This is a genomic window from Bacillus sp. AFS012607, assembly GCF_002558005.1.
Lineage (GTDB): Bacteria > Bacillota > Bacilli > Bacillales > Bacillaceae_G > Bacillus_A > Bacillus_A thuringiensis_S.
In genome coordinates this window covers 345,098-402,768 of sequence record NZ_NTVM01000010.1, presented here as the reverse complement: position 1 = coordinate 402,768, position 57,671 = coordinate 345,098, and the positions used below count along the sequence as shown (strand labels likewise).

The following is a 57,671-nucleotide window of genomic DNA, read 5'->3' as shown; positions in this document are numbered from 1 at the left end:
TTCAGCAAATGGTGATGTTAAATTTGCAACTTCTACTAATTCTAAGAACGATTTACTTCCACCTTGTTGGCACAGATTCACATAATCTTCCCACGCCTCTTGTCTATTATCTCTTGCACGTTTCCAAAATTGTAGCGCACAAATTTGAGCAAGCGTGTAATCAATATAATAGAAAGGTGAACTATAAATATGCCCTTGACGTTGCCAAAAACCACCGCGCTCTAAATAATCATTATCCTCATAATCACGATGCGGTAAGTATTTCTTCTCTATGTTACGCCATGCTGTCTTACGCTCTTCAGGTGATGCTTCAGGATTTTCATATACATAATGTTGATATTCATCAACTGATACGCCATAAGGTAAAAACAGAAGTGCTGAACTTAAGTGAGAGAAGTAATATTTATCTGCATCTTCTTCAAAGAATAGCTTCATCCATGGCCATGTAAAAAATTCCATACTCATAGAGTGGATTTCACACGCTTCATATGTTGGCCAATTATATTCTGGAATTTCAAATTTACGACTTTCATATACTTGGAAAGCATGACCTGCTTCATGTGTTAATACATCAATGTCACCAGATGTTCCATTGAAGTTTGAGAAAATAAATGGCGCTTTATAATTCTCAATATATGTACAATATCCGCCACCAGCTTTTCCTTTTTTCGCAACTAAATCTAATAAATCATTATCTAGCATGAAATTGAAAAATTCATCTGTCTCAGCCGATAACTCTTTATACATCGTCTTTCCATGATCAACAATCCAATCCGCATCTCCTTTTGGAGTTGGGTTCCCTGTAGCAAACTCAAAGTTTTCGTCGTAATAAGCTAACTTCTCTACACCGATACGTGCTTGTTGTCGCTTTCTTAATTCCGTTGTAACGGGAACGATATAATCCAGCACTTGCTGACGGTAATTAGCCACCATCTCCGCATTATAATCTGTACGGTACATTCTTGCATATCCAAGTTCAACAAAGTTTTTGAAACCTAAAGATTTTGCGATTTTCGTTCTCACTTTAACAAGCTCATCATAAATACGATCTAGTTCTTCCTCATTTCCAGCTAAAAATCCGTAGTATGCTTCACTTGCTGCTTTACGTTCGCTTCTTTCTTTTCCTTGCATAAACGGAATCAGTTGCGATAACGTTCTTTCTTCTCCAGCAAAGTCAATTTTTGCAGATGCTAATAACTGTGTATATTGCGACGATAATTTATTTTCTAATTGTAAATCTTTCACGACTTCATCTGAATATGTTTTTAAATCACATTCTGCTAGAGCAAATAATTGTTTTTCATAATACGCCTCTAATTCTTCACGAAATGGAGAATTAATGAGTGCCTTATAATATTTTGTACCATATCCTTGTACAACTGGAGAGAATTCATCAAAGAAATCCTGCTCCTCCTTATAAAAAGTATCCGTCGTATCAACAGAATGGCGAATGTAACAAAGGTTTCCCATTGTACCAAAATCGTTGCGAATTTCATTAATTGAATTAATGACTTGTTTTTGTTCTTCTACAGTTTTTGCGTTATCAAACTTCTCTAAAGCAACAGTAAATTTCTCTTTTAACTCTTCAATATTTGGGCGTTTATATTCATAGTCTTTAAATGACATGAACGAGCCTCCTCTCCATTACATACCTTTACTATAATTCAATACGTATTCCCGAATTCCCTCTTAATTTTCAACAAAATTCGGCAGTTACTACCCTGAGTTCATTGCAAATAAAAAAGCCTTGGATTTATTTATCCAAAGCTCCTTTGGAACATATTATTATTTTTCATACTTCCCAATTTTTTTTAATAGATCAAGTAATTCATCTTTTTCATCTTTCGTTAACATTTCAAAAGACTGATGTATAACTTTCTCATGCCCCGGAAAAATAGAAGCAATAAAGTTCTCGCCAGACTCAGTTAATTGCGCGTAAATAACACGTCTGTCATTCGGGCATGGGATTCTCTTTACTAATCCCTTTTTCTCCAGCTTATCTACAACATATGTAATGCTGCCACTGGCTATTAAAATGCGCTCACCAATTTGCTGGAGTGGTTGACCGCCTTTATGATATAGCAGTTCTAATACAGCAAATTCCGTTGGATTTAACCCGTTACTTTGTATAGATTTATTTGTAGTATCCATAACAGAACGATGTACACGAGATAATGCAATAAATACTTTTAAAGATTGAGAAATATCTTCTCGTTCATTATTTGATGTCATACAACTTTCAACCCTTCACTTAAATTCTCAGCAATAAAAAGAAAATGCCACTTCATACTTCATGTGAATTCCGAATGAGCATTCACTCATCCATTTCCTCTCCCCTAATATATTAAGAATCATTCTTGAATAAAAACATGACAATTTTAACATAGTTTATATATAATGATAATAAAAAAAGAAGGAGTACCACATTTGAAAGTCAAATTCCAAAGCATAATTATATATATATTGCTTGTTATCCTACCGACAATAGGGATTGGTGCTACATTTTATTCGTATCATACATATAAAATGAAACAGGAAAACAAATTATCCGCTCATACAGTTCTCTTTTTATATAGAGATTATTTAGATCATCATCTTGGTGAAGCAATTTCTGCTTTAGACATGCTTGCAAAAGTTGTAGGCACCGAGACTGGTAATATAAATGGCATTAAACAAATTGTACATGATACAGATGGAAACGATGCACGCTTTTCTGGTCTATATTACGCTACACCAAAAGGGGTCATTACAATCGCATCTGAAGATGAATCAAAGCCCGTAGATGTTTCAGACCGTAAATATATTCAAGACGTGCTACAAACTAAAAAAACCACTGTATCATCAGTCATTACTGATCGCGTTCTTGGACATAAAGCTATTATGATTGCTGCCCCCATATTCAATAAACAGAAGGAGCTCTCAGGATTATTATTAGCTAGTTTACGCTTTGATTACATTTCATCTTCTTTAAATGCCATTAAACCACAATACCATTTTGAGGTAACTGATAAACATGATGTAGTTTTTCTAACCGATGATAATAATGACACAAGTGATACGCATTCTAATATGCTTACTACTCCACTCCAAAGATTAAATTGGAAGGTCTCTGTTTCACCATTACCTATTCATCAAAAAAACTTATACCAGTGGGTTGCAATAGAGTGTATCGCTACTTTATTTTTAATGTCTATTTTATTTTTACTTGCTCAATATATGTTGTTAAAACGTCAAACAAAACTTGAAAGACAACAAAATGAACTACAGAAAATTGAATTAGTTGGAACTTTTGCAGCAAGTACAGCACACGAAATCCGTAATCCTCTTACTGGAATTAAAGGACTCGTCGCTCTATTAAAAGAGAAATATAAAGATGAACAAGATCAGTTCTACTTTTCCGTAATTGAACAAGAAATAGAGCGAATCAATGAAATTGTAAGTGAATTTCTTATTCTCGGCAAGCCAACCGCCATCATCGAACAAACATATGACGTAAGAACAATTCTAAATGAGGTAGCATTAATTATTCAATCTGAGGCGAATTTACATAACATTGTATTCCATTTACATTTGCCAGACCATCCTGTTCATATCCGTTGTTCGAAAGACCATATGAAACAAGTGGTTTTAAACATTACAAAAAATGCAATTGAGGCCATGACTTCTAGTGATACACTAACCATTGTAGTAAAAAACAATGAAACACACGCACAATTACAGATTACAGATACTGGAAAAGGGATTCCGCAACATATTCAAAAACACCTCTTTCATCCGTTCTTTACTAATAAAGATACTGGAACAGGTCTTGGACTTGTCATATGTAAACGAATTGTAGAGATGTATAATGGGCATATTTTTATTGACAGTACAGAAAACGAAGGAACGACAGTTCATATCGAAATTCCGTTACACATAGTATAATTATCCTTATCCTATAAGGGCAATTATACTTATTTCATAAAACCAGCGACAAGCATTCGCCAAAAATTATTTGATTTTCCTTCATACCCGATTTGGAAAATTGGTATTTTTATAATTGAAAACCATTTCGGTGTTTGTTTTTCTTTATAACACTGATATTGTAAAATAAGCTTGTCCAATTCTTGACTAACTTGAATTGTCTCCCTACTATTTAGCCCACTTGTTAATCCTAGTTGAATCATTTCTTCACGTTTCATATGAATATCACGTGAAAGCTTTTCTAATGTGTACTTCCTTTTTACAGTAAACATCCATATCCCCCTTATTATACTTCCATGCTCTCAACTTCACTTCTCCATTGACCTTTTTAACTACTTAATCATATACAAATTTGAAGAATCAGAAATTTTAACATTTTCTCCCTGTAATTTACAAATCTTTACCCTCACTTTGAGAATTATTACAAATTATTCTATCTTTGTAAATACATTCGCAATAATAGACATTTTTTTCATCTTCTTTTTTTACAAATTCTACGTAAACCGGGGATTCTTAATTTTCCACCTACTTTTCTTCGACATTTTTTGTTTAATTTATATAAAAAAGCAAAACATAATGATGATTGATAAAGTGAAACTTTAATCAGTGTTTTTTGTTCAGCCCCACTGATTATTAGCATTCACCAATCGTGCGTTTATAGGCAGTGAATCTCCCACCTATCCAGCCCAATGTTGAGGTGGGAGTCTTACTACCCACAAATAGCGGGATAACAATAGAAAGGAAATATTTATATGCGAAAATATACGATTACATTGTTCATCATTGTTTTGTTTTTACCGTCCTTCTTATTTCCTATTCAAGCAAATGCTCATACAAATAAAGTTGCTATTGTCATTGATGATTTCGGCAATAATATGAAGGGGACTAATCAAATGTTATCACTTCCCATTCCGCTCACTGTTGCTGTTATGCCTTTTCTTCCTTCCACAAAAGAAGATGCAATAGCCGCCCATAAAAAAGGCCATGAAGTTATTATACATATGCCAATGGAACCTATTAAAGGTAAAAAAGAATGGCTTGGACCGAAAGCAATTACAACCGATTTAAGCGATGAAGAAATAAACAACCGACTTGAACAAGCGATTCAAGAAGTTCCGCATGCAATTGGAATGAACAATCATATGGGGTCAAAAGTAACAGCGGATGAAAGAATTGTTCGCCTTATACTTGCTGCTTGTAAAAAACACGGTTTATTTTACTTAGATAGTAAAACTAATCCTAATAGTGTCGTCCCAAAAATCGGAAAAGAATTAGGAGTTCCTATTATTGAAAACCAACTATTTTTTGATGATGTGTATACAGCAGGACATATTTCAAAACAAGCCCAATTACTCATCAAAAAAATTCAAGAAAAACCTATTATGGTAGCTATCGGGCATGTGGGCCCCCCAGGTGAAATTACATCACGCGTTATTGAAACTTCTATCCCTAAAATTCGTGAGCATGCAGACTTTATTTTTTTATCTGATCTAGCATTATCCCCGCCTCCTGTTTCAAAATAAAGTTTATTACTCACAAAGAAAAGTACCTATCTATATATAACAGATAGGTACTTTTCTTTTTAACTTAAATATAATCTACATGACTCACTCTGAATCCTTTTTTCTCTATTTTTCCGATTAATTGCTTTAATCTTGTTTCATCTAACTCATCTGATATATTTACAATAACGCGGCGGATATATTGATCACCGTTATCGAGTGTAAACAACCCACCGATATTATATGCTTTTAACAATGTCCCAAGCTCTTTAATCGTTCCTTTACAATCTTGTGTTGCAATTGTTAATATATAACCACCTGTCCGCATACCAAATGAATCTTCAATAACATCAAATATATTCGAATGCGTTAACATACCGACAAATTCATTATAATCATTTAGCACGGCTAAAAACGGAAGCCGACGAATCACATAAAAGGCTCTGAAGAAGGAATCCTTTTCAAAAATAAATGCATTGGAATTGTCAAGTATATCTCCTGCACTTACATGCTCTAATCCGCTATTGCATTTTTTTTCTAATAAATCTACTTTATAAATAATCCCCGTGAATTTCTTCTCATCTTCTGCTAATACCGGGATGGCTCGAAATCCCGTTTTGTTCATCGTTTGCAGTGCCTCTTCACCAGAATCATTTATTTTGCAAAATGTTACTTGCTGCTTTGGCAGAAAATGATATTTAACTCGCAAAATATGTTCCTCCTTACATGTCAACATGTAATCTATATATAATAAGGAGACCTATATTTTATGAGTGAAATTATTTTTAAAACGCTTTCATTTATTTATTAACTTGTGGCCATATCACATTCATTTTTATATAACAGAGCTTCTTGCGCCCTTAATCATTAATAATTTCACATGATAGTTCATTAAATATTCTATACCCTCTAGCCATTTTTTCGCTTCTTCTGGCGTTTTTCCCCACACAATCATGCCGTAATTATGAACAAGAACTACTCCTCCACCTTCAATGAAATTCGGAACATTGCTTTCTAATAAATCAGCGAATTTTTTTTCATCTTCTACAATTGGAATGGTCATTTCTGTTATACCTTCTTTTCCGAAAACACGTTCCACACTGCGTTTATCGAACGTTACTTCTCCTTCTTCTCCATATAACTCTGATATTAAATGACTATCTACAGTCTGCACTTGTAAAATACATCCTGCACTACTTTTTTTATAAATATCCGCATGCATAAATGACTCTGCAGCTGGTTTTTCTTCATTTTCAAATACTGACTCGCACATGCAATTTACGACAATAAAATCTTCTTCCGAAAATAGCCCTTTATCTCTTCCCTCAACATTTACTAAAAATGTTAACGGCTCTTTTGACGTACATAGCGACAAACTAATTTTGGTACCATAAAACCAATCACGAAGTGCCAATTCAGATTTCACATCTTTTAATTCATTCCATTTCTTCAGAAAAAATAACATTTCGTCACCCCCGGCATAATATTCATATAAGGTTCGAATCCTTTCTATGTAAAAGGAATATTTTTTGATTATTCTAAAAATTTAATTGAATTATCACATGAGAATGCTTTTTTGTCAATATAGTTTCGCGGTTCTTCTTTAAAATAGGCTATTCATATGTCTATACTCCTATCTATTGCCTATTTCATTTTGTACATAAAAAAATGCACTATTCTTTAATTAAAGAATAGTGCATTTTCCTCACTTTTTATCCCGCTATTTGCTAGGCAGTAAGACCCCCACCTCAAAATGCAGCGAAAGCAAAGAAGTTAGGCGGGGATCGGGCTCTGCCCGTAAAAGCCCGATTGGTGAGGGCTAATAATCAGTGGGGGATGAACAAAACCCCCACTGATTAAAGTTTCACTTTATTTCTTTATTGCATTATACAAAAACTGTGCATATTGTTCACGTGTTACGAAATTATCTCCTAAAAAATTCCCTTCCCCGTCACCTTTTGATATTTTATTATCTACTAGAGCTTTCACATATCCTTTCGCCCAATGGCCATTTGGTATATCTTTGAAATTCTCTGCACTATTTTCATTTTCTTTTAACTGAAATACTCTTTGTAGTACTACTGACATTTCATATCGAGTTAATACTCCATCTGGACGGAATATATCATTTCCATACCCTGTCATAATACCAGCTTGAACCACTGCATCAATAGCCGTTTCATACATATTTCCTTTCGTATCTGTAAATGCCGTTTTTGGTTCTAGATTATTTTCTAATTTTAAATACCTTTGTATTAGAAGAGCTACTTGTCCACGAGTAATGTTATCACCAAATCCAAATTCACCATTTCCATAGCCTATAAATAACTTTTCTTTCGCTAAGTAATTAATTGCTTCTTCTGACCAATGTCCCTTTGGTACATCTTTAAATTCTACCACTTCTGTTTTCTCATCTTCTTTAGATGTATTACCGTCTTTACTTTCTACTACATTTTGAATAACAGACCCTGTAAAGAAGATTCCTGTATCCGCAAATGGATCTTTCACACCAAATTCATATACTTTCTCACCTGGTGTACTCCATTTCACTACACCATTACTATACGTACCGTTATCGCTCTTCAGACGAATTTTCGTAGAAATCTCACCATCTTTTTCATATATAGGTACTTTTACTTCTTTATTTACTTCTGTTTCCTCTAAAAATACTTTTTGGTTTTGGACATTGATATAAGCCGTCTTACTTAGTTCTATAACTGGTCGGACATCACGGATTTCATTTGCAACAAAACTTAGAAATACTAATTTTTTCAAATTGCTCACTGGTGATAAGTCTGTAATATAATTCGCTTCTAAATCAAGCTTTTGTAAGTTTACTAGACTTGATAATGGAGTAATATCTTTTAATTCATTATTGGGTAAATCTAATTCTGTAAGCTGAGTCATTTTAGCAAGTGGTGTCACATCTTTAATTTGATTTTTCCCGACAAATAATTTATTTAATTGATTCATTTGATCAATACCCGATAAATCTTTAACATTATTACGCGTTAATACTAAATCTTTTAAAGGTAATGAATATAACGGTTTAATATCTTCAATTTGATTACCTGCTAAAGTTAAGTATGTTACATTTTTTAAAGCACTTAATGGAGCAACGTTCTTAATTTTATTATTTGCTAAATTCAAGTAATCTAGTTGTTCCATTTTCGCTAATGCTGTTACATCTTCTATTTGGTTGCCTGATAGATATAAAGTTTTTACATTTTTCATTTCAGTTAGTGGTGCAACATTTGTAATTTTATTATTACTTAAATCAAGAGACTCTAAATTATTCATCTTAACAAGTGGCGTTACATCTGAAAACTCATTACCACGCAAAGCTAAATGATTTAATTGCTTTAGGTTCGCAAAGAACGACGGATCTTTTATCTTTGCATTCGCAACTGTTAAAGATTTTAAATTTGGCATATATTTTAATGCACTATAATCAAGTATCTCGTTTGTATTTAAAAACAAATCCTTTACTTGTAATAACTCTTCTTTCGTAATTGGTGTATTTAAATCTTTTCTATTAAATACTTTTTTATTAACAAGTTCTCTTAATTTGTTATCTGTTATCATGTTTTGATTATCAACTGGATTATCCGTTTCCGTATTGCCTGAATTAGAGTTATTATCTGGTTTCTCTGTTTCTTTGTTACCTACAGTTGGATCTTTAATTTCAAATTGAACTTGATATTTGTGATCATATCCAATAGCTGGAATAAGTATATGCATTTGCATATTGTGCTTCTTCTCAAACTCGCCAATTTCAAATTGAACTACTTTCGTTCCATTCTTCCTCTTATCTTCTGACAAAACTTTCACATCATGAAATACACCAGGCTGGTTTCTATCTTCTATTCTAAGATATTGAAAATAATCGCTATCTTGCATTGTTACAGTGACAATTTTTTTGCCAGCTGCAATTGTTACTTTAGGATCTTTTATATATTGAGAAACCATAGATGGCTCGTCTTTTTGATCCTTATATATTTTAATCTCAGTATCATACGTGCGATCACTCGCTGCTGCTACCGATTGATTTGCTTCAACTTTTAGTGCTGCTAATGCTGGAGTAGAGTACGTAGCAAATGGAATTGCTAATGTTGTCGCTACTACTAGCGCCTTCATATAATTTTTTTTCAAAATAATATCCCCTATCATATATAATTTTTATAATTGATAATACTTATCAATTATCCACAAATAAATGATAATGAATCTCATTATCATTGTCAATGAGAATATTACATTAAATTTATATTTTTAAAGATAAATAATAAAAAGCCCTTTATTCAAAGGGCTTTTTTACCTATCGTATGAAGAATTTCACTTTTTTCCTTCTCATTGATGACACCGATTTTTTGCAAAATATTCGCGTACAATACAAGTTTATTATATATTCGTTCTGACATGTTCTCCCTTCTTTCCTTCGACCAACTTTTTTTGTATTGGTAAATTATATGAAAGAGATGAGAAAATGTGTCCACTTTTTGCATAAATGCAAATCTTTTATTTTACGATTTACAGACAATAAAACTCCCTCCTAAAAATTAGGCGGGAGTTTAGGTACTTTCACTGTATTTAACAAACTGTCCACTGAATATTATGCTTCATAAGTTCTTCTTCAAAACTATATGGCATTTTTTTATCACAAATTACATGTTGAATACGTGAAAATGCTGCTATACGATAATTCCCTTTCACGCCTACCTTCGTATGATCACATAAAATATATGTTTTCTCAGCTAATTTCATCATCGCCTCTGACAATTTCGCTTTCTCTAATTCAAAGCTGGAAACTCCAAAACTAGGTAATAGCCCATCAATCGAAACGAACGCTTTATGAAAATGGAATTGCTGTATTACTTGCTGAGAAATAGACCCTGATACACGCGAATGCTTTGGAGATACTTTTCCACCTATAAATAAAACTTCACCGTGAAACATCTTTTTATTAATAGAAGAAATTAATTGTGTTGCGACTGGAAATGAACTTGTTACAATCGTTAAGTTTTTACGATGAACAAGGTATGGAACCATTTGAAGCGGTGTACTTCCATCATCAATTGCAATGACATCACCATCTTCTACAAATGTCGCTGCTTTATAACCAATTCTTTTCTTCTCTTCTATATGTAGCATTTCTCTTTCTAACATTGGTGCCTCTACCCCAGCGCCTGGAAGTTGAACAGCTCCACCATACACTTTTTTCAACTTCTTTTCACGATCTAATTCTTCTAAATATCGACGAATCGTTTCTGTTGATACAGCAAATTCTCTAGCTAATTCTGAAACCTTTACTTTCCCTTTAAATTCTACCTTTTCAAGAATGGTTCGCTTTCTTTCTTCTCCTACTACAGACATAGCTTCACCTCATTTATATCTCCCTCATAAACTTCCTTATTTATACAAGGTTGTAATTTTCTTTATAAGCAGAAACTTTTTCATGAATATGAATACCGCGCTTTGCTAGCTCATCAAAAATCAATTGTGGATTTTCAAAAGCTTCTTCAGGCGTAACAACACCCACCCTATTTACATTTCCATTTGCAATTAACTCTGCAGCAATCCCAAATGGAATACCTACGTTTCTCGTATAAGCTCTTAATTTTTCCCATCCTACAACAGAGCCATCAGATAACGGATGTGTATGATATAATACATGTCTTTGCTTCTCATTATTTTTCATACCTATTACTTCTACATGAAGTGCATAACCATAAACCTCTGTTTCTTGTCCTTCTTTCGATTGTAATAAATACTGCGAAATACAATCCATAATACCAATTTCTTTCCCATTTATTTCAATCTGATCATTACGCAATATGCCGTAATCATATAAAGCATGTACAAGTTGCATATTTTGCTTTGGCCAAGTTCCTCTCGTCTCTATCAGTTTGATACCTTTATTTTCTAGTGCCTTTGCTAACGTAATTGTTTCAGAATGCGGGATTATATACTGCGTTGTCTTACCATAAGGCGCTGGCAATTCTATTTCTCTTGGACGCGCAAACGGAAGTACTTGCTTAAATTCACCATCTTCATACACTGTACGCGATGGTAAATGTGGATCATATTCATATGTCGTTGTCTCTGTAATTGATGCAGAAAAAGCAATCGGACGATACGAACCGTGACTTACGCGGATCGTATCTACAGTATCCAGTTGATTTGCTGCATGCATTGCCATCATTTGCGTTACACCTGGCGTCATGCCAAATCCAGGTAAACATGTTTTTTCGTTTTGAACAAATATAGCATGCGATTCATTTTCTTCACCAAATCCATTTAAGTTCACACCGTGACACCCTGCTTCTGCAATACAGCGGGTCGACAATCCGTTTAGCTTTATCGTCGTACCGTCCATTACAATGTCATAACCAATCATTTTTGCAACCGTATCCTCGTGATTCGTTACATCTACTTTTACAAAATCAACACGAGGATCGTTGAGCCATTCTACTACTTTACGGCCCTCTTCCTCGTTAAAATCAGCTACTGTAATCGTCTCAAAAGATGAAAATTGAACTAAATCCAAAATAGCTTCACGACAAATTTTACCTGCTCCACCTAAGCAAAATACTTTCATCCAATAACAGCTCCTTTAGCAATACTATCAACTAAGCGATTAATATCTTCTTCATGTACATCACCGATATTTCCAATGCGAAACGTATCTACTTTCGAAATTTTTCCAGGGTAAATAACAAATCCATAACGCTTTAATTCGTTATATAACTGTTGAAACTCGAACCCCTCTTTTGGATAAATGAAAGATGTAATAATAGGAGATTGATATTTCTCATCTACTAGTGGCTTAAATCCGATTTCTCCCATTCTATTCACTAGTAGTTTTTGATTGTTGTAATATCGATTGTAACGCGCTCTCACTCCCCCCTCTTTTTCTAGTTCAAGTAGTGCTTGATAAAAAGCATGTACAACATGTGTAGGTGAAGTAAAACGCCATTTCCCATTTTGTTTTTCCATCGTTTCCCATTGATCATATAAATCAAGAGATAAAGAACGTCCTTTTCCTTTACACTTCAATAATTCATCACGTTTTGCGATTACAAATCCGAATCCAGGAACCCCTTGAATACACTTATTTGCACTACTAATTAAAAAATCAATTTGTAAATCAGCAATGTCTATTTCAATCCCGCCGAAACTACTCATCGCATCAACAATTGTAACCTTTCCATACTGCTTTCCTAATTTACATACATCTACAATTGGATTTATAATACCTGTCGTTGTTTCACAATGAACAACTGCAATATGCGTAATCTCTTTATCTTCTTGCAATAACTTTTCTACTTCTACAATATTAGTAGGTTCCCACTCTTCTGTTTGACTGACCACTACATCAATCTGTAACATCTCTGCCATTTGCACGATGCGCTTACCGTACGCACCATTTGTACAAACGAGAAGCTTCCCATTTGCCGGAATAACAGAACCAATTACTGCTTCAACTGAAAACGTACCGCTTCCTTGCATTAACACTGTTGTATATTTCTCTTCTTCCTTCGTCGCTAACGATACAAGTTTAGCTCTTACTTCTTGCACCATCGTATTATATTCAACATCCCACGTACACCAATCGTATAGCATAACTTCTTTTACTGATTTTGTTGTCGTTAATGGTCCTGGTGTTAATAATAAATAGTGATTTTCATTCATGATCCAGTGCCCCTTTTATGAAATAATTAGTTCTTGTTTCTCGATATGTTCTATTATATTTTCGAGCTCCTGCATCGTTTCAATCGTAAAATGAGCCCCATTTTCAACAAACCGATTACGAACTACTTCTATTTTTTCACGAAGCTCTACCGAATCCATACTCTCCACTTCCTCTTCCGTTAAACCGAGCTCACTACTTCCAAGAATTACGCCAACTGTCCACATTCCAGCATTTCTACCTTCTTTCATATCTGATACTGTGTCCCCTACTTTTATCATATGATTCATCGGATACACATCAAGTTCCATTGCATTTTTATAGCACATCCATGGATATGGACGGCCTGCTGGAACATCATCTGGCGTAACAAGAAAATCAGGTTTATATCCTTGTAACGCTGCTTCCTTTGCAACAATATCCATCATTTCTCTCGTATAACCAGTTGTTGAACCGATTTTAATGCCTCTCTCACGTAAAGAAGCGATTACTTCTTTTACCCCCTCAATCGGCGTAGCATAACTTGGCAAAATAGAAAAGAGAATTTCTTCAAACTCTTCATACATCTCATGAATGTCTACTTCTGTTGGTAATTGACCGAAGACACGCTTCCACTCATCCGCAATACGAGGCATTTCTGTTAGTGCCCTTACATGATCTATTTTTAATAATCCCATTGGCTTACGTGCTTCTTCTACTGTAATTTCAACGCCGCGTTTATGAAAAATCTTCATGAATACTTCTAGTGGTGCAAAACATCCGTAATCAACTGTCGTACCTGCCCAATCAAAAATAACTGCTTCAATTTTCATTCTGTCCATCACCCTTCTTATTTATCTTTTTTGCCATTGCGAAGTTCGGTTACGAAGTGCTTTCGTTCCCCATTCATATACAACTCTCACTACAATATTTGTAATAACAATAAGTACACTCATTGCAGCTGCTGGCGCTACATTTCCTGCATCATCCATATTTACGATTGATACGGCAGCTAGTTTAAAATCAGCTGCATATAAGAATACAACTGCTGACACAGTTACCATCGAATTTACGAAGTAGTACATCACCATTTCTAAAATTGCTGGTAAACACATTGGTACTGTTACTCTAAAGAATGTTTTATAAAACGGAATACCCATTGACTGCGAAACAAGCTCAAACTCTCGGTCTAATTTCTTTAAGGCAGTCGTTGCCGTGACAAATGTTACAGAATAAAAATGAATGATATTTACTAGTACTAACACAGCGATTGTTCCGTATAAAGAATGAAACGGATTCGTTACTGATAGTCCCAGAATTTGAATCGTTGGTTGACTAAAGAAAAAGACATATCCTAATCCGAGTACTAAACCTGGTATCGCTAACGGCACTATAGAGAAAAAGTAACCTGTTTTTCTAAAAAATTGTAGCTGGTCTATTTTCTCAATTGCATATGCGAATACAAATGTTAAAATCGCCCCAATAACTGCTGTAACTGCTGAAACAATTACGCTATTTTTAAATGCTTCAAGTCCATCTCCTGTTAAACTCGAAAAATTAAAATGCTCAAATGTAAAACTCATATTATATGGCCATACTTTCACACTTGCAGCAATACCAACTGCAACAAATAATAGAATGATCATAAGTGTAATTACACTACAATATATGAATGAGATTACATCTCTTTTCTTATTAGCTATTATTCTGTATGGTACTGCTTTTGAAGATAAGAAATTCGCCTGCTTTCTTTGCGTAATACGATCAACTACAAATGCGAATATAGCTGGGATTAATAAAATCATTCCGACAGTTGCACCCATCGGCATATTTTGCTGTCCAATTACTTGTTTGTATACGTCAGTAGCAAGCACATTATATTGCCCACCAACAATTTTTGGTGCCCCAAAATCAGTAAAACTAAGTGTAAACACAACAAACATTGCACTAATTAATCCGTACTTTACACTAGGTAAAGTAACCGTGAAAAATTGCTTTGTTTTACTCGCCCCTAACATATTAGAAGCTTCATATAATCGATAATCAGATCCTTGAAAGGCAATTAGCAATATAAGAAATGCTTGCGGAAATGTGTACATAACTTCAGCTATTACAATTCCTACTGGTCCATATAAAGGGATTTGTATACCTTCAAATAACCCAAACATCCCTTTCGTTACTAGCCCTTGATTACCAAATAAATATGTAAGTGCTATACCGTGCATCATCGTTGGTGCGAACAATGGTAATAACGCTACATACTGAAATACACGCTTTCCAAAAACATTCGTACGGGCAATTGCATATGCGTAAACGAATGCGATTGCAACTGAAATAATTGTTGTTGCGCCCGAAATCCATACTGTATTTTGTAAAGACTGAACTAAAGTTGGTGTTGTGAAATATTTACTGAAATTCGCTAAACCAATGAAAACTCCATCTTTATTATAAAAAGCTTGTGTAAATATTTGTAATAGCGGCAATACAAGTATGATAAGGAAGGAAAGGATCATACCGATAATTACGAGCCTTTGGATCCATTCCTCTTTCCCAATACTTCTCTTAATCTTTTTTTTCGTACTTTCTACCTTATAGTTTTCTAACATCTCCATCTATACAATGACCTTCTTTCCATATGACAACATATGATTTTCTGAGAAAGAGATTTGAATCGGCTTTCCTTTTCTAATAGCGGTTGCTTCTACTTCTGATGCTAATATATCCACTACAATTTTCTCATTATAAAGGTGTGTGTTTTCTTCTATGACTCGCACTTCCGTCCGATATACGGATCCGCGAAATTCCATACTTTCCACAACTGTTTTAATACCTTCCTTTTGTACAATTGTTACATGTTCAGGACGAATTGCATGTTCTTCGTTATTTTTCGAAAAGAAATTAATAGAACCAATAAAATCTGCCACAAACGGATTGGCTGGTCTTTGATAAATCTCCTCTGGTGTTCCAATCTGCATAATTTCCGCATGATTCATTACAACAATTTTATCAGCCATCGTTAATGCCTCTTCTTGATCATGCGTTACCATAATCGTCGTTATTCCTATTTCCTCTTGCAAATCACGCATTTCTCTACGTAATTTTTCACGCACTTTTGCATCTAAAGCTGATAACGGCTCATCGAGTAACAAAATATCTGGAGACAGAGCGAGCGCACGTGCAAGTGCTACTCGCTGCTGTTGTCCACCAGACATTTGAGCAGGATATTTATCTTTTACATTCAGCAAATCTACAAGTTTTAACGCATCTAGCGCTTTCTCTTTCACTTCTGCTTTCCCATATTTTTTTGTCTTTAAGCCGTATTCAATATTTTCAAGTGCTGTTAAATTCGGAAATAAAGCATACGATTGGAAAACCATTCCGAAGTTTCTCTTTCCAGGAGGCAATGCTGTAATATCTTTTCCATTCACAGCTATACTGCCAGTCGTTGGTTCCTCTAGTCCCGCTAAAATGCGAAGCAACGTCGTTTTCCCACAACCACTTGGGCCTAATAAACAAACAAACTCATTTTTGTTCACAGTAAAAGAAATATCTTTTAACGCTGTAAATGCATCAAACTGTTTTTGAATGTGTTGAATTGATAAATATTCGCTCATTTTTCTCTCTCCCACTCACTTACTTTTTCGGTTCTGCTTTTTGGCCAAACTCTTTTTCCCATTTTTCTAAAATTTTATCACGATTTTCTGCTGCCCATTTAAAGTCATTCTTTTTATATAATTTTTCAGTAACATCTTTCGGGAATCCCTCTGGAAGTTTATAGTCATTTTTAATTGTCGCAAATCCATTTTTCTCAAAGTATAACTTCATTACATCATCAGTAATTGCCCAATCTAAAAATGCTTGCGCTAATTTATCATTTTTCGCATTATCTTTCTTAATAAGTGCGTTCGCTTCTACTTCCCATCCTAATCCTTCTTTCGGCAGTACAACTTCAACTGGGGCACCTTTTTGTTTTTCTTTTAAAGCACTATAAACCATTGATACACCGACTGGATATTCACCTGCTCCTGCTAATTTTGCTGGTTTTGATCCTGAATGCGTATAACTTGCCATATTATCATGAAGTTTCTTCATGTAATCCCAGCCTTTATCTTCACCCATGATTTGTAGCCATGCAGAAACTGTTAAAAACCCTGTTCCAGATGATGCTGGATGTGGCATAACAAGTGTTCCTTTATACTCTGGTTTCGTTAAATCTTCATATGATTCTGGCATCGGTAAATTTTTCTTCTTTAATTCTTCTTTATTTACAGCAATCCCCGTCATAAATGCAGTATTTCCTACCCATTTTTCAGGTTGCTTATCATCTTTAAATTGCGGAAGAACACGATCTGTTCCTTTTGGAGAGTATCCTTTTAACATATCTTTTTTATCTAAAGCTAATAGACTTGATGCCGCAGTTCCCCATACAACATCTGCTTGTGTATTTTTCCCTTCAGCTAGCAATTTCGCAGTAATAACTCCTGTTGAATCACGTACAATGTTTAATTTTACATCAGGATATTTCTTTTTAAAGGAATCAAGATAAATTGGTACAAGCTCTTCTTCAATTGCTGTGTAAACAGTTAATGATCCAGATAATTTTTCATCTTTCACTTTCGCTCCAGCACTTTCTTCCTTCTTTGCACCACACCCCATTAATAACGAAAATACCATTCCAGTCGCTACAGCTTTAAAGATTGTTTTTTTCACTGTTTCTCTCTCCTTTTACAAATCTTATGTACAACTCAAATATAAACAACTAGTGTAAAAGCAGTATTAAACCAACATTAATCTTTTGTTTGTTGTTTGTTTTTGTGTAATACGTTGCTACTTCTATGTTTTTTCGCATTTTTCTGCTAATAGAAAACACTAAATTTACAAATAATTAAAAAAACCTTTATAATCCCACAAAAAAATGAGGCGTTTGTAAAAACGCCTCATTTTTGTTTCCCTTTTTTTGAATTACGATTAGCATACTTTGCGCTATTTTCTCCTTCATACTCTAATGCAAATTCTGCATCTGGTAAGCTTTCTTTCGGAGTTTTATTATTATTGATTGCCGCATTTTGTTTTACTTTTCTTTTTACCAATACATTCACCTGCTCTCAAGAAATCACTTTCTACTCTAGTTTGAAACAATTTAAAATAATTATTACTGGCAAGTGTTAACAAGTACATAAGAGGCGTTCGATGGAAATACTACGTATGAAGAAATCATTATAAAAAGGAGCGATGATTTTGAAGAAAAAAGAAAAGATTCAATCACCAATTTTAGACGAAACGCTCCCGCATCAAATGAATTTTCCATCTTTTAAAGGAACAGGAAAAACGATGCAACAACCTTTTGTGAATCCATATGATGTTGTAATTGGAGACAGTAAATATAATTCCGAGAACAGTCCACTTAACAATTGGAGTGATGAAGTAGATCCCGCCATTATGGCTGGTGATGAGTGGATCCATCCTACAAATGATATTGGGTGGATTTCAGAAGAAAATCAAGAGTTGCTAAAAAACGAATCAGATAATAAAAATGAAGCTTTTATGCATCCACAATTTGGCATTAACGACTAAAAAACCATTCTACCTAACATAGGTAGAATGGTTTCATACTATCCAATAATAATCCGTTCTTTCGGGTATTTATAGCGAGGTGGTTGTTCCCTTCCACCACTAGCTAAAATAAATGTTAAAATACCAACGCGTCCGATAAACATAAGCACAATGAGTACAAGCTTCCCAATAGTTGTTAAATCAGGCGTAACACCTGTTGATAGTCCTGTCGTTCCGAAAGCAGAACAAACCTCAACAATTAAGCTCATAAGCGGTACATTTTCCGTAATAGATAAAACGAATAGCGCAGTAGCACATAACAAAATCCCCATCGTCATAACGACAGATGCTTTCAGTACATCCTCTTCATGTAACTGACGTTTGAAGACTCTAACTGTTCTACCGCCCCTTGCAAAGGTGTATAGTGACAATATACTAACAGCAAATGTTGTTGTACGTATTCCGCCCCCAACCGAACTTGGAGATGCCCCTATAAACATTAATATACTCATAAATAAAAGCGTCGGTTGTGACAATTCACGTATATCCATTGTAGCCAGTCCACCACTTCGCGTCGTCACAGATTGGAATAATGTATAGAAAACTGTTTCATGCCATGACTTTCCTGCTAAAAACTGATTTCGTTCTAGTAGAAAAATCATAATTGTTCCAACGATAACGAGTGCAAAAAATGTCGTTGTCGTCAATTTTGTAAATAACGAAAAGCGGAATAGTTGCTGTCGCCTTTTACTAAAGAATTGTTTTACTTCCATTAACACCGGGAAGCCAATCGCTCCTAAAATAATAAGCAACATATGAATCATTTGCACAATATAATCTTTTTTGTACGGAATTAGTGATTGTCCAGTTAAATCAAATCCTCCGTTCGTAGTTGCACTAACAGCGGCAAAGAAACCGTGGAAATAAGCTTCTTGCCAAGTTGGAAAATAAAGTAGAAATCTTGTACCTAATAGTATTGCTCCAATAAGTTCTATCGAAATAATTACAATTAAAATAGAACGCATCAATTCTACAAGGCCTGATAAATTCCCTTGATTATGATCTGCCATAATGAGTCTTCTTCTCTGCAAACCGATTTTTTTCCCCGTTATAATCCAAACAAACGTACCAAGTGCCATAATCCCTAAGCCGCCTAATTGTAAAATAAGGGCTAACATAATAATTCCTGCCGTAGTAAATGTATCTGAAATCGTAACAACAGACAGTCCCGTAACACTTACCGCACTAACAGATGTAAAGAGGGCATCTATAAATGTCCATTTCACACCAGCCTTCGTAACAAACGGGAAACTAAGCAATATTACCGATACAACTACCGCTAATAAATAAAACAAAACGATGAGTTGTACAGGACGTAATTTTTGTAAAAACTTTTTTATATCTCTCATTCCATCACTTCGCTACCTTTTTTCTATCGATTAAATAAAGAAAAATCTTTACTTTCTTTATTTGTAAATAACTGCTCAAATAATTTGGCAAAGACCATTCCATATACAGTTCCATTACCTCCATACGGCAATGCGTAAAACAAATTATGTATCTTTTCGTCTTCTTTTAAAATGGGGAGACCATCATGAGTACCACCAAATGCGGCTGCCCAATAGTAGTCTGCCTGTATATTTTTATACTGCGGGAACAGTTCTTTTACAATATTAATAAGGATATCACGCTTATGCAATAATTTCGTATCACCGATTGTTTGAATTTGTATCGCTTCATCTAATCCGCCTACAATAATGCGGTTTCGATACGTTCGAAAATATAAGTAGGGCCGTGCCGTTTCCCAAATTAACGATCGCTCATGCCAGCCTTCAAACTGATTTATTTCATTTGTTACAATTGCATAAGAAGTTTCTACTGTTGTATTCTTTTCTTTCTTTCCAAAAAGCGCTTCATAACCTGTCGCCATAATAATATTCTTTGCTACAATTTGATTTCCTGTTTTCGTGTAACAAATTAAATCATTTTGGTGTTTTTTTATATGTATTGCCTCTGTATGTTCATATATATTAGCTCCCATTTGGTTTGCTTTATGCAAAAAACTATGCGCTAGTAAATACGGATTCACCTCAGCATCACCTTGCATATATAACGCTGCTTGTTTTGCAAAAGAATAACGTTTCTTAATATCAGCTTCTGTAAAATATTCAACTGGAAATCCATAATTCTGTAACGTATTATATTCCTCTTGTAAAAATGAGACATCCTCACTTTTACTTGCATAATATAAACTATTTCGCGGAATAAAATGGGGATCAATATCAAGAGTCGGTATAACCTCTTCCATTGTTCTTAGCGCTTCATAACAAAGCTTATATGCTCGTACCCCTTTTTCTTTACCAAATGTATGAATAAGAGAAGTTAACGATTTATCATGAAGAAATTGTAGTAAACCTGTATTAGCAGCTGTGCTACCACACGCAATTGCTCTTTTTTCAATAAGTGTAACACTCATACCAATTTTCGCTAACGAATGCGCTATATGAGCACCTGCTTCGCCACTTCCGACTACAAGTACATCACATATCATATCACTTTCTAACGGTGGATAACAAGGTACAGAAACTCCTGTATTCCAAAACAACTTACCGGTCATAAGTTTCATAATCATACTCCTAAAATATAAATTTCTCCTTTCTATGTTTTTTTATTTTTAATTAGAACGCTCTTCAAGCCAATTTCCAATCGTCGGATATGTTTGTTTTACAGCTGTTCCACCGTAAACAATAGACATATGCCCTGTCGGTAAACATACATATTGTTTATCTGTGCTAGAAATATGGTCTAGTAACGCTTCTACTTGACATGGCAAAGCGATATGATCACGTTTCCCGGAAATATTTAAGACATTCGCCTTAATCTTTGCAAGGTCTACCTTTTGTCCGCGAATAACAAGTTCACCCTTAACCAGTTTATTATTTTGATAAAAATCACGAATCCACTGTCTGTATGATTCACCTGGGAACGGAATACCATCACCAACCCACTTTTGAACCAATCTCCAGCTTTCGACGAAGCGCTCATTCTCTGAACGATCTACTAAAGCAACATATGGACCAACAAAGTTCGTAATTGGTTTTAACATTTTGTTTCCGAAATCAATCATTTCTGGCGGAATATTTCCAAATGTATCAACCGCTTTATCTAAATTGAAGTATTTCTCATCTAATAAAGGACCATACAATCCTGTTTCAGAGAAATCAAAAGGACTTGTCATGAAAATTAAATTACGAATTGGCATGTGCGGATGAAGTGCTGCATAAATGGAAGTTAGCGTTCCACCCATGCAATAACCAAGTAAAGAAATCTCGTCCGCTTTTGCAGTTCGCATTACTTTTTTTACTGCTTTTGCAATATAATCAAACACGAAATCATCAAATTTCAAATGACTATCTTCTAAACCAAATGTGCCCCAATCAAGCATATACACATCAAAACCACGATCCACTAGATATTCCACTAAACTATTTCCAGGAGTTAAATCCATAATATATGGTTTATTAATAAGAGCATATATTAACAGAATTGGAACTCTTTGTGTTTTTTCTTGTTTTGGAATGTAGCGATAAAGCTTCGTCTTATTCTTCGTCCAAATAACCTCTTTCGGCGTTAATCCTACTTGCGGCTCTGGTTCACGTAATAAAATTTCACTCGCCCTTTTCACTCGGCGGTATGCTTTTCGGTACTCTTCTGGGTATAGCTCTAATTGCTTTTCCCATTCTGTTGCGAATGTAGTCATTTTCCTATCTCCTTTTTGGTCGATTTCCTTCTAAAAAAAGAAGTGCATTCCTGCTATGGATATGCACTTTTTTCTTACTTCATTACATATATAATCCGCCGTTAATGTTTAATTGCTGACCTGTGATATACGCACCGTCACGGCATAGGTATACTACACCTTTTGCAATTTCATCAGCTTGACCAAAACGTTTTTTCGGGATTTTTGCAACGATTTTTTGACGTACTTCTTCTGGTACTTCTGCTACCATTTCAGTATCAATAAATCCAGGGCAAATTGCATTTACAGTGACATTTGTTTTTGCAAGTTCTAATGCTAATGATTTTGTAAATCCTAACATACCCGCTTTTGCTGCTGAGTAGTTTGTTTGGCCAAATCCACCTGCTTGGCCAATAATAGAAGAAATGCTAATAATTCTTCCTTCTTCCGCTTCCGTTATGTATGGAAGAACCGCGCTTGTCGTATTAAATACGCTACTTAAATTCACGTCAATTACGCGCTCCCAATCTTCACGATTTAACTTTTTGAATGTACGATCTCTTGTAATACCAGCATTATTAACAAGAATATCAACTTTACCAAAATGATTCACAGCTTCTTCTACAAGTCGGTTTGCATCTTCTACTTTAGAAACATCCGCTTGCACTGCATAAACGTCATGTCCATCTTTTCCTAGTTCATTTACTAAATTTTCAGCTGCTTCTTTACTGCTATTATAGTTAATAACTACTTTCGCTCCCTCTTGTGCTAATGCTACTGTAATTGCTTTTCCAATCCCTTTTGCTCCACCTGTTACGATTGCTACTTTGCCATTTAATTGAACCATTTCTTTTCCCCCTTAAATGAATTTGTGAACGATTGTTATGAATCATTTTGGTACTCATACTGTAGAGTCCCTATATAATTATGTTTCGCCGTTTACACGTGAAAGAGATTCTCCCTCTCTCTTTTACCTGTTATAAACAAGCGCTTTTATCATTTTTTATTTTCCGGCTTATTCGCAGGCTTTATCTCTTCTTTTACAGGTACTTGTAGTTTAGCTAGTACTGCATTTTGCTTTTCTAGCAATTCTAAAATTTGATCTACTTTTGTTTCAAGCGTACGAATATCTTGTTTCACTTTCGTCACATCACGCTTTAATGTAGGAGCTTGTCCTAAAGAATCTACTTTCTCCTCTAGAAACTCCTCAATGTTATCTACTTTATTTTCTAAGTTAATAACAAGCGTAGCCACTCTTGCGATATCCTCTTTCGTCGGCACATTTACTTGTTCTAAATAGTTTTTTGTCGTATCATTTAATGCTTTTTGATAAAACAAATTCAAATCTAGAACGCTGCCCATCCAAGCAGAATATTCTTCTGTTTTAATTGTTTCATTGAGCGCTTTTCCCCAAAATGTTTCGGTTTGTTCATAAGCATTTTTCCATGCTTGTAGTGGATCGAATTTTTGATCAATCACTTTACCTACACTCCCTTTTTCGTTTTTGAAACAATTCAACCTATTCACTATTTTCTAATATTCTGAATAAAACTTCAAGTCTATATTTTATTTTTTTCTATTTTCTAACAAATGTATTGACTTTAAAAACAGATAGGTGTAAATTGCACTTATAAGCAAAAAATTCCATCTAACTGATTCATGAGGTGATGCACAATCATGCTACAAAATGAACCAGAACAACGCGAAAGTTTGGAGAACAACCAAGCGAAACAACCAAACTCCATGCCAAAAAACTTCTTAGTTCCCTTCTTACTTCTCTGTCTAAAAGACTGGAGTCTTCATGGTTACAAACTTATTCAAATGCTAATGGATATCGGCTTTTCTTCTGTTGACCAAGGTAATGTTTATAGAACACTACGCAAATTAGAAAAAGAAAACCTTATTTCTTCTACTTGGGATACAAGCGATGGAGGGCCGGCAAAAAGAATTTATTCTTTAACTGAATATGGAGAGCAATATTTAACAACATGTGCGACTTCTTTTGAACATTATCAAAATATGTTGCGAACGTTTTTCACGTTATACACCAATGCATTCTTTCCATTTTCTACTTCTCCAGAAAAGGATGAAAAGGATTCTTCATCTTCACCTGGTGGTACAGCAGAGTAATCTGCGTTCACAATATGCAAAAAAACATTTGGGGGTCAAACAATGGAAACTAAACCATACGAATTAGTCGATGCATTTTGGAAAAACTGGTCTCAATCACTTTCCCTTTTCTCTTCAGCTGGGAAACAATTAGAGCAACTTACTTTAGAAACATTAAAACAACAACAAGACGCTTTGCATAAATTAACATCAGGAGTAGATGAACTAGAAAAAGAACTACAACAACTCACTGCTCAGTTCAATAACCAATATACAGATTACGTGAAACAATTAACTGGAAACTCCTTAAATGATCAAATTAACGAGTGGCAAGACAAGTGGAAGGAACTTTCTGCTCATATGCAGCAACTTACTGTTTCTCCTACAAAAACATCTTTGTCAATCCTTACACAAACAAGCGGTCAATTTGAAGAAACAACAAAACAATTTATTGAGCAACAACAATTACAACGTGAAGAGGCTCAAAAACAGTTAGAGGGTTTTTTGGAAGAGTTCAAGTCAAAACAGTTGGAACTCGCAAAAAAGTTCGAGGAAAATTCAAAAAATCTATTTACTTCCATCAAGTAAGAAAAATGTGGGAGCTAACTGCAGCACAAACAAAACTCTTTCTTCCTCCTACTACATCAAGATGGCTAGCATTTTTCGATATGGAAAAGAAGGAGGACAAAATGAATCCATTTCAAGAAGCACAAACTGTTCCGGAGCTTCGTTATGATGAGATTCAAGTCGGTGATCAAGCATCCCTTACAAAAACAATTACGGATGAAGATGTTATCAATTTTGCAAAATTGACTGGAGATGTGAATCCTATTCATATTTTAGATTCTTTTGCAAAAACAACAATGTTTAAAGAACGTATTGCTCACGGTATGCTCGTTTCGAGTTTTATTTCTACCATCCTTGGAACGAAACTCCCAGGCAAAAATACGATTTATTTATCCCAAAATGTTTCATTCCGTGCCCCTGTCAAAATCGGTGATACACTTCGTGTTGTGGCAGAGGTTATTAAGAAGCGTGACGATAAAAAAATCATTACGTTGCAAACAAACATATATAATCAATCAGATGATATTGTCGTGGAAGGAACAGCGACAATACTAAAAAAAGAGTAGCAAATTTGCTACTCTTTTTTCTATCCAAGAACTTCTAATCGCACCGATTACTTCCGCGTATGACTACGTCATTTCCACATAAAATAACGTTACCAGTTTAGATAAGAACTTAGCTGAACTGGACTACTCATAAGGATGTGTATCAACATGGTAAAAACAAACAAATTATTAGTTCCAGGTGCAGAGCAAGCGCTTGAACAATTTAAATATGAGATTGCACAAGAATTTGGTGTAAGCTTAGGGTCTAATACAGCATCTCGTTCTAACGGTTCAGTTGGCGGTGAAGTAACAAAACGTCTTGTTGCTTTAGCACAACAACAATTACGTGGATAATAATATAACATATGGCTTAGAGGCAGATATTCTCTGCCTCTTTCTATTTTCAACATACATAATAGTGCTTTTTCACATACTAATCAAAGCAAAATGAAAGGAGCGATATGTGAAATGAAACGGATTAATATTAGCATGAGCCCTCCCCGCGTTCTTACTTTATCTTTTCTTCTATTATCAGTTGTCGGCACATGCTTATTAAAACTGCCCATTGCTACGACAACGTCCATTTCATGGCTCGATGCCTTATTTACAACCGTTTCCGCTTGTACTGTTACTGGGCTTGGTGTTGTAGATACCGGAAAAATGTTTACTTTATTTGGACAATGTGTCATTTTAACGCTTATACAAGTTGGCGGGCTTGGCATTATGAGCTTTGCTGTCTTAATTGCGATTATGCTCGGAAGAAAAATCGGTCTTCAAAACCGTATTTTATTACAACAAGCATTAAATCAAACGAATATCGGCGGCGTCATCCGTCTTGCCAAATCGTTATTTTCATTCTCTTTTACAGTCGAATGTATCGCTACTTTAATTCTTTCTTTTGAGTGGGTACCAAAATATGGGGTTACCAAAGGGATCTATTATAGTTTTTTCCATTCAATCTCAGCCTTTAACAATGCTGGTTTTTCTGTGTGGAGCGATAATTTAATGTCCCATTCTCATAGCATTCTTGTCAATTTCGTCATTTCCTCTCTCATCATTTTAGGTGGAATAGGTTTTACAGTAATCGTAGACATAAAAAGAAAGAAAAACTTTAAAAACCTTACACTACATTCAAAACTTATGCTTTCTTCTACTCTAATCGTCAACATTATTGCTACCCTTTTTATTTTTATATTCGAGTTCCATAACTCCCTTTCTATGAGAGGTTTTACCCCATTTGAAGAAGGAATAGCCTCTTATTTTCAAGCAATTTCAACGCGAACTGCCGGGTTTAATACAGTTGATATTTCTACATTGTCAAAACCTTCCCTCCTATTAATGATGCTCCTTATGTTTATTGGTGCTGGTAGCGCTTCAACGGGTGGTGGGATTAAGTTAACAACATTTTTAATCATATTTTTTGGCGTATTTAAATTTCTACAAGAACAAGAGGATATTGTCGTATTTAAAAAATCCATTAAAGATACTCTCATTGTCAAATCATTAACTATTACTATTATTTCCATTTCATTTATCTTTTTTGCTATTTTAATTTTGAGTATTACTGAGCGAGTTCCTCTATTGATGAGTGCTTTCGAAGTATTTTCAGCATTTGGGACTGTTGGCCTCAGTATGAACTTAACCCCCCACTTAACTATAATCGGAAAAGCTATTATTATCTTTATGATGTTTTTTGGGAAAATGGGTCCTTTAACATTGGCTTTTTCATTTGCTCGTAAAAAGAACCGGAAAATAAAATATCCGAATGAAGATATTTTAACAGGTTGACAACCGTAGAAATTATCCATATAATGAGAATACAATAGCATATCTCCAAAGGGGAGTAGCGTCCAAGAAAATTTCTTGGAAACAAAGTCGTCATTACGTAGAACTTAGTTCTTCCGGCTTTGTTGGCATTTTCATTACATATGTCTAGCAAGACCTTTGCCTATTAACGGCAGAGGTCTTTTTTGTATTCATTTCCAGATTCTTCCAAAGTTAATAGGCAGGAGTATGGGGAAACTAAATAGTGGGGATATTCTTCACTTATTTAGAACTTATAGAAATGAGAGGAGAATGTACATGGATGTATCATTATTATTGGAGTATGGTTGGGTATTACTCATCCTAATTGCACTTGAAGGAATTTTAGCGGCTGATAACGCTCTTGTTCTTGCAATTATGGTAAAACATTTACCAGAAGAAAAACGAAAGAAAGCACTATTTTATGGATTAGCGGGGGCATTTGTTTTCCGATTCGGATCGTTATTTATGATTTCGTTCTTAGTCGATGTATGGCAAGTGCAAGCAATCGGTGCCATCTACCTTATGTTTATCGCTGGTAATCACTTATTTAAAACGTATGTTAAAAAGAATACGGATGAAGAAACTGAAGAAAAAGAAGCAAAGAAAAAACAAGAGAACTTTTGGTGGACTGTATTTAAAGTTGAGGTTGCTGATATCGCCTTCGCAGTTGATTCAATTTTAGCTGCTGTTGCACTAGCAATGACTTTACCAAAAACAGGATTAGGTACAATTGGTAGTCTTGATACTGGGCAATTCGTTGTTATCTTTGTGGGTGGACTTATCGGATTAATCATTATGCGATTTGCAGCAACTGCTTTCGTACAAATCTTAAAACGTAAACCAGGACTTGAAACTGCAGCATTCTTAATTGTAGGTTGGGTTGGTGTAAAGCTAGCAGTTTATACATTAGCACACCCTGCATTAAATGTAATTCCACATTCATTCCCAGAATCCACTCCGTGGAAGCTTACATTCTGGATTGTATTAGTCGGAATCGCAGTTGGTGGTTGGTTCTTCTCAAAAGAAGTAGAAGTAAAAGTAGAAAAGAATTTAGACGAAAAAGCGCTGTAATTACAGCGCTTTTTCTTTTTGCTTTCTTCCTCTCAATATCCAGAAAAAATTCCATTATACTATCTTTTGTAAACGTTTTCTAAATATATGTATGTCCTTTTTGTGAAACATTGCACAAACTTATTGAAAGTGAGAACAATTCCATGTACTTTATTCATATAAGGAGTATTTATAGAAGATTTACTAAAGGAGCGTATTACTCATGCTAGAACAAGGACTAGATTATGTTGTCAAACTGGCTAAAAGCAAAAAGAAAATGCTAGATACAAACCCAATGCAATATTTCATTCGTGCTGCACTTGCGGGTATTTATATCGGTTTTATTATTGTACTATGTTTTAAATTAGGTAATTTTTTTCACATTGCAGATTCACCAGCAACTTATTTAGCTGCTTCTATGTTTTTCGGGATTGCTCTCGTACTTATTATATATGGCGGTGCTGAATTGTTTACTGGAAACACAATGTACTTTACTGTAGCAACTTTAAGAAAGGAAACAACGATTTCTGATACACTGCGTAACTGGGTTGCTTGTTACGCAGGTAACTTAGGTGGCGCGTTATTCTTTGCCTTACTATTTTACGCAACTGGAATTTTTGAAGCAATTGATCACGGTCACTTAATGAGTAAAGTCGTTGAAGGAAAGATGAACACACCTACAATGCAGTTATTCTTTAAAGCCATTTTATGTAACTGGCTCGTATGTCTTGCTTGCTTCTTACCTTCTCAGGTCAAAGGTGACACAGCAAAAATAATGGTCATGATGCTACTTGTTTTCACATTCTTCTTATCTGGTTACGAACATAGTATTGCAAACTTATCACTCTTTGCTTTATCTTTAGTTTCACCGCATCCTGAGACAATTTCTTTTTCAGGTGCTATTCATAACTTAATTCCTGTTACAATCGGTAACATTATTGGCGGATCAGTATTTGTCGGTATGGTATACCACTACTTAACTAAGAAAACACCTGACGTTCAACAGGAAGAAACTGAAATCGCAGCAGCTCAACAAGAAGAGATTATTCCTTTACAAGCACATATGAAACATTAAAAACTCCAAAGTTTTACTTTGGAGTTTTTAGCTTCCCACATATTTAACAACAAGGTAAGGATTAATTTCTCCTTCTTCCTTTCCCTTATCCAATCTTTGTTTCATCTTATGCATACCGATGATATCATTCGTATGAAGGTGAATTTCATTTACATATAACCCTTCTGTACAAAAGGCTTCTACAAAATCTAGTCCACTTTTTTCTCCCCATCCCATATTAAAATCAAGGGAAAGAATATTCACACCATAATCCCGAACCATTTGTAAGGTACATTCTACTGTAGTTGCCGGCACATACCCGAACGGACAACTTCTTTGATCATCCATATATACGTTCATTTTCTATTCCCTCTCTACTTTGAATATGCGACCAATACATAACATATTGCCCCAAGGCTAATAAAAGGACCAAATGGAATGGGCTTTCGTACTTCTATACGCTTTAATACGATCCCAATCCCGAAAAAACAAAGACTAAAACAAGATGCTAAAAATAAAATGATAAAAACTCCCTTCACTCCTACTATAAACCCAAGCAACGAAAGTAGTTTTATATCTCCACCGCCAAGCCCTTCTGGATATATCTTTTGCATGCAATATAACAAAATGAATATAACACCACTACCAACTATACTATCTGTCCAAGTAACTAATTGTACAAAAACACTTTCGAGAATGAGTAAAACGGCAAATGAAATTAAAATACAATCAGGAATTAACATATATAAGTAATCTGTAAGTGAAATAATAAGAAGTAGCGAAAAAAGGGATAAAATGATAATAAGCTCTCGTTCTATTCCAATCATATACACGGTAAGAAGAAATATACTTCCTGTTATACATTCAAATGCTACATACATAATCGGAATTTGCCTCTTACAATTCGTACAACAGCCTCTTTGTATATAAAATGAAATGATGGGGATTAGTTCTTTTGGCCTTAGCACATATTTACAATAATGACAATGTGAACGCGGGGTAATGATAGACTCCCCTAATGGAACCCTCATCGCAACTAACATAAAAAAAGACCCAAACACCATTCCTGCTAACAGTGCATATAAATAAGTGAACATCCCTTCCTCTCCTTTCCCAAAAAACATAGCAAAAAAAGGAGAGAACTTCTACTTCATATTATCCATTATTCTACTAAAAAAGCAGGCCATTTTCTGGCCTGCTTTCCCCTCTTTTATACGATGAAATATATTGCTTTTAATGGTCCATGTACTCCGACAACAAGATTCATCTCAATGTCAGCCGAGTTACTTGGTCCTGTAATAAAGTTAATACAAGATGCCGCTGTCTCGCCATCTTCTACACGTGAGTTCATATCCTGAACTGCTTGTGTAATACGAGGCACAAGTGTTTCACGTGGAATAATAGCTAAATATACAGTCGGTAAAAAATGTAAAGAACGTCCTTGTCCTTTATGACTTTGTACAACAATTGTACCAGATTCAGCTAATGTATAATCACTAAATGCAATACCAATATTCGCTTTTTCAGCTAAACGCATATTTCCGTCTTTTCTCTCTGGATCCCATACGTTTACTTCAACGTCTCGCTTTGGAAGTTCTTCTTTAAATAAAGATGTTAAACCATATGCATCAAAACGCTCATCCGCTGATAATAAAATAGGTCCTCCGCCGTTTTCCATGATTACTTGTTGAAGGTCTTCACGTAAACGTTCATTTGTCGTTTCTACTACAGTTGTATGAATGTTTGTACATTGATTTTTAAACACTTCTAGTAATTCTTCTTGTGAATAATCTTTTAATGTTTCTATATTCACATTACTTTTCCATACTGGACGCTCTACACCTTCTGTTTTACGCGCGCGCCCAAGTTCTTTTGCAATGTTATCTAGAAAGGCATCACGGTTTTGAATTAATCCTGTCATTATTTATCCCCGCCTTTCTTATGATCTTTATACCAATCACGGAATCGTTCTTTACTTGGAGCTGGGAATTCACGAATATCCGTCCAGTTTTTAAGTGGGCCAACACCTTTTGATACACGATTACCAGATGTAAATGGACTCATTGCCGCTGGTGCCATTTTTGAACCCATTTTATATAAAGCAGCTGAAGAAGCACCCATACTAAACATTTTCATCGCTAGTTTTTCTGCAAGTGGTGCACGACCTTCTTGCTCAACGATGACTTGACGATGTTTTAATAATAAATCATGCAATGGAATTTTTACTGGACAAGCTTCTGTACATGCTCCGCATAAACTAGATGCATAAGGAAGCTCTTTATAATCATCATATCCACCTAGAAGCGGTGTTAATACCGCGCCGATTGGTCCTGAATAAATCGATCCATATGAATGTCCACCAACGTGACGATATACAGGACATACGTTAACACAAGCAGCGCAACGAATACATTGTAATACTGAACGGAATTCAGATCCAAGAATTTGAGAGCGACCATTATCAACAACAACTAAATGGAATTCTTCAGGTCCATCAACTTCCTCTTCTTGAATTGGTCCTGCTACTGTTACATAACTTGTTAATTTTTGACCTACTGCACTACGACATAGTAAACCAACTAAAACATCTAATTCTTCCATTGTCGGAACCATACGTTCCATACCCATTACTGCAATTTGTGTTTTCGGAATTGACATAACAAGATCTGCATTACCTTCATTCGTTACTAAACAAAGGGAGCCCGTATTTGCAACAGCAAAGTTACAACCAGTTACACCAATTTCTGCATCCATAAATTTCTCACGAAGTTGTTTACGAACAAACTTTGTCATTTCATACGGGTCATCAGAATTTTTATAGCCTAGCTTTTCTTTAAATACATCGCGAATTTGCGTTCTATTTTTATGAAGTGCAGGTGCAATAATATGTGAAGGTGGATCGTTATCTACTTGCAAGATATACTCTCCTAAATCACTCTCTAACACTTCACAGCCAATCTCTTCAAGCGCATGGTTCATACTGATTTCTTCTGTTACCATCGACTTTGATTTTACTACTTTTTTCGCTTGTTTCTTTTTGGCGACGTCTTGAATATACTTTGCTGCTTCCTCTTTCGTCTTCGCAAAGTACACGTGTCCGCCTCTTTTTGATACATTTTCACTTAACTGCATTAAGTAATAATCAAGATTTTCTAACGTATGTTGACGGATTTGTTCACCTAGTTCACGCCACTCTTCCCAGTTTCCTAATTCATCTGCGGCTTTTAAGCGATTCGTATATAAGCGCGTTTGTGCCGAAGATACTGCTCCGCGCATAAACGAATCTTGAATTCCATCACCAACGCGATCATTAAATTTTTTCTCACTGATTTTCATAGACATAGCTTATGTTCCCCCTTCATGAGCGACTATTCAGTACCTCAGCAATATGCATTACTTTTACTTCTTTTCCTAAACGCTCAATACGTCCGCCAATGTTTAACAAACACCCACAATCTGCACCGATTAAATAATCTGCACCTGTTTCCATTACACTATCTACTTTTTCATCTACCATTTGCTCAGAGATTGGAGTCATCTTAACTGAAAACGTTCCCCCAAACCCACAACAATTTTGCACGTTTGGCAAATCTCTCACAGTTAATCCTTTTACATTTGATAATAAAATCCCTGGTGCTTCTTTTACTCCGAGCATACGTGTCATATGACATGATTTATGAATAGTAGCTATCCCTGATAAACTTGCACCAACATCTGTAACTTTTAAAACATCTACAATAAACTGTGTAAATTCATAAGTTTTATCAGCAACTTTTTGTGCACGTTTAGCCCACTTTGGATCATCTTTGAAAACATGCGGATACTCATGAAACATTGTCGCACACGAGCCAGATGGTGTAACAATATATTCTGCATCTTCAAAAGTTTCAATCATATGTTTCATCGCTTCTTTTGCTGCTTCTACATGGCCGCTATTATAAGCAGGCTGACCACAACAAACTTGTGCTTCTGGAAATTCAATTTCACAACCTAAACGCTCCAACACTTCAACTGTTGCTTTACCGACATTTGTTTCAAACATATCGACTAAACAAGTAACAAATAAAGTAACTTTCATAACTATTACTCCCCCTTTTTACAACTTCGCCAACAAACATATGGTCATCAGATGACTGAGTAGAGAAGAAATAGGCTCAACCATGGCCTATCCTCTCCCTCTCCTAAAGAAAACGCTTACTTAATCTTTCTCTATTTTATCAGAAAATTAAATTTTTAAAAGATTAAATTACGAATTTATATCGTTTTTACCTGTGACAATATGTTCTACATTTGTTAAATGATCTAGCATTGCTTTCTGCGCTAATTCTACATCTTGTTTTAACACCGCATCATATATAACTTGATGCTCTTCTATAAGTCGTTCTGATGTCGTTTGTTCACCATATAAAATAATGCGTCTTGATTCACCAATTGTTTCAGCAATCATCTCTGAAACATGATTCATGAGTTCAAGCAAAATGTTATTATGCGAAGACTCTGCAATTCCCATATGAAATTGAAAATCAGCTTTTTCGCCAGCCTTTTCATCTCCAATGCTCTTTGCCATTTCATCTAACCAATGTTTCATATTTTGTAAATTATCTTCCGTACGTTTTGCCGCCGCTACTCGAACTGCCCCCACTTCAAGCACCTTTCGTACTTCTAATAAATTCAAAATATCTTCTTTCTTCATTAATAATCTATTGTTTAATGATTTTGTTAATGAAGAAGAATCGAAGTTCTTCACATATGTACCTTCTCCTTGTTTCATCTCAATTAAGCCCATCGCTCTTAGCGCACTTAGCGCTTCACGAACAGCAGATCTGCCAACTTGAAACTGCTCAGCTAATTGATGCACAGGGAGTAGTTTGTCACCAGGTTTTAACGTACCATTTTTAATCATTGTTAAAATAGCTTCAGATACTTCTTCGTAAATTTTTTTCGGTTTAATAGATTTGTACTCCAGTTAAATCACCTCAGTATCTTCCAAACAACAATTGAAACGATTTATAAGAACTTTGCATCATAACTATTTTAGACCGAATTGATAAGAAGTACAAATGTTTTGTTCATAAAATAGTCAAATTTCCGATATTTATTACATATTAATTTATATTTTTACGTATAAAGTGAAACTTTAATCAGTAGTTTTTTTTTTCATCCCCCACCTAACTTCTTTGCTTCCGCTGAATTTTGAGGTGGGGGGCTTACTGCCCGGCAAATAGCGAGATAAATATTCCCTTCAATATAAAGAACATGTCCTAAAAATTAGAACATGCCCACCTCATCCTGTACATTCAGTTTAATAATAACCGTTGTTCCCTTATCTTTTTCACTTTTAATTTTCCACTGTCCACCATGTATATGAACAATTTGTCTCACAATAGCAAGGCCTAAACCTGTTCCACCATGTTGACGACTTCTCGCTTTATCAACTCGGTAAAAGCGCTCGCCAAGATTTTCTAAATGCTCTATATCAATGCCAATTCCTGTATCTTTTATTTTTAATTCACAGTAATCATCGATTTGCTCTAAAGTTATAACGATATTTCCATTTTGATTTGTATACCGTATCGCATTATCTAACACATTATGAAGCACCTGTTGCATACGATCCTCATCAATCATGACAATGACCTCTGGATTTAAATTGGTTGAAATATGAATTTCCTTTTCTATAAACTTAATCTCATACGTATCTAATACGTCTTCAATCAGCTGTGAAAAAACGATAGGTTGCTTCTTTAACGGAAAGTGCTCACCTTCTAATTGCGCTAAGTCTAACAAGTCATGAACGAGACGCTGCATACGACCTGCTTCTTTATGAATTAGCTGCGTTACTTTTTCCTGCTGTGGTCCCTTTGCAACGCCATCTAAAATAGCCTCGCTATACCCTTTTATATAACTAAGTGGTGTTCTAAGTTCATGCGAAACATTTGCTAAAAATTCCTTACGCTTTACATCTTCTGTTTCCAATGAATTTGCCATTTTATTAAATGCTTTTCCTAGTCGTCCAATTTCATCCTCTGAAGAAACGGTAATCCGCTCCGAGAAATCTCCCGTAGCCAAATGGTTTGCAACCCGCTCCATTTGCGAAAGCGGCTTCGTTATTGCAATTATAATTTTTCTTCCAACCCATATCGTAATTAAAATCATCGCAATTGCTAGTGGTGCTAAAATAAGACCCATATCATATATTAAGTCTTTTATACTTTTTAAAGGAATATAAGAATATACAATTCCGACTAATTTTTTATTTTCCAATACAGGGATGACAACCCCCATAATATTACGTTCAAAATGTTCTTCATATCCTATCTTTGTCACAGTTTTCCCATCTAATAGCGTTTGCCTATCTCCTTCACTTATAAGAGAATGATGATGCACATCAAAAGGTAAACATGCACTTAAATCACGCGGATTAGACACGAAAAGAACGTCTGAACTAGATATTTGATCAAATGATCTTACTTTCTCTTCAAAAATTGATATTCCTTCGCGCTTATCATACTGAGCAGCAAGATTTTTCCCTTCCATTACTAATGAACCTTTTAAATTATCAACGTATAGTTTTTCATATGAGTATAAAGATACGAAATAAAGAAAGGACACTGTTACACATACTGCACACACTACTGTAAGCCAAAGTTTTTGTACCATCGTAAACATACGTTACACCTCGAATTTATAGCCTACACCCCAAACAGTTTGAATGTAGTTTCCACTTTCTCCAAGCTTCAAGCGCATCGTTTTCACGTGCGTATCTACTGTTCTTGTACTTCCCGCATAATCATATCCCCATACCTTTTCAAGTAATTGTTCCCGGCTAAATACTTGTCCTGTATGCTGACAAAGAAAATATAGTAAATCAAACTCTTTTACTGTAAGAGAAATCGGCTCACCATCCGCCTCTATTCGTCTACTTTTTTCATTGATAAGAATTGGTCCAAATTGAATCTCTTCTTGCTGTTCTTGCTTTGTATATCTTCTTAACACAGCTTCCATACGGGCAACCAATTCACCAGGACTAAACGGTTTTACAATATAATCATCCGCTCCCATACGTAAGCCGTTCACCCTATTCCACTCTTCACCTTTTGCGGTTAAAAATATAATCGGCACATCTGACGTTTTTCTAATTTCTTTACAAACTGAAAGTCCATCCATTTCTGGCATCATAATATCTAATACAACGAAATCATAATGATCTGTTTCTAGTTTTTTAAGAGCCTCTTTTCCATTTTCAGCTTCTCCCCACTCATATCCGAAGTTGTCCAAATACATTCCAACAAGCTGCCTCATATCACTTTCATCATCTACAACTAGCACTCTATATTTATTCATTATCCTTCCCTTCCCTCTCTATGAGTTGAAACGGTCCTTTTCCGACTTTAATTGTTTGTTTTATTTTCAAATTCTTCATATCCATAACGCACACTTCATCACTATCATAACTTGCTACATATCCTTCTGCTCCGCTCTCCAAAAATGCAAATGGATTCGATCCTACTTCTACAGAAGCTATTTCTTTATATGTGCTAATATCAAACTTTCTAAGTGTGTTCGAACCATGACTTAGTGCATATACGTACTTACTATCCTTCGTTATATTCACAGGCATAAATGGAGCGTGTAAAGAGCGCACCATTTCTCCCCCCTGTAAAGAATACACTAACACTTTCTCATTTACTTGATTTCCATCACCATGTCCGCCAATCCATATTTCTTTCCCATCAGGACTAATCGTTGCTCCGGTTGATGCTGGCGGAATCATAAAGGATTGAACAACTTCTTTTTTCTTCGTATCAATTGTCGTTAGTTTCGTATCATAAAAGTTTAGTACAGATAACCGATTATGATACTCTACCATCGTTATAGGACCTTTTCCTGTTGAAACATTTCCTGTCTCTTTCCCATTTATCGTAAAGAACCTTACCTTTTGAACATTTTGATCGGCAGCAAATAATTGCTTTTTATCTTCTGATACGACCACATTTACAATGCCCTTTCCAGTTTTATATTTTTCCACTTGCCTTCCTTCCGCCAATGAATATACATACATATATTCTAATTGCTTACCGTATACAAGGATTTCCTCACCGTTTGGAAGCAGTGTGATTCCGGCCATTGGCTCATTTAGTTCCCATGTCGTGATTAACTTTTTATTTTTTTTATCAATAAAACTAATGCTTCCTTCTTTTATATTCGTTGTTATAATAACATTTTTATCTTTAGCAATTGGTGTATATGAACTTCCTTGACACCCTACTAATAGAAATAAAAAACAGAGAAGAAAAACATACTTTCTCAAAAGATTCCCTCCATCTTCGGATGATTTCGTTATAATTGTAAAATAACAAATAAATGTGTGGAAAGTGTGAAATTTTCCTTTCTTACTCAATTTACATATATAATGTACAACAAATAGAATTTGAGGTGTGTCAATTATGCTATTTCCTGATTTAGCGAATAAAATTGTACGAGAAGTACGCAGACTAATTACAGAGAATATTATTATTATTAATATACAAGGCGTTATTATTGCAAGTACAGATACAGAAAGAATTGGTCAATTTCATGAAGGTGCACTCCGCTGCGCTAACCAAAAGAAAACTGTCATCATTACAACAGAAGATGAAAGGCAGTTGCAAGGTGTAAAGGCTGGAATGAATCTTCCTTTATTATTTCATGACGAAGTAATTGGTGTTATTGGAATTACAGGAGAACCTGAAAATATTTCACGCTATGGAGAAATATTGCGTAAGATGACCGAGTTATTAATTCATGAAAACTACTTTTTAGAGCAACTAGAACTTGAGCACCGTTCTTATGAAGCTTTCGTCTTTGATTGGCTTCAAAATACAGCATGGTCTCCAAGTTTTCTCGATCGCGCCAAAACACTTGGCATTGATTTATATAAGAAGAAACAACTTATTTTGTTTTCTATTGGAAAAAATGACACGATGCTCCAGCGTAAAATATGGCAACATATACGCAATATATTAACAAAAGAGCATCTATTTGTTCGGTGGGGAAATGATCGTTTTATTTTATTTACAGCGATGAGCTCCAACGAGCAAACATACCAATTTTTAAAACGATTAAAACAAGACTGCGAAGCTTTATTTTCTATTCCTTTATATATCGGGATTGGACAAACAGTTACCCCAAACAATATGAACATATCTTACGAACAAGCATTACGTGCTCTTTCTGTATCATTGGAAACGAAACAAATTGTATTTAATGAAGATTTACGTTTAGAAATGTGTTTACAAGATATTTCTGCCGAAACGCGTGAACAATTTCTAGAGCGTACCATCGAAAACTTACTATCATCTCCTGAGCTTATGCACACCTTACGCTTATTTATCGATTATAACCAATCTTATAAACAGACAGCTAAACAATTACATATACACATTAACACATTACATTACAGGCTAAAAAAGATTGAAGAGCATACAGGACTTGATCCAAAACAATTCAAAGACTTAAACGTTTTATACTTCGCACTCCTCCTATTAGATAATCATACAAAAAAGAACGATAAAACAGATTAATCTTTAGATGATTACACATAGAAAGAATCCCTTTACTTTTTTATCATTATAATGAAAGCACTGTTACCACGTTGTTTATTATAACTAAACACGTTAACAGTTTGAGGGGGATTTCCAATGTTAGAAAAGCAAATTATTCATTCATTCGTATCTATTGTTGGCGAAGATAATGTAGATACATCCAATATGGGGCGTTTAACTTATAGTTATGATGCCACTCCAAACTTCCAAGCAATGCCTGATGCAGTCATTGCTCCACGTAATACAAATGAAGTAGCTGAAGTGTTAAAGGTATGTAACACTCACAAAATTCCTGTGTATGTTCGTGGGTCTGGAACAAATCTTTGCGCAGGAACATGTCCACTTGAAGGCGGTATCGTCCTTATTTTCCGCCATATGAACAATATTTTAGAAATTGATGAAGAAAACTTAACAATTACTGTACAAGCTGGTGTCATTACACTTGATATTATTAAAGCAGTAGAAGAAAAAGGTTTATTTTATCCGCCAGATCCAAGTTCGATGAAGATTTCTACAATCGGCGGCAATATTAATGAAAATTCAGGTGGGTTACGCGGCTTGAAATATGGCGTAACACGTGATTATGTAATGGGGCTTGAACTTGTCTTACCAAATGGTGATATTATTCGTACTGGCGGCAAATTAGCAAAAGATGTAGCTGGTTACGATTTAACTCGTTTATTTATCGGCTCTGAAGGAACACTTGGCGTGGTAACAGAAGCGATATTAAAACTTGTTCCTATGCCCGAAACAAAGAAAACAATGCTTGCACTCTATGAAGATATTAATGAAGCTGCACGTGCTGTTTCTTCTATTATTGCAAATAAAATTATTCCAGCAACTCTGGAATTTTTAGACCAACCGACAATTGAAGTAGTAGAAGAGTTTGCACAAATCGGTTTACCTACAGATGTAAAAGCAATTTTATTAATCGAACAAGACGGCCCGCACGAAGTAGTCAATCGAGATATTGAAAACATGGCTAACGTTTGCCGCTCTATGAATGCAGTTGATGTTCGCATTGCAAAAGATGAAACGGAAGCAGATGCACTTCGTACCGCTCGCCGTAGTGCACTATCAGCGCTCGCACGATTAAAACCTACTACAATATTAGAAGATGCAACTGTACCACGTTCACAAATCGCTCCGATGGTTGAAGCTATTAATGCCATTGCAAAAAAATATAATATTCCTATTTGTACGTTTGGACACGCTGGTGACGGTAACTTACATCCAACTTGTATGACAGACGCTCGTAATGCAGAAGAAATGCACCGAGCTGAACAAGCTTTTGCTGAAATATTTACGAAAGCAATTGAACTTGGTGGCACAATTACTGGTGAACATGGTGTTGGTGCGATGAAAGCTCCATATTTAGAAATGAAATTAGGTAAAGAAGGTATTGCAGCTATGCAAGGAATAAAGCAAGCTTTCGATCCAAATAACATTATGAATCCTGGAAAAATGTTCGCGAAAGACACTCGAAAAAGAGTGGTGGTTGAGCGATGACCACATTAAATAAAGAAAATATTCAAAAAGAATTTAAAGAACGATTAAGTGAAGATGAATTACTAAACTGTATGCGATGCGGTTTTTGTTTACCTACTTGTCCTACCTACATTCAATCCGGATATAAAGAGTCACATTCACCGCGCGGACGTATCGCATTAATGAAAGCTATCGTTGATGGTTTAATCGAACCAGATGAAGATGTTGAAAATACATTAAACGTTTGTCTTGGTTGCCGTGCTTGTGAGCCTGTTTGTCCATCTGGTGTAAATTATGGACATTTATTAGAAGAAGCTCGTGATATTATTAATCAAAATAAAAAATTCTCAATGCCAGTGAAAGCTGTTCGAAAAGTCGTTTTTGAAGGATTGTTCCCCCATCAAAATCGAATGAGAACATTAACAGGACTAATTGGATTTTATCAACGTTCTGGTTTACAAACACTAACACATAAAACAGGTATTATGAAGTTATTCCCTGAAACACTTGCAACGATGGATCTCATTTTGCCAAAAGTGCCAAAAATGAAAGCAATGAAAGATCGTCCTTCATTTTTACCTGCAGAAAGTACAAAGAAAAAACAAGTTGCATTCTTCACAGGCTGCTTAATGGATACTATGTTTTTAGAAACAAATAACGCAACGATGAAACTTCTTCAATTAGCTGGTTGTGATATCGTTATTCCGAAAACACAAAGTTGCTGCGGTGCATTGCATGGACATGCTGGTGAAAAGAGTGGAGCAAAAGAATTAGCAAAGCGAAATATAAAGGCATTCGAAGATTTAAACATCGACTATATTATTACGAATGCAGGTGGTTGCGGAGCTTACCTCGTAGACTATGATTATCTTTTAAAGGATGATCCAGAGTGGGCTGAACGTGCTAAGCAGTTTGTTTCTAAGATTAAAGATATTACTGCTATACTAGTAGAACTAGACTTCCATAAGCGAACTGATTTACGACTCACGCAGCAAATTATTACGTATCAAGACTCTTGTCATTTACGCAATGTTATGCGCACAGCTTCTGAACCTCGTATGTTACTAGAGGCTATCCAAGGTGCAACATATCGTGAAATGAAAGATGCGGACCGCTGCTGTGGCTCTGCTGGTATTTACAATATTGTTCATTCAGAGTTATCAATGGAATTTCTAGATTACAAAATGGACCGTGTGCATGAAACAGACGCAGCAACCATTGTTACTGCAAATCCAGGTTGTTTATTACAAATGAAATTAGGAATTGAGCGAGAAGGGCTTTCTCATAAAATGAGAGGAATTCACATTGTAGATTTATTATTAGAAGCAATTGAAACTAACTCGTAACATACGTAATAATAGGAAAACGGCTATCTCCTTCGTCTATGTAAAGAGATAGCCGCTTTTTTGTCTGCTACAACATTAAAAATATGTTACTTTATTATAAAAAAGAACAACAGAAACATTACAGTTTTGTAAAAATCAATCCATTATATTCCTCAAAAAATCGCTCAAACCATTGATACAATAGGATTCTTTATTTTCTCTTTAGGTAAATTTATCCAAAAACCCCTCTTAAAATCAAGTATAAAAACACTATAAATTCCTTTTATACTCTATATTTCTCTTATTTTTGCTCACTTCTTCTCTTAGGATAAATTAGGTAATTTTAAAGTCTATGAATTTTTTTCCATCTTTTTTCTCGCAAATTGTATGCTACGATGAATTTGTCAGTCAGACAGGCTGTCAAAAACAAATCGTGTGAAAACAAATTAAAACTTTATATAGGGGGACACACATCATGAAAAAGCGTGTTTTATTATCTGTAGCTGCTGCAACAGCTCTTACTTTAGGAGTATCTTCTCTAGATGCACAAGCTGCAACAGTACAACCATCTAACATTAAGGTTCAAAATATTCAGCATTCAAAAGTAATGATGAAACAAATGAACCAACAAGAATTACAAGCATTCTTACAATCTATGGGCGTTGAGTCATTAGCGCAATGGCAACAAGGAAACTTCCAACCAAATTGCATTATTCCTGGTCAACAACCTACTGAAAATGTTGTAACTGAGCAACCAACAGCTAAGCCAGAAACTCAAAAGCCTGCTGAGCAAAAACCTGCCGAGCAAAAGCCTGCTGAAGAAGTTCAAAAACCAGAAGCTCAAAAGCCTGCTGAAAACAACAATACGCAAAAACCTGCTGAACAAAAACCAGCTGAGCAAAAGCCTGCTGAAGAAGCAAAATCTTTAAGCGAGTTCGAACAACGTGTTGTTGAATTAACAAACGCTGAGCGTGCAAAACAAGGTTTACCAGCACTAAAAATCGATACTGAATTAAGCAAAGTAGCACGTATTAAGTCTGAAGACATGCAAAAAAACAACTACTTTGATCATAACAGCCCTACATACGGGTCTCCGTTTGACATGATGAAGAAATTTGGTATTTCTTATACATCTGCAGGTGAAAACATCGCTCAAGGCCAACGTACACCTGAAGAAGTAGTACAAGCTTGGATGAACAGCGCTGGACACCGTGCAAACATCTTAAATAACGGCTTCACTCACATCGGTGTTGGTTATGTAGAAAGCGGCAACTACTGGACACAACAATTTATTACAAAGTAAATAGATTAAAAGAGTCTTCTCATAATGAGAAGACTCTTTTTCAAGTTTCATAGCTTTCTATTATGTATGAATAGAAAATATAGAACATAAACAACATAGATCCACAGCTTATTACACTAAGCAATATATAAAATCCCCACTCTAAGTTCAAAAACAATGAAAACAATATGCCACATGCCATCACTTGAAAAATCCGTCTACTTACTAAACGAATTTTTTGTAATTTAATTGGATCTTTTTCTTTGCCTTTTATTTTCTTAAATTCTTTACTCAGCATAAAAAGAAACATACTAATCCCAATCGTTAATCCTGTTTGAAAGAATATAAAATCTCCAAAATTAATCAAGAGAATAAGCATATGAATAAACAACATAAATAATGTAATTTTCTTTATAAATCCGCCTATAATACAATGCTCTCTTTCATTAAACTTAAATATATTATGTGAAATAATATACAAAAATCCATATGAAAAAATAATAAAACAAGGAATAAATGCTACAACAACTTGTTTACTCATAAACTCGTTTGGCTCACCATTTACGTTCCAATGTACTGCCATACGATTTGGTAAATAGGGGTAAAGACATAGAGTAACTAAAAGACAAGCGAAAAATATCCCAAGTACATACTTATATTTGATCAAGTAATTCTCACCTCTCTTTTCTCTTAACGGCTTCGCTTCTTTTAGAGAAATCCCTGCAAAAATCTACTTTTTTCAAATTAAAACTTATACTTTACGCATTTTCTTTTTGAAATTCTTTTATTTTATTATTTAATTTTGTAGGAAACGGCACATCAACTTCAATCGCTTCTTTCGTAATTGGATGCAAGAAATTTATCTTCATCGCATGTAATGCTTGACTGGACATATATTTTGTTTGCCCACCATATAATACATCCCCAACTAGTGGATTACCATTATGACTCATATGAACACGAATTTGATGCGTTCTACCCGTTTCTAATTGTAACGTTACGAAAGTCGTGTTTTGCTTCTTAAAATACTTTTCTACTTTATAATATGTGATAGCTTGGTCACCTTTTGGAGAAATACGACGCCTTGTAGCATGATGGCGATCCCTTCCGATAGCAGCATCAATCGTTCCTTGTTTCTTCTTTACTTTCCCTTCAACGAGCGCTGCGTACGTTCTTTTAATTTTTCGTTCCATTAATAAACGATCCATAATTGCACCAGCAATTCTATGCTTAGCAAACACGACACCACCTGTCGTATCTTTATCTAAACGATGAATATGACGAACCTTCGTCTCTAAACCTTGCATTTGAAAATGAAAAGCAACAAGATTTGCAAGCGTCCCGTTTCCACCTTTTTCAGCAGGATGTGTGTCCATTTGCTCTGGTTTATTTACGATGAGTACGTGATCATCTTCGTATACTACATGTAATTCACCATATTCTGGATCTACACCGTACTCTTCCTCCGCAAACATATGAACTTGTAACTTATCGTTCTCTTTTAAAAGCTCATTCCATCTTCTTTGTTCCCCGTTAACCGTAACACCTTTTTCCATACGAAGCTGATGTAATAGCTTTTTCGGTATTTCCCATTCTACTTTTAATACCGATTCAATACTTATACCATTCCATTTAGCTGGAATGGTAATTTCACACCATTCGCCCTTTTTCTTTGTTTCCATACTGTTTATCACCTTATTTCTATTGATTCTCTCATTGTAACGGAAAACACACTTTGATGCACCGTCAAAAATAGAGGACAGTCTTATAATAGACTGCCCCTCAAGCTCTAAGCCTTTTCATTTCTAACAATACTTCTTCAGCTTTTTGTTCATACGATAAATCTTTAAAGAAATCTGCCAACCTTTTATAATCATTGTAAGCATCTAATAAATCGTCCATCCTTTCTATTTTCATCACTTGTTGTTTTTGTTTCATTTTTACTGGATAACGATAACCTGATACTTCTTGTATTTTGTAATACTCATCCTCTACTTGAACGACCTTTACAAGTTCTTCCTCCTCTGCATCCATCGTATACCCGTCAAATTCTCTAAGTAGTTCATAAATGATATGAGTCCATTCATCTTTTGGATAAAATCCCTTTTCTAACCGATAACCGACAATGCGATACATATGCCCATCGTTTTCTGCAAACTGTACTGTATCATTTAACTTAAACTTAAAATAACGAAACATTGCCTTCACCTACTTGTATGTAATGTTCTTATCACATACTATTTGCAAAATGTAGGTCTTGCTATTCATAAAAAAATGCTCATCAATATGATGAGCATTTTTTTATGATGACTTTTCTCGTTTTTTTCGAAATGGCAACCACCAGTTCCAGTCTCCAAATAACTTCATTAAGCTTGGTACGAGCATAAGACGAATAATTGTTGCATCAAGAAATATTGCTAATGCGACGCCAAGCCCCATCTGCTTTACTGGTAAAATATCAGTAAATGCGAATGCACCCGTTACAACAATCATTATTAAAGCAGCTGATGTAATGATTCTACTTGTTGAAACGAGCCCTTCTAACGTTGCTTGATCGTTATCTCCTGTTTCTTCATAGAGCTCATAAATGCGTGAAATAAGAAATACTTCATAATCCATACTAAGCCCAAATACGAGGCCAAAAATGAAGATTGGTAAGACAAACAGAACCGGACTCGCTTCTAAACCGAAATGACCACCTTCAAATAACCAAACAACAATTCCAATAGTTGCACTTAAACTAAGTATATTCATAATAATTGCCTTAATTGGAATGAGTATAGATCGGAATGCAAATAATAATATAACAAAGGTCGATCCAAATATAACAGACATACCAATTACAACTTTATCTTTAATTTCATCTTCTAATTCTTGTTGAAACGTCGTCATTCCGCCTAGATAATACGTAACATCCGTTTCTTTATAGTTCTTTTTAAAGTCACGCACCCACTGTTTTGCAGTCTCTGTACGTGGTTTTGTTTTCAAAAAGACTTCTATCGTCGTCTTATTCCCTTTCGTGTATGCTTCAAATACAGGAGTTAGTTTCGCTGACTCTGGCGACTGCAATATTCCAACAACTTGATCTGCTTTCATTCCAGTTAACCCGTCGTATAAACTTCTTACTTCATGTACTTTCTTATCATCTTTTAACTTTTGAACGACTTCTTCTATCTTTTGTAGACTTTCTTTTTCTTTCATATCTTCTTTCGTCTCTACAACTAACATAACATCAGCGTGTGTTTTGACAGTTTCATTAAATGCTTCTTCATACTTTTCATATGCAATCCTTGTATCACTCTTTTCAGGTAAAGCTTCAACACCAGGGAACTGCAAATTAGCTGTACGTAACGGCAATAAGCAAATAACAATAAATGTTGTAACAACAATAATCATTGCGATTGGATGTTTCATTACAAATTGTGCAAATTTACGCCATGCTTTTGCCGGCGTATGTGCTACTTGATTCTTTTTTAATATTCTTTTACCTATTAACGATAATAGCGCTGGAAGAAGTGTGAGTGAGAATAAAATACTCATAATCACAACAATCATTCCGCTAATCGCGACAGATTGAATATAATCTATCTTAAAGAAAAACAAACCTGACAACCCAACAAATACGCATAATCCTGAAAATACAATTGCACGTCCTGCCGTCTGATATGTAATTGCTATCGCTTCTTTTACCGTTCGTTTAGCAACTTCCTCTCGAAAACGGTTCACAAATAATAGCGCAAAATCAATAGATAGTGCAAGTCCAATCATCGGTGCAACGTTTAACACGAAAATAGAAAGTTCTTTATCCACACCGATAAAATACAATATACCCATCGTGCTAATAACACTAAGCGCCCCATTCAAAATCGGTAAAATTGATGCCAAAAGGCTACCAAACGAAAATAGTAATACAAGAAACGCAATTGGTAATCCAATCATTTCTGCTACTTTTAAATCATTTTGCGTTCTTTCATTAATCTCTTGATTAATTTTCGGAAATCCTGTAGGTGTTACTTTTAATGCTACATTACTTTCTTTCTCAATCTCATCAGCAAATTGTAATGTCTTTTCCATTCTTTCTTTATTTGTTTTCCCGGAAAATAAAATTGTCGCATAACCGATATCACCTTGTAGCATTTCTTTATTTTGGATTGGGTGATGGAAAGATTCATAGTTCTCTTTCTCTTGAACATTCTTTACAATTTCATCTATTCGTTTTTTAAATTCCTCATGCGAAGCATCTTTATTTTTCTCAAAAACGAGCAGAAGCGTATCTTGAGACCTCTTAAAATCTTTATCTAAAATTTCTTTTGTTTTTTGATAGTCGCCTTCCGTTTGGAAACCGTCACCACCTAATACTCCCGGTAGCTTTGGAGCAAAAATCCCAAGTGCGATTGCGAGCAACAGTAACGCTACAATTACTGTATAACGAAATTGATACAAAAAAGCTCCTAACTTGCCCCACTTATCAACTTTATGAACATTTGTCTTCACACATTTTCACCTACTTTAAATAATTCAATTGTCACTTATACTGTATCATATCTTTATACAAACAAAAAACGCCTAGGAACACTATAATGATAGTTTTTCCAGGCGTTTTTTCTATCTCTCTTTATTAAGCCCCAATCTCTCAGTAAGTAAACGATGATAGTAAATCGCGATAATTAACAAAATACCACCTACGCAGTAACCAGCTAAAATATCAGTTGGGTAATGTACATTTAAAATGACTCTACTTAATCCAATCGATAGAATTACTGTGCCCATCAAAATCGTTGTGACACATTTCCCAGCTATGCTTTTCAAATTAGCAGCAATGATATAAGCAAGAAATCCAAATGTCATAATTGATAGCATTGCATGTCCACTAGGAAAACTATATCCAAGTGCATCTAGCGCTTCATTTAATGACGGACGTTCTCTCTGTACAATCTCTTTTATCCCTTTATTCACAAGATGTGTTATTAAAATTCCCAGTGGATACACAATCATCGTAGCATAATAACGCTTCTTCCAAAAAACAAGCAAACTTATAACGAGCGTAGCGACTATCCCAATTGCTGATCCCAATTTTGTAAAGTACGAGAAAAATGTAAGGGAACTCTCCGTTTGTAGCCCTTTTACTAATCCACGGACATATGTATCCATCACGGTAACGCCACCTGCATGTACGCGCCAAGCAACAATACCAAATACAGCAAATAATAAAGCAATACACATTATCTCATATTGATGTAACTTCTTCTTCAAACGATTTCCTCCTACTATGAAAAAATGCGATTTCTACTTTAGAAACCGCATTTCCTTACTTATTTACCTTTTGTTTTTAGCTCTGTCCAGTAACGATCATAGTCTTTTAACTTATCATCTACATCAACAAGCCATTCTGTACGATCTAACTCTTCTTTCGTTAAGAAAATCATGTGATTATCACGGTATTCTTTACTATGAAGAGGATGAGCTTTTTCATTTGGATTACTGTAACCAATTGACTCGTAGTTTTTCACACTTACTTTTTCATCTAGTAAGTAGTTCATAAATTTCTCAGCAAGCTCTTTATGTTTTGCACCTTTTGGAATTGCTAACGTATCAGCCCAAATTGTTCCGCCTTCTTTTGGTACAACGTATTCTACATCTTTATTATCTTTTGCGATAAATGCTGCATCTCCAGACCAAACTGTTCCGATCCAAGCATCTTCTGTAATGAATTTTTGTTTAATGTTGTCTGTATCAAATGCTAATAAGTTTGGAAGCAGCTTCTTTAAATCATCTGCTGCTGTCTTTAACTCTGCATCTTCTTTCGTACTGTTTGAGAAACCGTGCTTCTTAAGACCCATTCCTAATACTTCACGAGAATCGTTTAGTAACGTTACATGTCCTTTATATTTCTCATTCCATAAGTCAGCCCAGCTTGTAGGTGCTTCTTTCACATACTTTTTATTGTATGCAATCCCTGTTACACCCCAAGTGTACACTAAAGAATATTTATTCTCTGGATCAAACGCCGGTGTTTTGAAATTAGAAACCATGTTTTCGATATTTGGGATATTCTTTTTATCTAACGGCGCTAATAAATCCATTTTCGCCATTGTTTTAACCATGTAATCAGATGGCTGAATTAAATCATACTTTGCACCACCAGCTTGTAATTTCGCAAGCATTTCTTCGTTACTTGCGTACTTATCATAGTTAATTTTCACATTATATTTCTTTTCAAAATCTCTTAGCACTTGCTCATCAAAATTGTCAGCCCAGCTATAAATATTTAATTCTTCTTTTTTTTCACCACAACCAGCAAGTACACCAGCAACAAGGCTAAAGCTAATTGCTGCGCCAGCTATTCTTTTCATTAATTTCATCGGTTTATTACCCCCTCGTACTTTCTATATCATTCGTATTATAAAGGAAGGTGTCCTCCAGAGTTTTCTTCACCATCTGCACCTTTGTTACGGAAGATTTCAGATAGAACCATTAATCCTACGATAGCAACAATTAAAATTGTAGAAAGAGCATTAATTTCTGGTGATACTCCGCGCTTAACCATACTGTAAATGTATAATGGCAATGTTGTTGATCCTGGTCCTGATACGAAGAAACTAATTACAAAATCATCAATTGATAATGTGAATGTTAATAATGCTGCCGAAATAACTCCCGGTGCAATTGCTGGGAACGTTACATAACGAAACGTTTGCCAAGGCGTTGCTCCTAAATCATTTGCAGCTTCTTCTAAGTCACGTCCCATACTTGAAAGACGCGCAGCTAAAATAACAACAACAAACGAAATACTAAATGTAATATGTGCAATAATAATCGTTGTTTGTCCAAGTTCCATTCCTAACTGACTGAAAAGAATTAGTAAAGATAATCCCATTAAAATATCAGGAATTAAAATTGGTAAATATACAAGGCCATTAATAGCCCCTTCGAAACGATATTTATAACGATGTAAAGCAATCGCAAAGAATACGCCAAGTACCGTTGTCACAATCGTTGTTATAACTGCAATCGTAATACTATTTACAAATGCATCAATAACATCTTGTTTTTGAAATAAATCTGTATACCAATGGAATGTAAAACCTTCCCACTCCGCATTAATGCGAGAGTCGTTGAAAGAATAGACCATTAAAACCATCATTGGAAAATACAAGAATAACAAAATTAACCAAGAATAAGAAACTAAAAACTTCTTCATCTTTGCCTATTCCCCTCCGTTCTCATTATATTTATATACTTTCGTTGCACGATAATATAAGTAAATTAACAGAACAGAGAATAGAACAACGATAATCGATAACGCAGATCCAAACGGCCAGTCACGTGCACCTAAGAATTGGTTTTGAATAACGTTTCCGATTAATGCTACTTTCGATCCGCCCATCACGTCTGATACAACAAACATTCCGATAGAAGAAACGAATACTAAAATAGAACCAGTCGCAATTCCTGACATTGTCATCGGCACTGTTATATTCCAAAATGCCTTTATTGGTGTTGCACCTAAATCATAAGCCGCTTCTAGCTTACGCTTATCTAGCTGCTCAATTGCTGCATACACTGGTAAGATCATAAATGGTAATAAAGAATAGACCATTCCGAGTATTACAGAAGGAGTATTATATAATAAATTTAACGGTTCACTAATAATACCAAGCTTTAATAACAACGTATTCACAAGGCCTTGTGAACGTAAAATAACAATCCATGCGTATGAACGAACAAGAAAGTTAATCCAAAACGGGATCGTTGCCAATAATAAAAGAATAGAACGATATTTGCGGTCAACAATTGTAATTGTATACGCAAATGGATAACCAATTAATAAACATATTACTGTAGTAATAACTGCGATTTTAACAGTTTCCCATAATGTCCCTAAGTACAATGGATCAAACACACGGGATATATTCTCCAGCGTAAATTGCATTTCTACTGTCCCGTAAGCTCCGCGCTGCATGAAGGCGAATCCTAATACGAATACAAGCGGGATTAGGAAGAAAATTAATAACCACGCGACTGTAGGTAGTGCGAGTAATTTCCCTTTTTTCAATTTAAGGTCACCTCGTCCTCTTGCTCCCAGCCTACATATACATTATCTCCAATGCTCCACTGCGCTGCCTCTTCAGCAGTTTGATATGCCATTAGTAATTCTGATGTTTTCTCATCACGTACATAAAGCTTCTCCATATTTCCGACAAACTCTATATCTTCAATATGTCCAAGATGGTATTCTTTTAAAATTGGTTCTTCAACCGAACGTACTTTTACATTTTCAGGGCGAATTGCTACATAGCCTTCCCCGTTTTTCACAATATTATTTTCACCGATGAATGTCGCAACGAACAACGTTTTCGGCTTATTATAAATTTCTTTCGGCGTTCCGATTTGTTCGATATGTCCTTTATTCATAACCACGATACGATCGCTCATGCTCATTGCTTCTTCTTGATCGTGCGTTACGTATATGAACGTAATTCCTAAATTACGTTGTAAGTTTTTCAATTCACGTTGCAAGTCTTTTCGTAACTTAAAGTCAAGCGCTCCAAGTGGCTCATCTAATAGTAATACACGCGGATTATTTACAATTGCTCTTGCAATTGCAACACGCTGCTGTTGTCCACCAGAAAGCTTCGCAGGTTTACGATTACGGAACTCAAGTAACTGCGTTAAACGCATTGCCTCTTCAGCACGCTCTTTCTGCTCTGCTGCTGATACTTTCTGCATTTTCATACCAAAACAAATATTCTTCTCCACTGTCATATGTGGGAATAGTGCGTAATGTTGGAACACTAGGTTCATATGACGCTTATATGGCGGTAAATCGTTAATTCTTTCATCATCTAATAAAAGATTCCCTTTAGTTGGAGTTTCAAATCCTGCGATCATACGAAGTAAAGTCGTTTTCCCGCAGCCACTCGGCCCTAAAATTGTTAAAAACTCTCCCTCTTTAATATCTAAAGAAAGAGGTGGGATAATCACTTGATTTCCAAAATGTTTTTCAACTGCTTCAACTTTAATAATCTTTTTCATTTTCCCGTCCTATCTACCTTAAATTTAAAATTTTTATATTCATGAATAAATATTTATGTTCTATAGACTATTTTTTGTTTCGATCCAAACAAAAATGGTTATTTAGCAAGCGTTCGTTTCTATTCTTTATGTAGTATGTTTGATTCATTTTCGCATGATACATAACGTCGAACAGAAAAACCCCTTCCATTGCGAAGGGGCTATTATCATACGGCTGCGCCTACTGATAAACACCATCATCATTTTAACAACTTTCGTATGAATTTTAAAGCACTTTTTGTAGAAGAGTAACGAATTTTCATGTCGAATGCTGTAGATTGGGCTAAAATGCTTTTATAATGTGAAAAAGTCCGAAAACTTTCTTTCCCATGATAACCCCCTAATCCACTACTTCCAACACCCCCAAAAGGTAAATATGGCGTGGCAAGATGATAGACAACATCATTAATACAGCCTCCACCATATGAAATATTACTCGTCACTTTCTTTTGTACTTCTTTATCTTCAGAAAATACATATAACGCTAACGGCTTCGGATGTTGCTGAATTGTGCCAATTACATCTTCTATATTGTCGTACTCTATGATTGGTAAAATCGGGCCAAAAATTTCATCTTCCATAACAGCATCTTGCCATGTAGTATCCGCTAGTACTGTCGGCTCAATATGTAATGTATCTTTCTTATAGTTTCCACCAATTACGACTTGACCATCTTGTAAAAATCGACATAATCGTTCAAAATGACGCTCACTTACAATACGCACGTAATTTTCATTTTGCAAAGGTTCTTTACTATACTGCTCTGTAATTTCATGTCGTATTGCCTCAATTAGCTTTTCTTTCACGGAAGAATGCACGTACATATAATCAGGCGCTACACACGTCTGCCCTGCATTTAAAAACTTACCCCAAACAATTCTTCTTGCTGTCATCTCTATCTTTGCATCTTTATGTACAATACAAGGACTTTTCCCGCCAAGTTCTAACGTAAGCGGCGTCAACTGTTTCGCTGCTGCTTCCATTACAACTTTTCCAACGCCAACACTACCAGTAAAGAAAATATAATCAATCGGTTCCCTCAGCAAAGATGTACTCTCTTCAACGCCACCTTCTACTACCGCTACAAGCTCTTCTGGGAATAACTCACCTAACATTCTCTTAAGCACTTTTGAAACGCTTGGCGTTAACTCTGACGGCTTTAAAACGATTGTATTTCCAGCTGCCAGTGCTCCTACAAGTGGTGCAATTGCTAATTGGAACGGATAGTTCCACGGTGCAATAATAAGCGTAACACCATACGGTTCTGGCACTACTTTTCCTTTTGATCCAAAATGAGTCAGTGCTGTTCGAACTCGCTTTGGTTTACTCCACGATGACATATGTTTCAATTGAAAAGAAATTTCTTTTAATACATATCCAACTTCCGTTGTAAACGACTCGTGAACTGACTTATTTAAATCTAATTTCAATGCCTGAAATATTTCTTCTTCAAAACGCTGAATGCCTTCATAAAGCCTCTTCAAATTATTCTTTCTCATTTCGATGCTTCTCGTATGCCCTTTTAAAAAATATTCCTTTTGCCTACTTACAATAGAGGAAATACTCATTCACTCACCTTCTCCCACTATTTTTATCCAGTTCTTTCATTATTTATATAGACTTCATATATAATAAATTTCTATTCTTAAAGTTACATTATATATGACTTTTTCAACTATATAAAATTCATTGCTCACAAAAAAACTACCGAAAGAAAATCTCTCGGTAGTTTCACAGTATTAACGATATAAACGAACAGCACCTGCAGAATTATCATCAGCTTGTCCTACTACTTCAAACTTCAGACCAAGCTTCGGTAAAATACGTCCTGCATCTGGAATCTGTTGATTAATATACGTTTTCGAATCATCAAACTTCGCTACACCCGCTAAGCCATCATACGTATACGTTCCACGCGTTGGAGATACAACTTTCCAAGCTGGCGTTTTATCGAATGAGAATGCCGCATCAGCGATTTGGAATCGTGTACTACTATCAATTGTTGGTTTACCATTTAAAGTTCCTACAATTGCTTCTGGATGAGAATCAACTACACCAAGGAAACCATGTCCTGGATGTAAACCAACCCAGTTATCTGCGTAAGCTGAGTCTGCATACCATACAACCATACCTGAGTTATATTCTGGACCGCGAGCAAATTTCAATGCGCTATCTGATCCAGTATGGTTTCTCCACTCTACGTAGTAGTTATGTTTTTTCTTCTCTGTTCCGCTAGATACAACGAAACCATCTAATTTTAATTGTGGTGTACCTTCAGCATCATCTGAGAATGTAACTTTACCATCTACTGTTAATGACGCATTATCAAGTAGGAAACCATTTAATGCTAAACCACCATCCGTAATGTACTCAAACGTTAATTTTACTTTTTTACCTTTGAATTGACTTAAATCATATGATTTGTCAATCCATTTTCCATTTGTCGAATCTGCATTTCCACTATTTGCTTTCTCGCCAAGTCTTTCAATTAACGTTTTTTGACCATCTTCTGTTACAGCATGTACTTCAAGGAAATCATACTCTGCTTCGATTTCATATAACGATTTGAAATCAAATTTCGCATTCGTTGCATTCGTTAAATCGAACAGTGGTGTTTCTAACGTTGTATGAAGATTATCACCTTTTGTGCTGTAGTAATACTGCTTACCAAATGCTGGTGCAATTGTTTTTACATCTTTATCTGGTAAGTTAACACGAATCATACCTGGACGGTTAGATTTCGTAACACTTTGGTCTAAATATGTTGCTAGACCGATACCTTTATTTAATTTCTCGTAATCTACTTCTACGATATTTGCCCAGTTACCACCAATTGTTTTTTGGAAAAACTCTTTATTTTGTGGTGAGAAACTCGTTGGTGTTGTTCCAGCGATTTTACCAGCCCAGCTGCCGCCACTCATAACAGACCAAGCTTGAATTGGCTCACCATGACCCGTATAGTCTGTATCATACTCATCTGGTAAACCTAAATCATGGCCATATTCATGCGCGAATACACCAACTGCGCCATCTTCTGGTTCAATTGTATAGTCGAATGCTGCCATCTTTCCGCCCCAATATGGAACTTTCGCTTGTGTGCCTTCAATTGCGAATGGTTTTGGTCCAACTGTCCAGCGATGTGACCAAATTGCATCATCACCTAATTTACCACCGCCAGCTTCTTGTCCAACACCCGCATGAATAATCATTAAGTGATCGATTAAACCGTCTGGTTGATTTTGATTTCCATCACCATTTACATCGTATTGATCGAACTGATCAAACTGTGATAAATCAAGACCGCTATCTACAGCTGCTTTTAATGCATCTTTTACTAGATCACGTGGTCCTTTTGGTCCTTTATTATCATGACCTGTAGCAGCATCTGCACCATAATCAGCAGCTTTACCAGGAACTGTTAACCATTTTGTAACTGTTCCGTCCACTGTGTAACTACCACCGGATTGCTCTTCGTAATATTGTTTAAATGTTTCGATTTTGCTTCCATCCTCTAACGCGAATGGCTCATCACCGAATAACATTTTTTCATAGTGTTCTTTGTTAAAGTCTTCCGAATACATATAACCAGGTTCTTTATCGATGTTGTTATGTTTAAAATCAGCGTACTCTACAAGTAAAACAAGTACCTTATCTTTACGAACATCGCCGTTATATGCTTTTTGTTTTGCTGGAGAAGTTGGTACTTTACCATTTAGTCCGCCTTTAACTGGTCCTGTCGCTGCAGGTGTCCCTGTTGCTGGCTGATTTAGTTTTTCTTTCGTGTCTGCTTTCGCATCTTTCACTTTCTTTAAAAAGTCAGATGCTTCTTTCGTAAGTTGATCCCCATTTGTTGCTTCTTTCCCAGGATTTTCACCCTTTTTGTCCTCTACATACTTTTCAACAGCTTTCTTTGTTTCTTTCTCTGAAGCTGAAGAATCAATTACCCCACGTTTTTTCAGTGCATCTGCTAAACGCTCTTCTGGAATTAAATGATCATCCACTGGGCTCGTAGCTGTTTTATTCACAGGTGTTTCAGCATATGCCGATTGAGTGCCAGCTCCGAATGAAAGGCCTAATACAGCTGTCAAAGCGATTGATGACAAAACTTTGAACGGTTTCTTGTTCATCCCTTATTTCCTCCCCTAATAAATAATATGTATTACAAATTAAATTTTATTAAAAATTCAATATTTTTTCAATATTTAGTCATATTATGTAATGTTTTTAATATATTTGTAAAAATTTCATAGTTAGCATACGGATATATCACAATTCAACAATGTTTTCTGAAAATATTGAAAGTTTTTATCGAACAATTTATAATTTCCATAGAGGGAGTTTAATGGGGATTTTATCTTTGTTTCATCTACAAAGTATTTGATAATTCACTATATAAAACACAAAGTCCGATTGCATTATCATGTATTCTGTAGCAGCAATTATGACCGATAATTAGGGAGGAATTACATTTGTACAAAGATAAGACAGACGCACTGGATCAAGAATGGATTGATTTAATACTTGAAGCTCTAGATGCTGGTATCGCCATGCAAGACATCGAACAATTTTTCCAACGTATGAAGCCATCCAGTCAGGCTCAATAGGTTTGTTCTTTTTAACGAAGTTTATGTTATAATAATGACATCATAAGACAACTACATATTGATAGAAAGGTGCGCAAATATGATTGGAGAACGTATAAAACGCCTTCGTTTACAAAAAGGTATTTCATTAACTGAACTTGCCGAAAAAGCTGGCGTTGCTAAATCTTACATTAGTTCTATAGAACGAAATTTACAAAAAAACCCTTCCATTCAGTTTCTTGAAAAGATCGCAGCAGTTCTACAAATTCCAGTTGATACTTTACTTCATGATGAAACAACAAAGGCAACTAACCTAGACTCCGAATGGACACAACTCGTTAAAGATGCAATGAACTCTGGTGTCTCCAAAGAACAATTTCGTGAATTTCTTGAATTTACAAAGTGGAAGCAAAATCAAAAATAATAATAGAAAGAAGTGCTTACAACCAGCACTTCTTTTTCTTTATAAAAAAAAGCGGGAATACCCGCTTTTTTATTATTTTTCTTCCCCAGCTTCTTGGTTAGCATTGAATGTCCATTCTAAATTCAATGTATCACCTTGGAAGATATTTTGGTCTTTTCCATCATCTACAAATTCAAATTGTACCCATAGATAATCCTCTGTACCAGCTGCTAATCCACCCTTTTCTCCCCACTCAGGAGCAAAGATGTCTTTAGCTAAAAGATCTGGATCAACTTTTTGTAAGTCTGCTAAAGTTGTTTCGTATACAGGCTCACTTTGTTTATCCCAGTTCCAAAGGAATTTTACTTTAACGT

At 35.3% G+C, this 57,671-nt stretch carries 56 protein-coding genes and 1 riboswitch (2 of these 57 running past the window's edge); of the genes, 16 read left to right on the top strand and 40 right to left on the bottom strand.

The genetic code is table 11. The features are described from left to right. Together CN409_RS12440 and CN409_RS12435 are read right to left on the bottom strand one after the other, a co-directional pair. Positions 1-1,626, bottom strand: the 5' portion of a protein-coding gene (locus CN409_RS12440; protein WP_000008588.1) for a M3 family oligoendopeptidase. The gene continues 69 nt to the left of window position 1, outside the view; 1,626 of the gene's 1,695 nt are visible here — the first part of the coding sequence; the start codon lies at positions 1,624-1,626; its stop codon lies beyond the left edge, outside the window. A 159-nt stretch (positions 1,627-1,785) separates the two neighbouring features. Beyond that, positions 1,786-2,232, bottom strand: a complete 447-nt coding sequence (locus CN409_RS12435) for a MarR family winged helix-turn-helix transcriptional regulator (RefSeq protein WP_000203336.1) — start codon at positions 2,230-2,232, stop codon at positions 1,786-1,788. Positions 2,233-2,427: 195 nt separating this feature from the next. Here CN409_RS12435 and CN409_RS12430 point away from each other — a divergent pair, with 195 nt between their 5' ends. Further along, positions 2,428-3,924, top strand: a complete 1,497-nt coding sequence (locus CN409_RS12430; RefSeq protein ID WP_000865060.1) for a DUF3149 domain-containing protein — start codon at positions 2,428-2,430, stop codon at positions 3,922-3,924. Between the two features lie 29 nt (positions 3,925-3,953). Here the strand turns inward: CN409_RS12430 and CN409_RS12425 are convergent, their stop codons facing one another. Continuing rightward, a complete protein-coding gene (locus CN409_RS12425; RefSeq protein WP_000495536.1) occupies positions 3,954-4,235 on the bottom strand; it encodes an aspartyl-phosphate phosphatase Spo0E family protein in 282 nt (93 codons plus the stop codon). Positions 4,236-4,715: 480 nt separating this feature from the next. Between CN409_RS12425 and CN409_RS12420 the strand changes: the two genes are divergently transcribed. Then, entirely contained in the window at positions 4,716-5,486 is a 771-nt protein-coding gene (locus CN409_RS12420) for a divergent polysaccharide deacetylase family protein (protein WP_001234134.1), read from the top strand. A 64-nt stretch (positions 5,487-5,550) separates the two neighbouring features. Here the strand turns inward: CN409_RS12420 and cbpA are convergent, their stop codons facing one another. From cbpA to CN409_RS31815, 11 genes are all read right to left on the bottom strand, one after another. After that, a complete protein-coding gene (cbpA, locus tag CN409_RS12415; RefSeq protein WP_001264213.1) occupies positions 5,551-6,174 on the bottom strand; it encodes a cyclic di-AMP binding protein CbpA in 624 nt (207 codons plus the stop codon). 126 nt (positions 6,175-6,300) lie between these two features. Beyond that, a complete protein-coding gene (locus tag CN409_RS12410) occupies positions 6,301-6,930 on the bottom strand; it encodes a class II aldolase/adducin family protein (RefSeq protein WP_000896006.1) in 630 nt (209 codons plus the stop codon). Positions 6,931-7,334: 404 nt separating this feature from the next. Then, positions 7,335-9,617, bottom strand: a complete 2,283-nt coding sequence (locus tag CN409_RS12405; RefSeq protein ID WP_103577946.1) for an NEAT domain-containing leucine-rich repeat protein — start codon at positions 9,615-9,617, stop codon at positions 7,335-7,337. A gap of 438 nt (positions 9,618-10,055) precedes the next feature. Next, positions 10,056-10,838 carry a DeoR/GlpR family DNA-binding transcription regulator gene (locus tag CN409_RS12395; RefSeq protein WP_000117666.1) on the bottom strand — a complete coding sequence of 261 codons (783 nt, stop codon included), beginning with the start codon at positions 10,836-10,838 and terminating at the stop codon, positions 10,056-10,058. Positions 10,839-10,878: 40 nt separating this feature from the next. Continuing rightward, a complete protein-coding gene (locus CN409_RS12390; protein ID WP_000862157.1) occupies positions 10,879-12,063 on the bottom strand; it encodes a saccharopine dehydrogenase family protein in 1,185 nt (394 codons plus the stop codon). Next, on the bottom strand, positions 12,060-13,157 hold the full coding sequence (gene phnW, locus CN409_RS12385) for a 2-aminoethylphosphonate--pyruvate transaminase (RefSeq protein ID WP_001004779.1): 1,098 nt from the start codon (positions 13,155-13,157) through the stop codon (positions 12,060-12,062). Before phnW ends, CN409_RS12390 begins: the two co-directional genes overlap by 4 nt. Before the next feature lie 15 nt (positions 13,158-13,172). Next, the gene (gene phnX, locus CN409_RS12380) at positions 13,173-13,967 is read right to left on the bottom strand and encodes a phosphonoacetaldehyde hydrolase (protein WP_000687386.1); all 795 of its coding nucleotides are present in this window, start codon (positions 13,965-13,967) and stop codon (positions 13,173-13,175) included. 21 nt (positions 13,968-13,988) lie between these two features. Further along, complete coding sequence (locus CN409_RS12375; RefSeq protein WP_000425527.1) at positions 13,989-15,746, bottom strand: putative 2-aminoethylphosphonate ABC transporter permease subunit; 1,758 nt, start codon at positions 15,744-15,746, stop codon at positions 13,989-13,991. Next, complete coding sequence (locus CN409_RS12370) at positions 15,747-16,748, bottom strand: putative 2-aminoethylphosphonate ABC transporter ATP-binding protein (RefSeq protein WP_000006195.1); 1,002 nt, start codon at positions 16,746-16,748, stop codon at positions 15,747-15,749. A gap of 19 nt (positions 16,749-16,767) precedes the next feature. Continuing rightward, positions 16,768-17,844: a putative 2-aminoethylphosphonate ABC transporter substrate-binding protein gene (locus CN409_RS12365; protein ID WP_000750915.1), complete on the bottom strand. Its 1,077-nt coding sequence runs from the start codon at positions 17,842-17,844 to the stop codon at positions 16,768-16,770. Positions 17,845-18,071: 227 nt separating this feature from the next. Further along, positions 18,072-18,224 carry a hypothetical protein gene (locus tag CN409_RS31815; RefSeq protein WP_000240799.1) on the bottom strand — a complete coding sequence of 51 codons (153 nt, stop codon included), beginning with the start codon at positions 18,222-18,224 and terminating at the stop codon, positions 18,072-18,074. 148 nt (positions 18,225-18,372) lie between these two features. Here CN409_RS31815 and CN409_RS12350 point away from each other — a divergent pair, with 148 nt between their 5' ends. Then, entirely contained in the window at positions 18,373-18,708 is a 336-nt protein-coding gene (locus CN409_RS12350) for a DUF3905 domain-containing protein (RefSeq protein ID WP_000726020.1), read from the top strand. Positions 18,709-18,746: 38 nt separating this feature from the next. Here CN409_RS12350 and CN409_RS12345 read toward each other — a convergent pair whose 3' ends face one another. The 5 genes from CN409_RS12345 to phaR all read right to left on the bottom strand — a co-directional run bounded on the left by CN409_RS12345 (position 18,747) and on the right by phaR (position 23,905). Then, the gene (locus CN409_RS12345; RefSeq protein WP_001204689.1) at positions 18,747-20,096 is read right to left on the bottom strand and encodes a TrkH family potassium uptake protein; all 1,350 of its coding nucleotides are present in this window, start codon (positions 20,094-20,096) and stop codon (positions 18,747-18,749) included. Between the two features lie 23 nt (positions 20,097-20,119). Continuing rightward, a complete protein-coding gene (locus tag CN409_RS12340) occupies positions 20,120-21,313 on the bottom strand; it encodes an NAD(P)/FAD-dependent oxidoreductase (RefSeq protein ID WP_000772567.1) in 1,194 nt (397 codons plus the stop codon). Between the two features lie 48 nt (positions 21,314-21,361). Continuing rightward, the gene (phaC, locus tag CN409_RS12335; protein ID WP_016097973.1) at positions 21,362-22,447 is read right to left on the bottom strand and encodes a class III poly(R)-hydroxyalkanoic acid synthase subunit PhaC; all 1,086 of its coding nucleotides are present in this window, start codon (positions 22,445-22,447) and stop codon (positions 21,362-21,364) included. An 82-nt stretch (positions 22,448-22,529) separates the two neighbouring features. Beyond that, the gene (locus CN409_RS12330; RefSeq protein ID WP_000250407.1) at positions 22,530-23,273 is read right to left on the bottom strand and encodes an acetoacetyl-CoA reductase; all 744 of its coding nucleotides are present in this window, start codon (positions 23,271-23,273) and stop codon (positions 22,530-22,532) included. A gap of 149 nt (positions 23,274-23,422) precedes the next feature. Next, positions 23,423-23,905, bottom strand: coding sequence for a polyhydroxyalkanoic acid synthase subunit PhaR (phaR, locus tag CN409_RS12325; RefSeq protein WP_000566941.1), 483 nt, complete (start codon positions 23,903-23,905; stop codon positions 23,423-23,425). 198 nt (positions 23,906-24,103) lie between these two features. On the opposite strand from phaR, the gene phaQ reads away from it, so the two are divergent. The 7 genes from phaQ (at position 24,104) to CN409_RS12290 (ending at position 29,578) form a co-directional block, all read left to right on the top strand. Further along, positions 24,104-24,556, top strand: coding sequence for a poly-beta-hydroxybutyrate-responsive repressor (gene phaQ / locus CN409_RS12320; protein WP_000939954.1), 453 nt, complete (start codon positions 24,104-24,106; stop codon positions 24,554-24,556). Between the two features lie 42 nt (positions 24,557-24,598). Then, the gene (gene phaP, locus CN409_RS12315; RefSeq protein WP_000448596.1) at positions 24,599-25,123 is read left to right on the top strand and encodes a polyhydroxyalkanoic acid inclusion protein PhaP; all 525 of its coding nucleotides are present in this window, start codon (positions 24,599-24,601) and stop codon (positions 25,121-25,123) included. A 101-nt stretch (positions 25,124-25,224) separates the two neighbouring features. Beyond that, positions 25,225-25,668: a MaoC family dehydratase gene (locus CN409_RS12310; RefSeq protein ID WP_001067916.1), complete on the top strand. Its 444-nt coding sequence runs from the start codon at positions 25,225-25,227 to the stop codon at positions 25,666-25,668. Positions 25,669-25,815: 147 nt separating this feature from the next. Beyond that, entirely contained in the window at positions 25,816-26,001 is a 186-nt protein-coding gene (locus CN409_RS12305; protein ID WP_000241212.1) for an alpha/beta-type small acid-soluble spore protein, read from the top strand. 114 nt (positions 26,002-26,115) lie between these two features. Then, positions 26,116-27,435 (top strand): TrkH family potassium uptake protein, encoded by a 1,320-nt coding sequence (locus tag CN409_RS12300; protein WP_086389859.1) that lies wholly within the window; start codon positions 26,116-26,118, stop codon positions 27,433-27,435. A gap of 38 nt (positions 27,436-27,473) precedes the next feature. Continuing rightward, positions 27,474-27,647, top strand: a riboswitch (yybP-ykoY riboswitch). 82 nt (positions 27,648-27,729) lie between these two features. Further along, on the top strand, positions 27,730-28,524 hold the full coding sequence (locus CN409_RS12295; protein WP_000383326.1) for a TerC family protein: 795 nt from the start codon (positions 27,730-27,732) through the stop codon (positions 28,522-28,524). A gap of 202 nt (positions 28,525-28,726) precedes the next feature. Then, positions 28,727-29,578, top strand: a complete 852-nt coding sequence (locus CN409_RS12290; RefSeq protein ID WP_000893035.1) for a formate/nitrite transporter family protein — start codon at positions 28,727-28,729, stop codon at positions 29,576-29,578. A 27-nt stretch (positions 29,579-29,605) separates the two neighbouring features. Here the strand turns inward: CN409_RS12290 and CN409_RS12285 are convergent, their stop codons facing one another. The 9 genes from CN409_RS12285 to CN409_RS12245 form a co-directional block, all read right to left on the bottom strand. After that, a complete protein-coding gene (locus tag CN409_RS12285) occupies positions 29,606-29,917 on the bottom strand; it encodes a cyclic-phosphate processing receiver domain-containing protein (RefSeq protein WP_001103767.1) in 312 nt (103 codons plus the stop codon). Positions 29,918-29,931: 14 nt separating this feature from the next. Beyond that, complete coding sequence (locus CN409_RS12280) at positions 29,932-30,654, bottom strand: prepilin peptidase (protein WP_000495721.1); 723 nt, start codon at positions 30,652-30,654, stop codon at positions 29,932-29,934. Positions 30,655-30,767: 113 nt separating this feature from the next. Then, positions 30,768-31,478, bottom strand: coding sequence for a LutC/YkgG family protein (locus CN409_RS12275; RefSeq protein WP_000147194.1), 711 nt, complete (start codon positions 31,476-31,478; stop codon positions 30,768-30,770). Then, a complete protein-coding gene (locus CN409_RS12270; RefSeq protein ID WP_097981963.1) occupies positions 31,478-32,899 on the bottom strand; it encodes a LutB/LldF family L-lactate oxidation iron-sulfur protein in 1,422 nt (473 codons plus the stop codon). Before CN409_RS12270 ends, CN409_RS12275 begins: the two co-directional genes overlap by 1 nt. A 16-nt stretch (positions 32,900-32,915) precedes the next feature. Then, a complete protein-coding gene (locus CN409_RS12265) occupies positions 32,916-33,635 on the bottom strand; it encodes a (Fe-S)-binding protein (protein WP_000869152.1) in 720 nt (239 codons plus the stop codon). 168 nt (positions 33,636-33,803) lie between these two features. Continuing rightward, positions 33,804-34,493, bottom strand: coding sequence for a FadR/GntR family transcriptional regulator (locus CN409_RS12260; RefSeq protein ID WP_254894088.1), 690 nt, complete (start codon positions 34,491-34,493; stop codon positions 33,804-33,806). 332 nt (positions 34,494-34,825) lie between these two features. After that, positions 34,826-36,226, bottom strand: coding sequence for a sensor histidine kinase (locus CN409_RS12255; RefSeq protein ID WP_000494814.1), 1,401 nt, complete (start codon positions 36,224-36,226; stop codon positions 34,826-34,828). Positions 36,227-36,229: 3 nt separating this feature from the next. Further along, a complete protein-coding gene (locus CN409_RS12250) occupies positions 36,230-36,901 on the bottom strand; it encodes a response regulator transcription factor (protein WP_001046396.1) in 672 nt (223 codons plus the stop codon). Then, on the bottom strand, positions 36,894-37,868 hold the full coding sequence (locus CN409_RS12245) for a YncE family protein (protein ID WP_001234158.1): 975 nt from the start codon (positions 37,866-37,868) through the stop codon (positions 36,894-36,896). Before CN409_RS12245 ends, CN409_RS12250 begins: the two co-directional genes overlap by 8 nt. A gap of 127 nt (positions 37,869-37,995) precedes the next feature. Here CN409_RS12245 and CN409_RS12240 point away from each other — a divergent pair, with 127 nt between their 5' ends. The 4 genes from CN409_RS12240 (at position 37,996) to CN409_RS12225 (ending at position 43,257) form a co-directional block, all read left to right on the top strand. Beyond that, complete coding sequence (locus CN409_RS12240) at positions 37,996-39,120, top strand: CdaR family transcriptional regulator (RefSeq protein ID WP_003256589.1); 1,125 nt, start codon at positions 37,996-37,998, stop codon at positions 39,118-39,120. A 117-nt stretch (positions 39,121-39,237) separates the two neighbouring features. Continuing rightward, on the top strand, positions 39,238-40,650 hold the full coding sequence (gene glcD / locus CN409_RS12235; protein WP_097981961.1) for a glycolate oxidase subunit GlcD: 1,413 nt from the start codon (positions 39,238-39,240) through the stop codon (positions 40,648-40,650). Then, the gene (locus CN409_RS12230; RefSeq protein WP_000209615.1) at positions 40,647-41,975 is read left to right on the top strand and encodes a (Fe-S)-binding protein; all 1,329 of its coding nucleotides are present in this window, start codon (positions 40,647-40,649) and stop codon (positions 41,973-41,975) included. The genes glcD and CN409_RS12230 overlap by 4 nt, the downstream gene beginning before the upstream one ends. Positions 41,976-42,429: 454 nt before the next feature. Then, complete coding sequence (locus tag CN409_RS12225; protein ID WP_086389856.1) at positions 42,430-43,257, top strand: CAP domain-containing protein; 828 nt, start codon at positions 42,430-42,432, stop codon at positions 43,255-43,257. Between the two features lie 40 nt (positions 43,258-43,297). Here the strand turns inward: CN409_RS12225 and CN409_RS12220 are convergent, their stop codons facing one another. From CN409_RS12220 to inhA1, 11 genes are all read right to left on the bottom strand, one after another. Beyond that, positions 43,298-43,903 (bottom strand): DUF1648 domain-containing protein, encoded by a 606-nt coding sequence (locus CN409_RS12220; RefSeq protein ID WP_000599007.1) that lies wholly within the window; start codon positions 43,901-43,903, stop codon positions 43,298-43,300. A 91-nt stretch (positions 43,904-43,994) separates the two neighbouring features. Further along, the gene (locus CN409_RS12215) at positions 43,995-44,918 is read right to left on the bottom strand and encodes an RluA family pseudouridine synthase (RefSeq protein ID WP_086389855.1); all 924 of its coding nucleotides are present in this window, start codon (positions 44,916-44,918) and stop codon (positions 43,995-43,997) included. A gap of 100 nt (positions 44,919-45,018) precedes the next feature. Then, a complete protein-coding gene (locus CN409_RS12210) occupies positions 45,019-45,435 on the bottom strand; it encodes a hypothetical protein (protein ID WP_000490302.1) in 417 nt (138 codons plus the stop codon). 102 nt (positions 45,436-45,537) lie between these two features. After that, positions 45,538-47,730, bottom strand: coding sequence for an MMPL family transporter (locus tag CN409_RS12205; protein WP_086389854.1), 2,193 nt, complete (start codon positions 47,728-47,730; stop codon positions 45,538-45,540). 111 nt (positions 47,731-47,841) lie between these two features. After that, positions 47,842-48,489 carry a phosphatase PAP2 family protein gene (locus tag CN409_RS12200; RefSeq protein WP_118961646.1) on the bottom strand — a complete coding sequence of 216 codons (648 nt, stop codon included), beginning with the start codon at positions 48,487-48,489 and terminating at the stop codon, positions 47,842-47,844. Between the two features lie 59 nt (positions 48,490-48,548). After that, a complete protein-coding gene (gene potD / locus CN409_RS12195) occupies positions 48,549-49,598 on the bottom strand; it encodes a spermidine/putrescine ABC transporter substrate-binding protein PotD (protein ID WP_000772489.1) in 1,050 nt (349 codons plus the stop codon). Between the two features lie 38 nt (positions 49,599-49,636). After that, positions 49,637-50,437 carry a spermidine/putrescine ABC transporter permease PotC gene (gene potC, locus CN409_RS12190; RefSeq protein WP_000714192.1) on the bottom strand — a complete coding sequence of 267 codons (801 nt, stop codon included), beginning with the start codon at positions 50,435-50,437 and terminating at the stop codon, positions 49,637-49,639. Positions 50,438-50,443: 6 nt separating this feature from the next. Beyond that, on the bottom strand, positions 50,444-51,292 hold the full coding sequence (gene potB / locus CN409_RS12185) for a spermidine/putrescine ABC transporter permease PotB (protein ID WP_000715500.1): 849 nt from the start codon (positions 51,290-51,292) through the stop codon (positions 50,444-50,446). After that, complete coding sequence (gene potA / locus CN409_RS12180; protein WP_000720333.1) at positions 51,289-52,272, bottom strand: spermidine/putrescine ABC transporter ATP-binding protein PotA; 984 nt, start codon at positions 52,270-52,272, stop codon at positions 51,289-51,291. Before potA ends, potB begins: the two co-directional genes overlap by 4 nt. A 239-nt stretch (positions 52,273-52,511) precedes the next feature. Then, complete coding sequence (locus CN409_RS12175; RefSeq protein WP_097981960.1) at positions 52,512-53,879, bottom strand: aldehyde dehydrogenase; 1,368 nt, start codon at positions 53,877-53,879, stop codon at positions 52,512-52,514. Between the two features lie 171 nt (positions 53,880-54,050). Next, complete coding sequence (gene inhA1, locus CN409_RS12170; RefSeq protein ID WP_001035950.1) at positions 54,051-56,438, bottom strand: M6 family metalloprotease immune inhibitor InhA1; 2,388 nt, start codon at positions 56,436-56,438, stop codon at positions 54,051-54,053. Positions 56,439-56,780: 342 nt separating this feature from the next. Here inhA1 and CN409_RS12165 point away from each other — a divergent pair, with 342 nt between their 5' ends. Continuing rightward, positions 56,781-56,915, top strand: a complete 135-nt coding sequence (locus CN409_RS12165; protein WP_000276219.1) for an anti-repressor SinI family protein — start codon at positions 56,781-56,783, stop codon at positions 56,913-56,915. Positions 56,916-56,994: 79 nt separating this feature from the next. After that, a complete protein-coding gene (locus CN409_RS12160; RefSeq protein WP_000578875.1) occupies positions 56,995-57,318 on the top strand; it encodes a helix-turn-helix domain-containing protein in 324 nt (107 codons plus the stop codon). Between the two features lie 72 nt (positions 57,319-57,390). Here CN409_RS12160 and calY read toward each other — a convergent pair whose 3' ends face one another. Continuing rightward, positions 57,391-57,671: the end of a biofilm matrix protein CalY gene (gene calY, locus CN409_RS12155; RefSeq protein ID WP_000053713.1), read on the bottom strand. 313 nt of this gene lie beyond the right edge of the window; the window shows 281 of its 594 coding nt (coding positions 314-594); its start codon lies beyond the right edge, outside the window; its stop codon occupies positions 57,391-57,393.

Excerpts from the sequence above, each read along its gene's own strand:
- CN409_RS12375 (WP_000425527.1), bottom strand. The coding sequence starts at position 15,746 with ATGGAGATGTTAGAAAACTATAAGGTAGAAAGTACGAAAAAAAAGATT.
- phaQ (WP_000939954.1), top strand. The coding sequence starts at position 24,104 with ATGCTACAAAATGAACCAGAACAACGCGAAAGTTTGGAGAACAACCAA.
- CN409_RS12330 (WP_000250407.1), bottom strand. The coding sequence starts at position 23,273 with ATGGTTCAATTAAATGGCAAAGTAGCAATCGTAACAGGTGGAGCAAAA.
- CN409_RS12175 (WP_097981960.1), bottom strand. The coding sequence starts at position 53,879 with ATGAGTATTTCCTCTATTGTAAGTAGGCAAAAGGAATATTTTTTAAAA.
- CN409_RS12280 (WP_000495721.1), bottom strand. The coding sequence starts at position 30,654 with ATGTTCACTTATTTATATGCACTGTTAGCAGGAATGGTGTTTGGGTCT.
- glcD (WP_097981961.1), top strand. The coding sequence starts at position 39,238 with ATGTTAGAAAAGCAAATTATTCATTCATTCGTATCTATTGTTGGCGAA.
- potC (WP_000714192.1), bottom strand. The coding sequence starts at position 50,437 with ATGAAGAAGTTTTTAGTTTCTTATTCTTGGTTAATTTTGTTATTCTTG.
- potD (WP_000772489.1), bottom strand. The coding sequence starts at position 49,598 with ATGAAATTAATGAAAAGAATAGCTGGCGCAGCAATTAGCTTTAGCCTT.
- CN409_RS12225 (WP_086389856.1), top strand. The coding sequence starts at position 42,430 with ATGAAAAAGCGTGTTTTATTATCTGTAGCTGCTGCAACAGCTCTTACT.
- CN409_RS12370 (WP_000006195.1), bottom strand. The coding sequence starts at position 16,748 with ATGAGCGAATATTTATCAATTCAACACATTCAAAAACAGTTTGATGCA.
- CN409_RS12250 (WP_001046396.1), bottom strand. The coding sequence starts at position 36,901 with ATGAATAAATATAGAGTGCTAGTTGTAGATGATGAAAGTGATATGAGG.
- phaC (WP_016097973.1), bottom strand. The coding sequence starts at position 22,447 with ATGACTACATTCGCAACAGAATGGGAAAAGCAATTAGAGCTATACCCA.
- phnW (WP_001004779.1), bottom strand. The coding sequence starts at position 13,157 with ATGAATGAAAATCACTATTTATTATTAACACCAGGACCATTAACGACA.
- CN409_RS12310 (WP_001067916.1), top strand. The coding sequence starts at position 25,225 with ATGAATCCATTTCAAGAAGCACAAACTGTTCCGGAGCTTCGTTATGAT.
- CN409_RS12255 (WP_000494814.1), bottom strand. The coding sequence starts at position 36,226 with ATGTTTACGATGGTACAAAAACTTTGGCTTACAGTAGTGTGTGCAGTA.
- CN409_RS12420 (WP_001234134.1), top strand. The coding sequence starts at position 4,716 with ATGCGAAAATATACGATTACATTGTTCATCATTGTTTTGTTTTTACCG.
- CN409_RS12230 (WP_000209615.1), top strand. The coding sequence starts at position 40,647 with ATGACCACATTAAATAAAGAAAATATTCAAAAAGAATTTAAAGAACGA.
- phaP (WP_000448596.1), top strand. The coding sequence starts at position 24,599 with ATGGAAACTAAACCATACGAATTAGTCGATGCATTTTGGAAAAACTGG.
- CN409_RS12395 (WP_000117666.1), bottom strand. The coding sequence starts at position 10,838 with ATGTCTGTAGTAGGAGAAGAAAGAAAGCGAACCATTCTTGAAAAGGTA.
- CN409_RS12340 (WP_000772567.1), bottom strand. The coding sequence starts at position 21,313 with ATGAAACTTATGACCGGTAAGTTGTTTTGGAATACAGGAGTTTCTGTA.
- CN409_RS12300 (WP_086389859.1), top strand. The coding sequence starts at position 26,116 with ATGAAACGGATTAATATTAGCATGAGCCCTCCCCGCGTTCTTACTTTA.
- phnX (WP_000687386.1), bottom strand. The coding sequence starts at position 13,967 with ATGAAAATTGAAGCAGTTATTTTTGATTGGGCAGGTACGACAGTTGAT.
- CN409_RS12295 (WP_000383326.1), top strand. The coding sequence starts at position 27,730 with ATGGATGTATCATTATTATTGGAGTATGGTTGGGTATTACTCATCCTA.
- CN409_RS12210 (WP_000490302.1), bottom strand. The coding sequence starts at position 45,435 with ATGTTTCGTTATTTTAAGTTTAAGTTAAATGATACAGTACAGTTTGCA.
- CN409_RS12265 (WP_000869152.1), bottom strand. The coding sequence starts at position 33,635 with ATGAAAGTTACTTTATTTGTTACTTGTTTAGTCGATATGTTTGAAACA.
- CN409_RS12410 (WP_000896006.1), bottom strand. The coding sequence starts at position 6,930 with ATGTTATTTTTTCTGAAGAAATGGAATGAATTAAAAGATGTGAAATCT.
- CN409_RS12270 (WP_097981963.1), bottom strand. The coding sequence starts at position 32,899 with ATGTCTATGAAAATCAGTGAGAAAAAATTTAATGATCGCGTTGGTGAT.
- CN409_RS12215 (WP_086389855.1), bottom strand. The coding sequence starts at position 44,918 with ATGGAAACAAAGAAAAAGGGCGAATGGTGTGAAATTACCATTCCAGCT.
- potA (WP_000720333.1), bottom strand. The coding sequence starts at position 52,272 with ATGAAAAAGATTATTAAAGTTGAAGCAGTTGAAAAACATTTTGGAAAT.
- CN409_RS12305 (WP_000241212.1), top strand. The coding sequence starts at position 25,816 with ATGGTAAAAACAAACAAATTATTAGTTCCAGGTGCAGAGCAAGCGCTT.
- CN409_RS12435 (WP_000203336.1), bottom strand. The coding sequence starts at position 2,232 with ATGACATCAAATAATGAACGAGAAGATATTTCTCAATCTTTAAAAGTA.
- CN409_RS12285 (WP_001103767.1), bottom strand. The coding sequence starts at position 29,917 with ATGAACGTATATATGGATGATCAAAGAAGTTGTCCGTTCGGGTATGTG.
- CN409_RS12290 (WP_000893035.1), top strand. The coding sequence starts at position 28,727 with ATGCTAGAACAAGGACTAGATTATGTTGTCAAACTGGCTAAAAGCAAA.
- CN409_RS12390 (WP_000862157.1), bottom strand. The coding sequence starts at position 12,063 with ATGAAAGTATTTTGCTTAGGTGGAGCAGGTAAAATTTGTCGTGAAGCT.
- CN409_RS12160 (WP_000578875.1), top strand. The coding sequence starts at position 56,995 with ATGATTGGAGAACGTATAAAACGCCTTCGTTTACAAAAAGGTATTTCA.
- CN409_RS12425 (WP_000495536.1), bottom strand. The coding sequence starts at position 4,235 with ATGTTTACTGTAAAAAGGAAGTACACATTAGAAAAGCTTTCACGTGAT.
- CN409_RS12275 (WP_000147194.1), bottom strand. The coding sequence starts at position 31,478 with ATGACAGGATTAATTCAAAACCGTGATGCCTTTCTAGATAACATTGCA.
- CN409_RS12345 (WP_001204689.1), bottom strand. The coding sequence starts at position 20,096 with ATGAGAGATATAAAAAAGTTTTTACAAAAATTACGTCCTGTACAACTC.
- inhA1 (WP_001035950.1), bottom strand. The coding sequence starts at position 56,438 with ATGAACAAGAAACCGTTCAAAGTTTTGTCATCAATCGCTTTGACAGCT.